Origin of the sequence: Pseudomonas siliginis, assembly GCF_019145195.1 — a bacterium.
Taxonomy (GTDB): Bacteria; Pseudomonadota; Gammaproteobacteria; order Pseudomonadales; family Pseudomonadaceae; genus Aquipseudomonas; species Aquipseudomonas siliginis.
Genome location: NZ_JAHSTW010000003.1, coordinates 1 through 57,517, shown reverse-complemented (window position 1 = coordinate 57,517; position 57,517 = coordinate 1). Strand labels below are relative to the sequence as shown.

The 57,517-nt window shown below is 61.2% G+C and carries 50 protein-coding genes; 31 read left to right on the top strand and 19 right to left on the bottom strand.

What is annotated here, in order from left to right:
* Positions 1-84: 84 nt before the first annotated feature.
* The 3 genes from dnaQ to KVG87_RS07615 form a co-directional block, all read right to left on the bottom strand.
* Positions 85-843 carry a DNA polymerase III subunit epsilon gene (gene dnaQ / locus KVG87_RS07625; protein ID WP_041480624.1) on the bottom strand — a complete coding sequence of 253 codons (759 nt, stop codon included), beginning with the start codon at positions 841-843 and terminating at the stop codon, positions 85-87.
* A 203-nt stretch (positions 844-1,046) separates the two neighbouring features.
* Positions 1,047-1,517, bottom strand: coding sequence for a ribonuclease HI (gene rnhA, locus KVG87_RS07620; protein WP_007910572.1), 471 nt, complete (start codon positions 1,515-1,517; stop codon positions 1,047-1,049).
* Positions 1,518-1,607: 90 nt separating this feature from the next.
* Entirely contained in the window at positions 1,608-2,366 is a 759-nt protein-coding gene (locus tag KVG87_RS07615) for a class I SAM-dependent methyltransferase (protein WP_041480625.1), read from the bottom strand.
* 66 nt (positions 2,367-2,432) lie between these two features.
* Here KVG87_RS07615 and gloB point away from each other — a divergent pair, with 66 nt between their 5' ends.
* The 9 genes from gloB (at position 2,433) to KVG87_RS07570 (ending at position 16,560) form a co-directional block, all read left to right on the top strand.
* The gene (gene gloB, locus KVG87_RS07610; RefSeq protein WP_217850010.1) at positions 2,433-3,200 is read left to right on the top strand and encodes a hydroxyacylglutathione hydrolase; all 768 of its coding nucleotides are present in this window, start codon (positions 2,433-2,435) and stop codon (positions 3,198-3,200) included.
* 99 nt (positions 3,201-3,299) lie between these two features.
* Complete coding sequence (locus KVG87_RS07605; protein ID WP_217850009.1) at positions 3,300-4,763, top strand: transglycosylase SLT domain-containing protein; 1,464 nt, start codon at positions 3,300-3,302, stop codon at positions 4,761-4,763.
* A 328-nt stretch (positions 4,764-5,091) separates the two neighbouring features.
* Entirely contained in the window at positions 5,092-6,924 is a 1,833-nt protein-coding gene (locus tag KVG87_RS07600; protein ID WP_024012490.1) for an extracellular solute-binding protein, read from the top strand.
* Positions 6,921-8,762 (top strand): extracellular solute-binding protein, encoded by a 1,842-nt coding sequence (locus KVG87_RS07595; RefSeq protein WP_122506907.1) that lies wholly within the window; start codon positions 6,921-6,923, stop codon positions 8,760-8,762. The genes KVG87_RS07600 and KVG87_RS07595 overlap by 4 nt, the downstream gene beginning before the upstream one ends.
* Before the next feature lie 4 nt (positions 8,763-8,766).
* A complete protein-coding gene (locus tag KVG87_RS07590; RefSeq protein WP_016774154.1) occupies positions 8,767-9,840 on the top strand; it encodes a microcin C ABC transporter permease YejB in 1,074 nt (357 codons plus the stop codon).
* Between the two features lies 1 nt (position 9,841).
* Complete coding sequence (locus KVG87_RS07585; protein ID WP_016774153.1) at positions 9,842-10,861, top strand: ABC transporter permease; 1,020 nt, start codon at positions 9,842-9,844, stop codon at positions 10,859-10,861.
* A gap of 1 nt (position 10,862) precedes the next feature.
* On the top strand, positions 10,863-12,473 hold the full coding sequence (locus tag KVG87_RS07580) for an ABC transporter ATP-binding protein (protein ID WP_056784662.1): 1,611 nt from the start codon (positions 10,863-10,865) through the stop codon (positions 12,471-12,473).
* Positions 12,474-12,492: 19 nt separating this feature from the next.
* Positions 12,493-13,287, top strand: a complete 795-nt coding sequence (gene fabI, locus KVG87_RS07575) for an enoyl-ACP reductase FabI (protein WP_003202751.1) — start codon at positions 12,493-12,495, stop codon at positions 13,285-13,287.
* 150 nt (positions 13,288-13,437) lie between these two features.
* Positions 13,438-16,560, top strand: a complete 3,123-nt coding sequence (locus KVG87_RS07570; RefSeq protein ID WP_217850007.1) for a hypothetical protein — start codon at positions 13,438-13,440, stop codon at positions 16,558-16,560.
* Positions 16,561-16,799: 239 nt separating this feature from the next.
* Here the strand turns inward: KVG87_RS07570 and KVG87_RS07565 are convergent, their stop codons facing one another.
* The 4 genes from KVG87_RS07565 to KVG87_RS07550 are packed head-to-tail and all read right to left on the bottom strand — an operon-like array spanning position 16,800 to position 21,037.
* Complete coding sequence (locus KVG87_RS07565) at positions 16,800-17,762, bottom strand: sensor domain-containing diguanylate cyclase (RefSeq protein WP_071171843.1); 963 nt, start codon at positions 17,760-17,762, stop codon at positions 16,800-16,802.
* Positions 17,763-17,816: 54 nt separating this feature from the next.
* Positions 17,817-18,395: a hypothetical protein gene (locus KVG87_RS07560; RefSeq protein WP_016774149.1), complete on the bottom strand. Its 579-nt coding sequence runs from the start codon at positions 18,393-18,395 to the stop codon at positions 17,817-17,819.
* Between the two features lies 1 nt (position 18,396).
* Positions 18,397-20,559 (bottom strand): xanthine dehydrogenase family protein molybdopterin-binding subunit, encoded by a 2,163-nt coding sequence (locus KVG87_RS07555; RefSeq protein ID WP_217850004.1) that lies wholly within the window; start codon positions 20,557-20,559, stop codon positions 18,397-18,399.
* Between the two features lie 22 nt (positions 20,560-20,581).
* Positions 20,582-21,037, bottom strand: a complete 456-nt coding sequence (locus tag KVG87_RS07550; RefSeq protein ID WP_010459764.1) for a (2Fe-2S)-binding protein — start codon at positions 21,035-21,037, stop codon at positions 20,582-20,584.
* Between the two features lie 247 nt (positions 21,038-21,284).
* On the opposite strand from KVG87_RS07550, the gene KVG87_RS07545 reads away from it, so the two are divergent.
* Positions 21,285-22,115, top strand: a complete 831-nt coding sequence (locus tag KVG87_RS07545) for an alpha/beta fold hydrolase (RefSeq protein ID WP_122746957.1) — start codon at positions 21,285-21,287, stop codon at positions 22,113-22,115.
* A 309-nt stretch (positions 22,116-22,424) separates the two neighbouring features.
* Here KVG87_RS07545 and KVG87_RS07540 read toward each other — a convergent pair whose 3' ends face one another.
* On the bottom strand, positions 22,425-22,817 hold the full coding sequence (locus KVG87_RS07540; RefSeq protein WP_024012484.1) for a GFA family protein: 393 nt from the start codon (positions 22,815-22,817) through the stop codon (positions 22,425-22,427).
* 168 nt (positions 22,818-22,985) lie between these two features.
* On the opposite strand from KVG87_RS07540, the gene KVG87_RS07535 reads away from it, so the two are divergent.
* Entirely contained in the window at positions 22,986-23,819 is an 834-nt protein-coding gene (locus tag KVG87_RS07535) for an AraC family transcriptional regulator (RefSeq protein WP_217850002.1), read from the top strand.
* Positions 23,820-23,964: 145 nt separating this feature from the next.
* Here the strand turns inward: KVG87_RS07535 and KVG87_RS07530 are convergent, their stop codons facing one another.
* From KVG87_RS07530 to KVG87_RS07515, 4 genes are all read right to left on the bottom strand, one after another.
* Complete coding sequence (locus tag KVG87_RS07530) at positions 23,965-24,552, bottom strand: LysE family translocator (RefSeq protein WP_217849999.1); 588 nt, start codon at positions 24,550-24,552, stop codon at positions 23,965-23,967.
* A gap of 305 nt (positions 24,553-24,857) precedes the next feature.
* Positions 24,858-27,095: an ATP-binding protein gene (locus KVG87_RS07525; protein WP_217849997.1), complete on the bottom strand. Its 2,238-nt coding sequence runs from the start codon at positions 27,093-27,095 to the stop codon at positions 24,858-24,860.
* A complete protein-coding gene (locus KVG87_RS07520) occupies positions 27,092-27,697 on the bottom strand; it encodes a biliverdin-producing heme oxygenase (RefSeq protein ID WP_217849995.1) in 606 nt (201 codons plus the stop codon). The genes KVG87_RS07525 and KVG87_RS07520 overlap by 4 nt, the downstream gene beginning before the upstream one ends.
* A 194-nt stretch (positions 27,698-27,891) precedes the next feature.
* Complete coding sequence (locus KVG87_RS07515) at positions 27,892-28,167, bottom strand: hypothetical protein (protein ID WP_217850487.1); 276 nt, start codon at positions 28,165-28,167, stop codon at positions 27,892-27,894.
* A gap of 161 nt (positions 28,168-28,328) precedes the next feature.
* On the opposite strand from KVG87_RS07515, the gene KVG87_RS07510 reads away from it, so the two are divergent.
* Positions 28,329-29,447, top strand: coding sequence for a carboxylate-amine ligase (locus KVG87_RS07510; RefSeq protein WP_217849993.1), 1,119 nt, complete (start codon positions 28,329-28,331; stop codon positions 29,445-29,447).
* On the opposite strand, the gene KVG87_RS07505 is transcribed toward KVG87_RS07510, so the two are convergent.
* Positions 29,429-29,860 (bottom strand): VOC family protein, encoded by a 432-nt coding sequence (locus tag KVG87_RS07505; RefSeq protein ID WP_071171832.1) that lies wholly within the window; start codon positions 29,858-29,860, stop codon positions 29,429-29,431. The genes KVG87_RS07510 and KVG87_RS07505 overlap by 19 nt on opposite strands.
* Positions 29,861-29,969: 109 nt before the next feature.
* On the opposite strand from KVG87_RS07505, the gene KVG87_RS07500 reads away from it, so the two are divergent.
* Positions 29,970-31,052, top strand: coding sequence for a bifunctional transcriptional activator/DNA repair enzyme AdaA (locus KVG87_RS07500; RefSeq protein ID WP_217849991.1), 1,083 nt, complete (start codon positions 29,970-29,972; stop codon positions 31,050-31,052).
* A 58-nt stretch (positions 31,053-31,110) separates the two neighbouring features.
* A complete protein-coding gene (locus KVG87_RS07495; protein WP_217849989.1) occupies positions 31,111-31,728 on the top strand; it encodes a DNA-3-methyladenine glycosylase family protein in 618 nt (205 codons plus the stop codon).
* 44 nt (positions 31,729-31,772) lie between these two features.
* Here the strand turns inward: KVG87_RS07495 and KVG87_RS07490 are convergent, their stop codons facing one another.
* Complete coding sequence (locus KVG87_RS07490) at positions 31,773-32,708, bottom strand: LysR family transcriptional regulator (protein WP_076567495.1); 936 nt, start codon at positions 32,706-32,708, stop codon at positions 31,773-31,775.
* Between the two features lie 296 nt (positions 32,709-33,004).
* Between KVG87_RS07490 and KVG87_RS07485 the strand changes: the two genes are divergently transcribed.
* Genes KVG87_RS07485 through KVG87_RS07475 form a run of 3 tightly spaced genes read left to right on the top strand, consistent with a single transcriptional unit; the run spans position 33,005 to position 35,586 of the window.
* The gene (locus tag KVG87_RS07485; RefSeq protein WP_016774135.1) at positions 33,005-33,703 is read left to right on the top strand and encodes a CoA transferase subunit A; all 699 of its coding nucleotides are present in this window, start codon (positions 33,005-33,007) and stop codon (positions 33,701-33,703) included.
* A gap of 24 nt (positions 33,704-33,727) precedes the next feature.
* On the top strand, positions 33,728-34,393 hold the full coding sequence (locus KVG87_RS07480; protein WP_150742753.1) for a CoA transferase subunit B: 666 nt from the start codon (positions 33,728-33,730) through the stop codon (positions 34,391-34,393).
* 11 nt (positions 34,394-34,404) lie between these two features.
* Positions 34,405-35,586 (top strand): acetyl-CoA C-acetyltransferase, encoded by a 1,182-nt coding sequence (locus KVG87_RS07475; protein WP_217849987.1) that lies wholly within the window; start codon positions 34,405-34,407, stop codon positions 35,584-35,586.
* 219 nt (positions 35,587-35,805) lie between these two features.
* Here the strand turns inward: KVG87_RS07475 and cobF are convergent, their stop codons facing one another.
* Together cobF and KVG87_RS07465 are read right to left on the bottom strand one after the other, a co-directional pair.
* Positions 35,806-36,561, bottom strand: a complete 756-nt coding sequence (gene cobF / locus KVG87_RS07470; protein ID WP_217849985.1) for a precorrin-6A synthase (deacetylating) — start codon at positions 36,559-36,561, stop codon at positions 35,806-35,808.
* Positions 36,561-36,971, bottom strand: a complete 411-nt coding sequence (locus KVG87_RS07465) for a histidine phosphatase family protein (RefSeq protein ID WP_367616676.1) — start codon at positions 36,969-36,971, stop codon at positions 36,561-36,563. The genes cobF and KVG87_RS07465 overlap by 1 nt, the downstream gene beginning before the upstream one ends.
* A 477-nt stretch (positions 36,972-37,448) precedes the next feature.
* On the opposite strand from KVG87_RS07465, the gene KVG87_RS07460 reads away from it, so the two are divergent.
* From KVG87_RS07460 to KVG87_RS07425, 8 genes are all read left to right on the top strand, one after another.
* Positions 37,449-38,303: a MurR/RpiR family transcriptional regulator gene (locus tag KVG87_RS07460; protein ID WP_217849980.1), complete on the top strand. Its 855-nt coding sequence runs from the start codon at positions 37,449-37,451 to the stop codon at positions 38,301-38,303.
* Positions 38,304-38,305: 2 nt separating this feature from the next.
* On the top strand, positions 38,306-38,950 hold the full coding sequence (locus tag KVG87_RS07455; protein ID WP_217849978.1) for a cysteine hydrolase family protein: 645 nt from the start codon (positions 38,306-38,308) through the stop codon (positions 38,948-38,950).
* Positions 38,947-40,278 (top strand): type I glutamate--ammonia ligase, encoded by a 1,332-nt coding sequence (locus tag KVG87_RS07450; RefSeq protein ID WP_217849975.1) that lies wholly within the window; start codon positions 38,947-38,949, stop codon positions 40,276-40,278. Before KVG87_RS07455 ends, KVG87_RS07450 begins: the two co-directional genes overlap by 4 nt.
* The gene (locus KVG87_RS07445; RefSeq protein ID WP_217849973.1) at positions 40,262-41,014 is read left to right on the top strand and encodes an N-formylglutamate amidohydrolase; all 753 of its coding nucleotides are present in this window, start codon (positions 40,262-40,264) and stop codon (positions 41,012-41,014) included. Before KVG87_RS07450 ends, KVG87_RS07445 begins: the two co-directional genes overlap by 17 nt.
* Before the next feature lie 54 nt (positions 41,015-41,068).
* The gene (locus KVG87_RS07440) at positions 41,069-42,418 is read left to right on the top strand and encodes an APC family permease (RefSeq protein WP_076567476.1); all 1,350 of its coding nucleotides are present in this window, start codon (positions 41,069-41,071) and stop codon (positions 42,416-42,418) included.
* A gap of 118 nt (positions 42,419-42,536) precedes the next feature.
* Positions 42,537-43,553 carry an arginine N-succinyltransferase gene (locus KVG87_RS07435; RefSeq protein WP_150635707.1) on the top strand — a complete coding sequence of 339 codons (1,017 nt, stop codon included), beginning with the start codon at positions 42,537-42,539 and terminating at the stop codon, positions 43,551-43,553.
* A gap of 49 nt (positions 43,554-43,602) precedes the next feature.
* The gene (astA, locus tag KVG87_RS07430) at positions 43,603-44,637 is read left to right on the top strand and encodes an arginine N-succinyltransferase (RefSeq protein WP_041478621.1); all 1,035 of its coding nucleotides are present in this window, start codon (positions 43,603-43,605) and stop codon (positions 44,635-44,637) included.
* A gap of 154 nt (positions 44,638-44,791) precedes the next feature.
* On the top strand, positions 44,792-45,661 hold the full coding sequence (locus KVG87_RS07425) for an isocitrate lyase/PEP mutase family protein (RefSeq protein WP_217849971.1): 870 nt from the start codon (positions 44,792-44,794) through the stop codon (positions 45,659-45,661).
* A 105-nt stretch (positions 45,662-45,766) separates the two neighbouring features.
* Here KVG87_RS07425 and KVG87_RS07420 read toward each other — a convergent pair whose 3' ends face one another.
* The 3 genes from KVG87_RS07420 to KVG87_RS07410 all read right to left on the bottom strand — a co-directional run bounded on the left by KVG87_RS07420 (position 45,767) and on the right by KVG87_RS07410 (position 48,988).
* Entirely contained in the window at positions 45,767-46,069 is a 303-nt protein-coding gene (locus KVG87_RS07420) for a hypothetical protein (RefSeq protein ID WP_056784599.1), read from the bottom strand.
* Positions 46,070-46,470: 401 nt separating this feature from the next.
* The gene (locus KVG87_RS07415) at positions 46,471-47,706 is read right to left on the bottom strand and encodes a M20/M25/M40 family metallo-hydrolase (RefSeq protein ID WP_056784596.1); all 1,236 of its coding nucleotides are present in this window, start codon (positions 47,704-47,706) and stop codon (positions 46,471-46,473) included.
* A 208-nt stretch (positions 47,707-47,914) separates the two neighbouring features.
* The gene (locus tag KVG87_RS07410; protein WP_076567464.1) at positions 47,915-48,988 is read right to left on the bottom strand and encodes a diguanylate cyclase; all 1,074 of its coding nucleotides are present in this window, start codon (positions 48,986-48,988) and stop codon (positions 47,915-47,917) included.
* Positions 48,989-49,176: 188 nt separating this feature from the next.
* Between KVG87_RS07410 and KVG87_RS07405 the strand changes: the two genes are divergently transcribed.
* The 6 genes from KVG87_RS07405 to hglS all read left to right on the top strand — a co-directional run bounded on the left by KVG87_RS07405 (position 49,177) and on the right by hglS (position 56,991).
* Complete coding sequence (locus KVG87_RS07405) at positions 49,177-50,631, top strand: flavin-containing monooxygenase (RefSeq protein WP_217849969.1); 1,455 nt, start codon at positions 49,177-49,179, stop codon at positions 50,629-50,631.
* 21 nt (positions 50,632-50,652) lie between these two features.
* On the top strand, positions 50,653-51,579 hold the full coding sequence (locus KVG87_RS07400) for an alpha/beta fold hydrolase (protein WP_016774118.1): 927 nt from the start codon (positions 50,653-50,655) through the stop codon (positions 51,577-51,579).
* 163 nt (positions 51,580-51,742) lie between these two features.
* On the top strand, positions 51,743-53,242 hold the full coding sequence (gene glcD, locus KVG87_RS07395; protein ID WP_217849967.1) for a glycolate oxidase subunit GlcD: 1,500 nt from the start codon (positions 51,743-51,745) through the stop codon (positions 53,240-53,242).
* Positions 53,242-54,291, top strand: a complete 1,050-nt coding sequence (gene glcE, locus KVG87_RS07390; RefSeq protein ID WP_217849964.1) for a glycolate oxidase subunit GlcE — start codon at positions 53,242-53,244, stop codon at positions 54,289-54,291. Before glcD ends, glcE begins: the two co-directional genes overlap by 1 nt.
* 2 nt (positions 54,292-54,293) lie before the next feature.
* Positions 54,294-55,514 carry a glycolate oxidase subunit GlcF gene (gene glcF / locus KVG87_RS07385; protein ID WP_217849962.1) on the top strand — a complete coding sequence of 407 codons (1,221 nt, stop codon included), beginning with the start codon at positions 54,294-54,296 and terminating at the stop codon, positions 55,512-55,514.
* A gap of 88 nt (positions 55,515-55,602) precedes the next feature.
* Positions 55,603-56,991 carry a 2-oxoadipate dioxygenase/decarboxylase HglS gene (gene hglS / locus KVG87_RS07380; RefSeq protein WP_217849960.1) on the top strand — a complete coding sequence of 463 codons (1,389 nt, stop codon included), beginning with the start codon at positions 55,603-55,605 and terminating at the stop codon, positions 56,989-56,991.
* The last annotated feature ends 526 nt before the right edge of the window (positions 56,992-57,517 follow it).

The window sequence follows — 57,517 nt, the reverse complement described above, 5'->3', positions numbered from 1 at the left end:
TGCCTTTCTGGTCCCTACTATGGAATGCAATCCCCGTAGGAGCTGCCGAAGGCTGCGATCTTTTGATCTTTGATCTTCAGGTTTTCAGACCTGCGCATCAGCCTCGGCAATCTGCGTCCACAACGCCGGCGCACCCGCCGATTTGGCGATGATTTCCAGCCGCACCAGATGCGCCGCCAGTTCTTCTTCGGTCGCGCGAATGATGCGTGCTGGCTGGCGATCGACCGGCAGGCGGCGGATTTCCGTAGCCGAGTTGTCGGCACCCTCGCCCGTGCCATTGCCATCGGAGGCGTTGCCGGCCAGCGACAGGCTGGTCTGGCCGCCGGTCATGGTCAGATAGACGTCGGCGAGAATCTCCGAGTCGAGCAAAGCGCCGTGCAGTTCACGGCCAGAGTTGTCGACGCCGTAACGCTTGCACAACGCGTCGAGGCTGTTGCGCTGCCCCGGGTGACGTTCCCGGGCCATCATCAGGGTATCGAGGATGGTGCAATGCTGGGTGATATCGGCGCGATCGTGCTGGCCCATCAAGGCGAATTCGTTGTTGATGAAGCCAACGTCGAACGCCGCGTTGTGGATGATCAGCTGTGCGCCTTGGATGAACTCGAAGAACTCGTCGGCGACTTCGGCAAAGCGCGGCTTGCCGACGAGGAATTCGTTTGTAATGCCGTGAACACCGATCGCGCCTTCGTCGCTTTCGCGATCCGGTTGCAGGTAAACGTGGAAATGCCGGCCCGTCAGGCGCCGACCGATCAGTTCGACGCAACCGATTTCAATGATCCGGTGACCATCGGTCACCGGCATGCCGGTGGTTTCGGTATCGAGTACAACGGATCTGGTGGCCATCAGTGCTCAGCTCTCAACGGGTCAATCGGGCAAAGGCGCGGATGTTAACACGCTCGGCGGGGTGTTTCAGTCAGACCGTGGCGAGCCCTTCGCGAGCAGGCTCGCTCCCATATTGGAATGCATTCCAATTCAAGGCCTGGAATACATTTCCCTGTGGGAGCGAGCCTGCTCGCGAACGGCCACACCACGATTAGAAAGCGAAATCAGCTCTGCTTGTAACCGCGAACTTCATCCACCCCACGGTTGGCCAGTTGGTCCGCCCGCTCGTTACCGTGATGACCAATGTGCCCGCGCACCCATTTCCAGGTGACTTTGTGGCGATTGACCTGCTCGTCCAGCTCTTTCCACAGATCGGCATTCTTCACCGGCTCTTTCGCAGCCGTTTTCCAGCCGCGCTTCTTCCAGTTGGCCATCCACTCGTTGATGCCTTTCATCACGTATTGCGAGTCGGTGACCAGCAGCACTTCGCAGGGGCGCTTGAGCGCTTCGAGGCCACGAATCGCGCCGAGCAGCTCCATGCGGTTGTTGGTGGTGTTGGCCTCGCCGCCCCACAGTTCCTTTTCGACGCCCTTGCACACCAGCAGCGCGCCCCAGCCGCCGGGGCCGGGGTTGCCCTTGCAGGCGCCGTCGGTGAACAGTTCTACGGTGTCGACGCTTTCCACGCTTTCGCTCATGCCAGTCTTTCCAGAAAAATGCCTGTCCTGCCAATCACGGATCGACAATGACCGCGGCCGGGACAAGCCCGGCCACAAATAAAAGAGGGTTTACGGTTCGATGCGGCGGCGGTTGACCTTGGCCATCGGCAGCGGAATCAGCTTGCCCATCGGCTCGCGGCGTTCCTGGCGCAATGGCCGCAGCCCCACCACGATCTTGCGCGCCACCAACAGATAGAAGCCACCGCCGGACAGCTGCCAGTCACCGGCCTTGCGTTCCCAGCCGGCCAGACGGTTCTGCCACTTGGGCGACGCGAGCGGCGGACGATAGCACCCGAAGCGGCGTTTCTCCAGCGCGAAGCCCAGCAGATTGAGCCAGTCGGCGACCCGCGACGGCGAGATGCAGCGCGCCTTGCGCAAGGCATCATTGGCGAAGAAATGCCGCAGCCCCCAGGTGCTCCAGGGGTTGATGCCGATGATCAGCAGATGCCCGCCGGGGCGCACGCTGCTCGCTGCTTCACGCAGCAAACCGTGGGGCGACAGGCAGAAATCCAGGCCATGCTGCATCACCACCACATCGGCGGCGTGCTCGCTCAACGGCCAGGCCTGCTCTTCGCAAACGATCTCGACTCCGGGCAACGGTGCGCCGAGACGCACATTGCGCTGCACTTGCGGCGCGGCCGGCGGGGTTTCGGCGGACGGGCCGTAATGCACCAGATAACCGCCGAAGAAGCGCCCGAGCTCGTCGTCGAGCATGCGCCGCTCTTCATCCAGCAGAAATTGCCCGAGCGGCCCCGACAGCCATTCGCGGGCGGCGCTGATCAATGCCAGCCAGTCGGGATCGGCCTGAGCGAACGCTTTATCGGTCATGTCATTCTCCAACGCGCCAGGAACTACTAAGATGCGCCAATGTTTTCTGCTTGGCGAATTCCGACGATGATACAGATCAGTGCCCTGCCCGCGTTCACCGACAACTACATCTGGTTGTTACAGGATCATCAGACCCAGCGCTGCGCGGTGGTTGATCCGGGCGACGCCGCCCCGGTGCAGGCGTGGCTTGACGCGCATCCGGGCTGGGTGCTCAGCGATATTCTGATCACTCACCATCACCATGACCATGTCGGCGGCGTCGAGCGCCTGAAAGCGGCGAGCGGCGCCAGGGTCTACGGCCCGGCCAGCGAAAGCATTCCGGCGCGTGACGTAGCGCTCAAGGACAACGACAGCGTCAGCGTGCTCGGCTGGGACTTCGACGTCTATGCGGTGCCCGGTCACACCCTGGGGCACATCGCCTATTACCACCATGGCCTACTGTTCTGCGGCGACACCCTGTTCGCCGCCGGTTGTGGGCGACTATTCGAAGGCACACCCGAGCAGATGTACCACTCGCTCAGCCGTCTTGCGGCCTTGCCGGAAGATACGCTGGTTTACTGCACCCATGAATACACCTTGAGCAATCTGAAATTTGCCGCCGCCGTCGAGCCGGGCAATCCGGAAGTCGCCGCCCGTCTGGAAAAGGTCACCCAGCAACGGCAGAACGGCGTGATGACGTTGCCGTCGACTTTGGCCCTGGAAAAGCTTACCAATCCGTTTTTACGCACTTCTGAAACATTGGTTACACAAAAAGTGGACGAACGGGAAGGCGCTCAAAACCGGGAGCCGAGCGAGGTATTTGCGGCTCTGCGGGCATGGAAAGACAACTTCTGACGACCGCGCCGGCCGGGGCAAAAATTCTCAATGGTTGACCGCAGGGGGTGCGCTTTCTAGAATCGCCCGACATTTTTGCCCGGAACTTACTTCCAGCCAATGTCGTCATCCATACGTAAGTCCGTCAATTCAGATGCTTTGACCCGCCTGGCGCAAGCCATCGCGGTGGCTGTGTCCGCCACGCTGGCGGGTTGCTCCAGCCACGCTCCGCAGACTGAAGCGACGCATACGCCGAACATTGCTGCGCGAGCCAAGCAGAAGCCGATCTGGCTGACCGAGAAGCCCACTCCCGTGGCGCCCCAGGACATCTGGGAACGCATGCGTCAGGGCTTCCAGTTGCAGGAAGGCCTTGGCGTCAATCCGCGCATCGAGCAACAGCGCCTGTGGTTCGCCAGTAATCCCTCTTTTCTCGAGAATGCCGGCGAACGCGGCAGCCTCTATATTCATTACATCGTCGAACGCCTCGAAGAACGCAACATGCCGTTGGAACTGGCCCTGCTGCCAGTGATCGAGAGCGCGTACAACCCGATGGCCTATTCCCGCGCCGATGCGGTGGGCCTGTGGCAGTTCATTCCGTCCACCGGGCGTTACTTCAACCTGCGCCAGACGCGTTTTTATGATGGTCGTCGCGACATTACCGCCTCGACCACGGCCGCGATGGATTACCTGACCCGCCTGCACGACATGTTCAACGGCGACTGGCTGCTGGCGCTGGCAGCCTACAACGCCGGTGAAGGCACCGTCAGCCGGGCGATCGAGCGCAACGAAAAGCTCGGCCTGCCCACCGACTACTGGAACCTGCCGCTGCCGGCGGAAACCCAGGCCTATGTGCCGAAGTTGCTGGCCCTGTCGCAAGTGGTGCTGGCGCCGGAAGCCTATGGCGTCAATCTCAACCCGATCGCCAACGAACCGTACTTCCAGGTCGTCGAAATCAACCAGCGCATGGACCTGTCCAAGGTCGCTGCGGTGGCGAACATCGATGAAGACGAACTGTTCCAGCTCAATCCGGCGTTCAAACAGCGCACCACCATCGACGGTCCGCAGCACTTGCTGGTGCCGACGTCCAAGGCGCAACTGCTGACCGCCAGTCTGCAGACCATGCGCCCGGACGAACTGATCAGCCCGCGCTCGCTGAAACCGGTGTTCGAAGGCGCCGATCCGTCGGAAGTGGCACAGCTCAAGCGCGCCTATCGGGTCAAGCGTGGCGACAACCTCGGCTCCATCGCCAAGGCCAACAAGGTCGAAGTCAAGGATCTGCAGCGCTGGAACAAGCTGACCGGCAAGAACCTCAAGGTCGGCCAGACCCTGGTCATGCAGGACAACACCAAGCGTGCCCCGGCGCGCAAGTCCGGCCGGGTCAACACCGTGGTCGCGGCGAATACCAAGACCAAAGGCAAGGACGAGAGCAAGCAGCAGACCCGGTACAAGGTCAAGCGCGGCGACACCCTGTATGTGGTGGCCAAGCGCTTCAACGTCGAGATGCAACATCTCAAGCGCTGGAACCCGGGTGCGGGCAAGGCGTTGAAGCCGGGGCAGATGCTTACGGTTTATCAGCCGCACTGATTGAAGAGCCCCTGAATTCAGGGGCTTTTTATTGCCGATTGCTTTGTGCTAGGCGAAACATTGTGGCGAGGGGATTTATCCCCGCTGGGGCGCGCAGCGGCGCCGTTTTTTCTGCATCTTGAAGAAGGGACTGCTGCGCAGTCCAGCGGGGATAAATCCCCTCGCCACAGATAAATTCTCCTCGCCACAGATAAATCCCCCCACCACAGAAACAAATCGGCGCAACATCGTGTAGCGATTAACCCGCCATTAACCCGCATCTTTTTCCTGTCCAGACAAGCTGTTACTGTACGGCCCACAAAGCCCAAGCCGCTGGATCGGATCTGACTTGAAGCGTGCCCTCTCCCTGCTCCTGATCAGCCTGGCCTTGAGCTCACCCGCAAGCGCGACGATTACCGAAAGTCATGGTTATGCGCAGTTCGGCACGCTCAAGTACCCGGCCAGATTTACCCACTTCGACTGGGTCAACCCGCAAGCGCCCAAAGGCGGTACGTTGCGGGTGATGGCGTTCGGCACCTTCGATACGGTCAATCCGTACACCTTCAAGGGCACCAGCCCGGTTACCACCGCCAATTTTCTCCAGTACGGCATCAACGAGCTCAACGAGCCGCTGATGGTCGGTACCGGACAGTATTCGCCGTCCGGCGACGAGCCGGCGTCGAGCTACGGTTTGATCGCACAATCGGTGGAGTACAGCGAAGATCGCAGCTGGGTCGTCTTCAATTTGCGCCCCGAGGCGCGCTTTCACGACGGCGCGCCTGTCACCGCCTACGACGTGGCGTTCTCCTATCGAACGCTGCTCAAGGACGGTCATCCGCTGTATCGCACCGCCCTGCAGGAAGTGCTGCGAGTCGACATTCTCAACAAGCAGCGCATTCGTTTTGTGTTCAAGCGCTCGGGCAATCCGCTGCTGATCCTGCGCCTGGGCGAGTTGCCGGTGTTGCCGCAGCATTACTGGAAAGACCGCGACTTCAAAGCCACCACCTTCGAACCGCCGCTGGGTAGCGGGCCGTACCGCATCACGTCGGTCACGCCGGGTCGGCAGCTGATTTTCGAGCGGGTCAAGGATTATTGGGGCAAGGATCTGCCGGTCAATCGCGGCAAGTACAATTTCGATCGCATGGAAGTCGAGTTCTACCGCGACAGCGATGTGGCCTTCGAAGCGTTCAAGGCCGGAGAGTTCGACATCTACATCGAGCATCAGGCGAAGAACTGGGTCAACGGCTACAACTTCCCTGCGGTACGTCGTGGCGAAGTGATCAAGGTGCAGATCCCGCATCAGATCCCGACCCAGACTCAGGGCCTGTTCATGAACAGCCGCCGCGCGACCTTCGCCGATGTCAGGACGCGCGAAGCGTTGGGTCTGATGTTTGACTTCGAATGGACCAACCGCGCGCTGTTCAGCGATGCCTATAAACGCACCACCAGCTACTATCCCAACAGTGAATTCAGCGCCTCGGGTTTGCCGGTCGGGCATGAATGGCTGATGCTCAAGCCTTACAAGGAGCAATTGCCAGCCCGGCTGTTCACCGAGCCGTTTACCCTGCCGAAAACCGACGGCCGTGGCATTCCGCGCGAGACTATGCGCAAAGCCCTCGCCCTGCTCGCCGAGGCCGGTTGGAAGCTCCACGGCCAGCGCCTGCAAGACAAAGACGGCCAACCGCTGCGTTTCGAGCTGCTGCTGGTCAATCCGAGCCTGGAGCGTCTCTATCAGCCGTACATCGAAAACCTCAACAGCATCGGCATCGACGCGCGCCTGCGTACCGTCGATCGCGCCCAGTACAAACAGCGCCTCGACCAATTCGATTTCGACATGATTTCGATGACCCTCGGCCAGACCCTGAGCCCGGGCCTTGAGCAGTGGCAGTACTTCCACTCCAGCCAGGTGAACGTCAAGGGCAGCAAGAATTACGCGGGCATCGCCAACCCGGTGGTCGATCACCTGCTCGAACAATTGCTCGCCGCGCGCACCCGCGACGAGCAGGTCGCCGCCGGCAAGGCGCTGGATCGCGTGCTGCTCTGGCAGCACTACAGCATTCCCAACTGGTACCTCAATTATCACCGTCTGGCCTACCGCAACCGGTTGGCCTTTGTCACCACGCCGCCCTACACCCTGGGCCTGAGCGCGTGGTGGCTGAAGTCTTCGGAGAAAGATCGATGAACGCTGTTCGCACCCTGCTCGTGCAGGCCAGCGGCTTGCTGTTCGCCGGGCTGGCCTGGGCCGCCCCGCAACACGCCGTGACCCTGTATAACGAGCCGCCGAAATACCCGGCCGATTTCAAGCATTTCGACTACGTCAATCCCGATGCGCCCAAGGGCGGCGTGTTCCGCCAGGCCGGTTTCGGCGGCTTCGATAGCCTCAACCCGTTCATCAACAAAGGCGTGCCCGCCGATGACATCGGCCAGATCTACGACACCCTGACCAAACACAGCCTCGACGAGCCGTTCACCGAATACGGCCTGATTGCCAGCAAGATCGAAAAAGCCGACGACAACAGTTGGGTGCGCTTCTACCTGCGCCCGGAAGCACGCTTCCACGACGGCCACCCGGTGCGCGCCGAAGATGTCGTGTTCAGCTTCGAGACGCTGACCAAGGAAGGCTCGCCGATGTTTCGCGGCTACTACAACGACGTTGCCGAAGCCATCGCCGAAGACCCGTTGAAAGTCTTGTTCAAGTTCAAGCACAGCAACAACCGCGAGCTGCCGCTGATCCTCGGCCAGTTGCCGGTCCTGCCAAAACACTGGTGGGCCAGCCGCGACTTCAACAAGGGCAATCTGGAAATCCCATTGGGCAGCGGCCCGTACAAGGTCACCCAAGTGAAGGCCGGCCGTTCGGTACGTTACGAGCGGGTCAAGGATTACTGGGGCAAGGACTTGCCGGTCAACCGTGGCTTTTACAATTTCGACACGATGACCACCGACTACTACCGCGACAACACCGTCGCCCTCGAAGCGCTAAAGGCCGGGCAGTTCGATTACTGGCTGGAGATGACCGCGAAGAACTGGGCCAGCGCCTATAACGTTCCGGCGGTCACCGAGGGCCGTTTGATCAAGGAACTGATCCCCAACAGCAACCCGACCGGCATGCAGGGCTTCGTCTTCAACCTGCGCCGCCCGGTGTTTCAGGATGTGCGCGTGCGTCAGGCGCTGGGGCTGCTGTTCGACTTCGAATGGACCAACAAGCAATTATTCAACGGCGCCTACGTGCGCACCCGTAGCTACTTCGAGAACTCGGAAATGGCCGCCACCGGCCTGCCCGACGCCGAGCAACGGAAGATCCTCGAACCGTTTCGCAGCAAACTGCCGGCCCAGGTGTTCAGCGAAGCCTTCGAAAATCCCAAGACCGACGCCAGCGGCATGATCCGCACCCAGCAGCGCGAGGCGTATCAACTGCTGCAAGAGGCCGGCTGGAAAATCGTCGATGACAAAATGGTCGACGCCACCGGCAAACCGGTGGTGATCGAATTCCTCCTCGCCCAGACCGAATTCGAACGGGTGTTGCTGCCGTTCAAGCGCAACCTCAGCGACCTCGGTATCGATCTGGTGATCCGCCGCGTCGACGTCTCGCAGTACATCAACCGCGTGCGCTCGCGGGACTTCGACATGATGGTCGGCAGCTTTCCGCAGTCCAATTCGCCGGGTAACGAGCAGCGCGAATACTGGATGAGCGCCGCCGCCGACAAGCCGAGCAGCCGCAACAGCATGGGCCTCAAAGACCCGACCGTTGACCAACTGGTGGAAAGCCTGATCAACGCCGACTCGCGCAAGAGTCTGGTGGCCCACGCCCGTGCGCTGGATCGCGTACTGCAATGGGGCTACTACGTGGTGCCCAACTGGCACATCAAGAGCTGGCGCGTGGCTTACTGGAACCACATCGGCCACCCGAAAACCTCGCCCAAGTACGACATCGGCATCAACACCTGGTGGGTCAAGCCTGACGCCAAGCCTGCCGTAGAAGTCGAAACCCAACTGCAAGCCGACCCTGCGGGCACGGAGTAATCAGATGCTGGCGTATATCTTTCGGCGACTGCTGCTGATCATCCCGACCCTGTTCGGCATTCTGCTGATCAACTTCGTGATCATCCAGGCCGCGCCCGGCGGGCCGGTCGAGCAGATGATCGCCAAGCTCGAAGGTTTCGAAGGCGCTACCAGCCGGATTGCCGGCGGCGGTGCCGAAGTGGCGGTGGCCGGTTCGTCCTACCGTGGTGCGCAGGGGCTGGACCCGGCGCTGATCAAGGAAATCGAGCACATGTACGGGTTCGACAAATCGGCCCCGGAACGCCTGTGGATCATGGTCAAGAACTACGCGCAGCTGGATTTCGGCGACAGTTTCTTCCGCGACGCCAAGGTCATCGACCTGATCAAGGAAAAGATGCCGGTGTCGATCTCGCTGGGGCTGTGGAGCACGCTGATCATGTATCTGGTGTCGATCCCGCTGGGCATCGCCAAGGCCACGCGGCACGGCAGTCACTTCGACGTCTGGACCAGTTCGGCGATCATCGTCGGCTATGCAATCCCGGCGTTTCTGTTTGCGATCCTGCTGATCGTGGTGTTTGCCGGCGGCAGTTATCTGGACTGGTTCCCCCTGCGCGGGCTGACTTCGAACAACTTCGATGAGCTGAGCCTGGGCGGCAAGATCCTCGATTACTTCTGGCACCTGGCATTGCCGGTCACCGCGCTGGTGATCGGCAACTTCGCGACCATGACTCTGTTGACCAAGAACAGCTTCCTCGACGAAATCAACAAGCAGTATGTGGTCACCGCCAAGGCCAAAGGTCTGACCCGCCATCGCGTGCTCTACGGGCATGTATTCCGCAACGCCATGCTGCTGGTGATTGCTGGTTTCCCGTCGGCATTCATCGGTATCTTCTTCACCGGCTCGTTGCTGGTGGAAGTGATCTTCTCTCTCGATGGTCTCGGCCTGATGAGTTTCGAGGCGGCGATCAATCGCGATTACCCGGTGGTGTTCGGCACGCTGTTCATCTTCACCCTGCTCGGACTGGTGGTGAAACTGATCGGCGACCTGACCTACACCTTTGTCGATCCGCGTATCGACTTCGCCAGCCGGGAGCATTGAGATGAACCTGTCCCCTCTCAACCGCCGGCGCTTCGAACTGTTCAAGGCCAACAAGCGTGGCTGGTGGTCGCTGTGGCTGTTTCTGATCCTGTTCGGCCTGAGTCTGGGCGCCGAGCTGATTGCCAACGACAAACCGCTGGTCGTGCATTACGACAACAACTGGTATTTCCCGGCGATCAAGCGCTACCCGGAAACCGCGTTCGGCGGCGAATTCCCGCTGGAAGCCAACTACAAGAGTCCGTACATCCGTGAGCTGCTCAAGGCCAAGGACGCGTGGATTCTTTGGGCGCCGATCCCCTACAGCTACCAGAGCATCAACTACGACCTGAAAGTCCCGGCCCCGGCGCCACCCTCGGCGGACAACCTGCTGGGCACCGACGATCAGGGCCGCGACGTGTTGGCGCGGGTGATCTACGGTTTCCGCATTTCCGTGTTGTTTGCGCTGACGCTGACCGTGCTGAGTTCGATCATCGGCGTGATTGCCGGGGCGCTACAGGGCTTTTATGGCGGCTGGGTCGATCTCGCCGGGCAGCGTTTTCTGGAGATCTGGTCGGGGCTGCCGGTGCTGTATCTGCTGATCATCCTCGCCAGTTTCGTCCAGCCGAATTTCTGGTGGCTGCTGGGGATCATGCTGCTGTTCTCGTGGATGAGCCTGGTCGATGTAGTGCGCGCCGAGTTCCTGCGCGGGCGCAATCTGGAATACGTGCGCGCCGCCCGCGCGCTGGGCATGCAGAACGGCGCGATCATGTTCCGCCATATCCTGCCCAACGCCATGGTCTCGACCATGACTTTCATGCCGTTCATCCTCACCGGCGCCATCGGCACCCTGACCGCGCTGGACTTCCTCGGCTTCGGCTTGCCGGCCGGCAGTCCGTCGCTGGGCGAACTGGTTGCGCAGGGCAAATCCAATCTGCAGGCGCCATGGCTGGGCATGAGTGCGTTTGCCGTGCTGGCGCTGATGTTGAGCCTGCTGGTGTTTATCGGCGAGTCCGCTCGCGATGCCTTCGACCCGAGGAAGTGAAATGAATCAGGACAATCTGATCGAAGTGCGCGACCTCGCCGTCGAATTCGGTTTCGGCGAGCGCGTCCACCGCGTGGTCGAGGGCGTGAGCTTCGACATCAAGCGCGGCGAAACCCTGGCGCTGGTCGGCGAATCGGGCTCGGGCAAATCGGTCACGGCGCATTCGATCCTGCGCCTGCTGCCCTACCCCATGGCGCGGCATCCGGCCGGCAGCATCAATTACGCCGGGCAGAACCTGCTGGATTTGAGCGAGAAGACCATCCGCCATATTCGTGGCAACCGCATCGCGATGATCTTTCAGGAGCCGATGACTTCGCTCAATCCGCTGCACTCGATCGAAAAGCAGATCAACGAAGTGCTCGGCATCCACAAGGGCCTCAGCGGCAAGGTCGCGACCAAGCGCACTTTGGAACTGCTGGAGATGGTCGGCATTCCCGAGCCGCACAAGCGTCTCAAGGCCCTGCCCCATGAATTGTCCGGCGGCCAGCGGCAGCGGGTGATGATCGCCATGGCCCTGGCCAACGAGCCGGAATTGCTGATTGCCGACGAACCAACCACCGCGCTGGACGTGACCGTTCAGCTGAAAATCCTCGATTTGCTCAAGGATCTTCAGGCTCGATTGGGCATGTCGCTGCTACTGATCAGTCACGATTTGAACCTGGTGCGAAGAATTGCGCATCGCGTATGTGTCATGCAGCGCGGTTGCATCGTCGAACAGGCATCGTGCGCAGAGCTGTTCCGTTCGCCGCAGCATCCGTACACTCGGGAATTGCTCGGCGCGGAGCCCAGCGGCGGCCCGGCAAGCAATGAAATCGGCGCGCCGCTGCTCGAAGTCGAGGACCTCAAAGTCTGGTTCCCGATCAAGAAAGGCCTGCTCAAACGCACGGTGGATTACGTCAAGGCAGTGGACGGCATCAATTTCAGCCTGCCTCAGGGCCAGACCCTGGGGATCGTCGGCGAAAGCGGTTCCGGCAAATCCACCCTCGGTCTGGCGATTTTGCGGCTGATCGGCAGCAAAGGCGCGATCCGCTTTGAAGGCAAGCAGCTAGACTGCCTGACGCAGAGCGAGGTTCGCCCGCTGCGGCGGGAGATGCAGGTGGTGTTTCAGGACCCGTTCGGCAGCCTGAGCCCGCGCATGTGCGTCAATGACATCGTTGGCGAAGGCCTGCGGATACACAAGATGGGCACCGCAGCCGAACAGGAAGCGGCGATCATTGCGGCATTGAAGGAGGTAGGTCTGGATCCGGAAACCCGGCACCGCTACCCCCACGAATTTTCCGGAGGGCAACGGCAGCGAATCGCCATTGCCCGGGCCTTGGTGCTGAAACCGGCGCTGATCCTGCTGGACGAGCCGACTTCGGCGCTCGACCGGACGGTGCAGCGGCAAGTGGTGGAGCTGTTGCGTTCACTGCAAGCCAAGTACAACCTGACGTATTTGTTCATCAGCCATGACCTGGCTGTCGTCAAAGCGCTGAGCCACCAGCTGATGGTGGTCAAGCATGGCCAAGTGGTCGAACAGGGAGACGCGCAGAGTATCTTTGCCGCCCCCCAACATCCGTATACACAGCAGTTGCTGGAAGCCGCTTTTCTGGCACCAGCCACTGCGCAATAACCTGAAAGAGGAGCAACACATGGGTTTTCTCGCCGGTAAGCGCGTACTGATCGTCGGTGTCGCCAGCAAGCTGTCCATCGCATCCGGCATCGCTGCCGCCATGCATCGCGAGGGCGCTGAGCTTGCCTTCACTTATCAGAACGACAAACTCAAGGGTCGCGTCGAAGAGTTCGCACAAGGCTGGGGTTCGAGCCCTGAGCTGTGCTTCCCGTGCGACGTGGCCAGCGATGAAGAAATCGCCAAGGTCTTCGAAGAGCTGAGCAAGAAGTGGGACGGTCTGGACTGCATCGTCCACTCCGTCGGCTTCGCCCCGGGTGACCAACTGGACGGCGACTTCACCGAAGCCACCACTCGTGAAGGTTTCCGCATCGCTCACGACATCAGCGCCTACAGCTTCGTGGCCCTGGCCAAGGCTGGTCGCGAAATGATGAAAGGCCGCAACGGCAGCCTGCTGACCCTGTCGTACCTGGGCGCCGAGCGCACCATGCCGAACTACAACGTGATGGGCATGGCCAAGGCTTCGCTGGAAGCCGGCGTCCGTTACCTGGCCGGCTCCCTCGGTCCGGACGGCACCCGCGTCAACTGCGTATCGGCTGGCCCGATCCGCACCCTCGCCGCTTCCGGCATTAAGAACTTCCGCAAGATGCTGGCCGCCAACGAAGCGCAGACTCCGCTGCGCCGCAACGTCACCATCGAAGAGGTCGGCAACGCCGGCGCCTTCCTGTGCTCCGACCTGGCGTCGGGCATCAGCGGTGAAATCATGTACGTCGACGGAGGCTTCAACACCACCGCGATGGGCAACATCGAAGAGTGATCTTCCTTTAGCCGTTAAAAAACCCGCCGGATCCGGCGGGTTTTTTTATGCCTGCAGAAAAGCTCGCCCAACTACATATGTACCGCCAACCACCCTGCCCTGCCTTTGATACTCGGCGCTCGATGCTTATCAGCCGCCAGGGAGGCGCAGATGGACGACACACCGGTACATGAACAGACGCTGATTCACAATCTCATTGCAGAATTGACCGCCGTGCCGGTGGTCAGCGCCACCGCGCCAGAGCGAACGCTGGAGGTTCCCCGTGCATGCCGGCTGCGCGAGTGGATGGAGCTTTACTGGAGCGCCCTCGAACGCCCCGAATTTCTGGACTGGGCCAGTGGCTTTAACATCGATCTGGACACCCTGCAGATCAAGGGCGATACCCTGCAAGCGCAGACACCCTCCAACGGCTCCAGCGATGTCCGCACGTTCACCCTGGAAGATGATTCAGGCTGGTGGCAGATGGCGCCGATGCTGCTGTCGATTTCCCAGCGTATCGATCCTGCGGGGCTGGGCCTGCCCTACATCGGCGGTAAATCCGCCAACCCGCTGTATCGGTTTCCACGGCAAGTGGTGCTGGCGTTCTACGGTTACCCGGAGCCGCAAAACCAGATTCAGGCCCGAGTCATCCTCGCCGAGCTGAAGAAAACCGGTCTGGCGGCCATCGATGAAAACGGCAAAAGCACGTCGGCGGTGGTGAAGGAACGCAACGCGCAACTGGAAGACTTTCGGGCGATCGCCGATCGAATCGATGAAGTGCTGCTGGCGAGCGACCCTTTCGAGCAGCGAGGCTTTCTCGACTCGCCGGTAACGCTCACTTCGGCCTCTGTTTCCGCGCCGGCCAGAGGGCCGCGCCTCAAACTGGGCGAGCTTCTGGGCCGCTATGAGTTTGCGTTGCCGCAAGATGCTCGCGAAGCCAAGGCACTTGCGCAACGCCTGCGCCAGCAAAGCTGGCCGGCGCTGCCCTACGTCAGCGATTACGTGCAAAGCAACGACCCCATCGGCAGTTATCGTGAAGAATTTGGCGCTCTGGAAGATAACCGGCACATCGTGCGACGCCTTGAAGCGCTGAGCTGGAACAAAGCGCCCAAGGCCAAAATCGATTACGAGGAAATCAGCGAGCCCCATCCGGATTCTGCGCTGGCGGGACGGATGAAGTATGGCCAGCGTCAATTGCAAATACTCAGCGCCGATGAGGATTTTCAAGCCATCCTGCAGCAGCACGGACTGCCCGCCGACAGCCAATTGCTCGTCACCGAATCCGGTCATGTCGGTACCGCCAGCGTAAAAGGCTGGGTCACCCTGACGGCGCAGGTGGAAAAACAGGCTGATCTGAAACTCTTTCGCGACCAGCTCAAGGCCAAGGCAAGCAAAGCCGGCGGCGCCCTGCGCTCAAGCGGTAAAGTCACCCTTGGGCAAATGCTGCGCTTCTACAATCTGCTTTTGCCGAACACTGTCGAGCAAGCCCTCGCGCTGGTGAAATGGTTCAGAATCAATCTGCACACCCGCCCAGGGCATATGAATCACTGGTATCTGCTGGGCCAGCCGTGGACACAAACCGAGCGGTTCACGGCGCAACAGCGTCAGAGCATCATCGACACCACACAGGCGTTTTTACCCGTAGACTCGCCGCCGTTGATCGACTACCTCAGTGAGGATGTCGATACCGATCTGCCGCTCAAAACGCTCCAGGCAAAAGCCGACTACCTGATCAGCCGTATCCTGATCACACCGCGCGCGCAAACGCTGGGCAATCTGCTGGTGAAGAATCTGGGTGCTCCGGCGCAGGAGAAACGCCTGCTGGCCACCAACCGCGATCGCCTGTTGCTCGCTGCATTGATTCTCAGCCTGGAGCCGAACGCGGGTGAGGATTTGAACCGTATTGTCGTGCAACGTCTGGAGGGGCGTGATTTCTGGGGCGACAGCTATGACGAGGTACGCCGCTTCATTGATCGGCAGCCCGCTCTTGCATCGATCAAAAACAAGACGCTGGCCACCCATCTGTTGTTGTCCGGTATAGCGCCGGAGTTTCTGACCCGGCATATTCCGCCATCACTTTGTTACATGAGTTGTTCGCGCTGGGTACGGCTGAAGCAGGTCGTGCTGTATATCGAAAGCCAAATGCCGGGTGTGGCACGCCTGATGAGCTATGAGCAACTGAGCCAACTGACCAAAGGCCCGGCCCCCACGCACTTCTACAAATTCCTGCGCGAGGATTCCTGTGCCTCACTGGTCGTTGACTGGGCGGTTGCCAGAGGGCTGATCCAGCGCAACGCCGAATTTCCGGTGACTGTTTATGACGCCACGACGCTGAAGCAGGCCGATGTCCTGTTCCGCAATCACAATCGCCTGTTGAACGATCTTTATCGGCGGGCGTTCCTCTCGGCACCGCCCACTCCCGTCACGGTTGCCCTGGCCGATCTGCGCAAGGTGTTCAGCGATTCCCCCTACCTCACGGAGAAGGCGCTGTTTGTTGCAGACGCCGACACGCAGACCTCTGCAGCGCATTACTCGCTGAGCGAATTGCATGTCGCCGGCAAGCTGACAGGGAAGCTGGCGGGATGGCAATCGAGCAATGCACAGTTGCAACTGGCCCCCATGCTTGCCTCGTTGCCCAGACTGCACAATGTGGCGACCTACTTCCATGCGGCACTGAGCGCACGCCTGAGGCAAATGAAGGACGCACATAGCGCATTTCTCAAGGAAGCGTTCTGTCGCTTGCCGTTCGCGCAGCGAATCGACATCGAAGACCACGAGCTGGAACTGCTCGCCCTGCGGCCAGTATCGGCAGCCACGGACAAGCTGGCTGACGCCAGCAACGCGCCATTCGGCATATTGGCGCTGCTACGTGGCAGGCCAAACAGAGTCCTCGAGATTTTCACTGGCAGGAATGAAGTGGTGCTGCGTCGCGATATCGACCTTGCATTACTCAAACCATCGGGGGCAAATGATGCGGCGAAATCGCTGCCCCTCGACGCCGAAGCCTACAGGCACGGCTCCCAGCCTCGCTTGAATGCCACTTGTAACGCGTTCATTACTCGCCTCGATATTCAGGGCGCCCCCCTGGCGCAACAGGAGCGCGCCGCCGTGCCCGATACTTTCGCCTCCAACACAGTCAACGCCATCGCCAGCACCGCTGTCCGGCATCTGTTCGATGCCTTTAAAGCACAAGCCTTGCAAGACGCATTGCGCGTGCCCGAACTCGAGGATGCCGCTGCGAGTCACGAGAAATGGCTGGCGTTTTACCAGAAGCTGAGCCCGCCCAAGCGCTGAGCACTGGCGAATCCGGCGATAGAACGACTGACGCCTTCGCGAGCAGGCTCGCTCCCACAGAGATGGTGCTGAACTGAAAAATCTTCCGCGCCATCGAAACCTGTGGGAGCGAGCCTGCTCGCGAAGACATTCCATCAGCCAGCATCAAATTGCCTGACTCACCGCAATCGCGGGCAAGCCCGCTCCCACGGGATTCAAGGGAGTCTGTGGGAGCTGGCTCGCCAGCGATGGTGCCGGTGCTAGCAGCCTTTCAACGCCTGTTTGTGCGCATACATCGCGCCATCCGCATCGGCGAGCAGGCGATCAACGGTTTCGTGGCGTGTGGGGTCGTATTCGATCTGGCCGACGCTGAAGCGAATCGCATAACCACGGTGCAGCGTGGCGTTGCGCTCTTCGAGGATTTCCTTGAGCCGCGCCATGATCCGCGTGGTTTCAACGTGGCTCGAGCCGGTCAGCAACGCGACGAACTCATCACCGCCCAAGCGCCCGACCACATCGCTCTCGCGAAAGGCAATGCGCAACACATCGGCGAAGGTCTTCAGCGCGCTGTCGCCTTCGGCATGGCCGTACAGATCGTTGATCTGCTTGAAGTCGTTGAGATCGAAAAACAACAGTGTCGCCGGTCGGTTCAAACGTGCGCAGGCGTCCAGTGCGTGCTGGGCCAATTGCTTGAAACCACGGCGATTGGACAGCAGCGTCAACTCATCCATGCTCGCCATCTGCACCGCCATCAACTCTTGCTCGGCCATCTCCGCGAGGTCACGCAGCAGCGCGCGCTCTTCGTCATCGAGATGGCGAGGTTTGGTATCAATCAGGCACAGGGTGCCCATTTTGTTACCGTCCGGCACCGTCAATGGATAACCGGCGTAAAAGCGAATATTCGGTGCGCCAGTGACCAACGGGTTGTCATGAAAGCGCAAATCTTCCAGCGCATCGGGCACCAGCATTAGCTCGTTTTGCAAAATCGCATGGCCGCAGAACGAGACATCGCGGGACGTCTCGCTGACATCCAGACCCACACAGGACTTGAACCACTGGCGATCCGTGTCGACCAGCGTGACCAGGGCGATCGGCACGTTGAACAAGCGCTTGGCCAGGCGCGTCAGACGATCAAAGCGCTCCTCCGGCGCTGAGTCGAGGTTGAGGCCATGCAGCGCGTCGATACGTGCAGCTTCATTGGCAGGTTTTCCGGGCACCAGCATGCGCACACTCCGTAGACAGTCATGCGTTCAGCGTAGCGCTTAATCGACGGGGCATCACATCTGCGCCACCGGACACGGCCCGCCGGCATCGGCCCAGAGTTTGAACTGCGCGACGAAAATATCGTGCGGCACCGGCACCGGTGCGCGCCCTGCCCCGGGATTCCAGCCCCAGAGCACCAGTTTGTCTTCGCTGACGTGTTTTAACAGTGCGGCAAAATCCCGATCGCCGTTGCTCGCGCGGTCCTTGATCATCGCGCAGAGCTTGTCCGAGGGCAGGCCGATCCAGGCCATTTTGTGTGCCGCTGGCGGCAGGCTCCAGTGCGGCGCACCCGGCGGCGCATGGGGGCCATAACTGGCCGGCGGATTGCTTTCGGCGTGGCAGGTGGCGCAGGGCAAACCGGCAGCGCCCTTGCCATCCATGCCGCGCACCACATTCATCGCGTGGGGGATGCCGGCGTCGAACTGCAACGGCGAATCGCCGGGAATGTGGCAGTTCTGGCAGCGCGGGCTCTGAAAGACTTTCTGCACCGTGCCAAAGGCTTTCAGAGCTTCCTGATCCTCGGCAAACAGGTCCGAGGCGTAGCCACCGAGACCGAGCAAAACGACGGTGCCCAACACAAGATGTCGTTTCATCTCACACCCCCGACAGTTGCAGTGGCAGTTCGCGCAGGCGTTGCCCGGTCAAGGCGAACACGGCGTTGGCCACGGCCGGCGCGGTCGGTGGCACGCCGGGCTCACCGATGCCGCCGGGTTTTTCGCTGCTGGGGACGATATGCACTTCCACCACCGGCATTTCGTTGAGCCGCAACACCTGATAATCGTGATAGTTGGATTGCACGACGCCGCCGTCTCTGACGGTCAGCTTGCTATGCAGCGCCATGCCGAGACCGAAGGTAATGCACGATTCCATCTGCGCGGCGATGCTCTGCGGATTCACTGCAATGCCGCAGTCCACGGCGCAGACCACCCGATGCACGCGGATCGCCAGATTGTCCTGCGACACCTCGGCCACTTGCGCCACGTAGCTGCCGAACGACTCGTGTACCGCCACGCCCAGAGCATGCCCGTCCGGCAACGGCGCGCCCCAGTTGGCCTTCTCCACCGCCAGATTGAGCACGCCGAGGTGGCGCGGGTGCGCCTTGAGCAGCGTTCGTCGGTACTCCACCGGATCCTTGCCCGCCGCCGTCGCCAGTTCATCGATCAGCGATTCCATGACGAAACCCGTGTGGGTATGGCCCACCGAACGCAGCCACAACACATTGATGCCGGTCTGCGGCGAATGCAGATCGACCTGATGATGAGGCAGATCCTTGATATACGGACTGTCGGCCACGCCCTCGACCGAGGTGGCATCGATGCCGTTCTTGACCATCGCTGCCTCGAGCATCGTCCCGGCCATGATCGACTGACCGACCAGCACATGCTGCCAGCTCATCGGCAAATCATCAGCACCCAGTCCGACCTGCGCCTTGTGCAGATACATCGAGCGGTAGTAGCCGCCGCGAATGTCATCTTCGCGCGCCCACACAGTTTTCACCGGCAAGCCCGCTGCTTTCGCCACTTGCACGGCTTCGGCGACGAAATCCGAAGTCGGATTGGCACGGCGACCGAAGCCACCGCCGAGAAATTCCGTGTGAATTGCGACCTGCTCGGGCTTGAGCCCGGTGATCTTGCTGGCGACCATTTGGTCGAGGGTCTGAAACTGCGTGCCAGTCCAGATTTCGCATTTGCCGGCGCTGATTTTCACCGTGCAATTGAGCGGCTCCATCGGCGCGTGGGCCAGATACGGCACGCTGTATTCGACCTCGATTTTCTTCGCGGCTTTGCCGAAATTGGCCTTGGCGTCCCCCGCCTGAGTGGCGGAAGTGCCCGGCGTCGCTGCCAGTTTGCGGAAACTCTCCAGCAGCTTTTCACTGCTCATGTCGGCCAACGGCCCCAGGTCCCAATCGACCTTCAGCGCATCACGGCCCAGCTTCGCCGCCCAGAAATGCTCGGCCACCACCGCCACGCCGCTGGGCACCTGCACCACCTTGTGCACGCCGGGAATGGCCAGCGCTGCGGCGCCTTCGAAGGATTTCACCGTGGCGCCAAACACCGGCGCGCGGGCGACCATCGCGGTCATCAGCCCCTCGAACTGCACGTCCATGCCGAATCTGGCGCGGCCGGTGATCTTCTCCGGGGTGTCGAGACGCTTGGTTGGTTTGCCGATGACTTTCCAGTCCTTGGTTTCCTTGAAAGTGATGGTTTTCGGGTCAGGCACCGGCAGTTGCCCGGCGGCATCGGCCAGTTCGCCGTAGGTCGCGCGTTTGTCTCCGGCGATGACCACGCCGGACTCCGTGCGAATCGCCGAGGGCGCGACTTCGAAACGTTTCGCCGCCGCTTCCACCAGCATCTGCCGCGCCGTCGCTCCGGCGAGTCGATAACGGTCGAATTCCATCCAGGTCGAGGTCGAGCCACCGGTGATCTGCATGCCGCCAAATGCCGGCAAGCCGTAATCCGCCGCCGAGGCTGGCGAGTGCTCGACGCGGATTTTCGACCAGTCGGCGTCCAGCTCCTCGGCGATCAGCATGGTCAGGCCGGTCCAGATGCCCTGGCCCATTTCTGAATGGCCGAGCAGCACGGTGACGCTGTTGTCCGCCGCGATGCGCAGGAACGCGTTGGGCGCGAAGGTCTTGTTCTGATGTTCTGCCGCCCGGGCAAAGCGGTTGGCCCCGGGCACCACAAACGCCACCATCAGGCCGCCGCTTAACAGTGCGCTGCCCTTGAGAAACCCGCGACGCGATACGGGACTGTTCATCGTTCATCTCCCACAGAATGAATCAGCCGATTTCGGCGGCGCGTTTGACCGCAGCGCGAATGCGCGGATAGGTGCCGCAGCGGCAGATATTGCCGGAGAGCGCCTGATCGATATCGCTGTCGGTGGGTTTGGGAATTTTCGCCAGCAATGCGGCGGCGGACATGATCTGCCCGGACTGGCAATAACCGCACTGCACCACGTCCAGCTCGGCCCAGGCCTGCTGCACCGGGTGCGAGCCATCGGTGGACAAGCCCTCGATGGTGAGGATTTTCTGTCCATGGGCAACGGCAGTCGCCGGGGTGATACAGGAGCGTAATGGCGCGCCGTCGACGTGCACGGTGCAGGCGCCGCACTGGGCCATGCCGCAGCCGAACTTGGTCCCGGTCAGGTGCGCGACGTCGCGCAGAACCCAGAGCAGCGGCATGTCGGCGGGGACATCGAGCTCCTGATCCTTGCCATTGATATTCAGGGTCAGCATCGGGTGATTTCCTCAGACTCACGTATTGCAAAGGGGCGTCGCTGTGGTCGCAAAAACCTACGGACGCCCGCGCTTATCCCTTTCAGCAAAGCCTAAATTGCGCAGCAAGCCAGACGTTGTGACCAGCGGTCATGCAGACCCCGGCATTGCTCCTACAGTTGATAACGGCTCGCACTGAGTCGTCGTATCTCTGCGCAACCGGCCCGCGAACCTCGCGGTTGTCCATCACAGGTCAGGAGTAACGAATATGGGCTTTGTCACCACTCGAGACGGCGTCGACATCTTCTACAAGGACTGGGGGCCGCGCGACGCGCCGGTGATCCACTTCCACCACGGCTGGCCGCTCAGCTCGGATGACTGGGACGCGCAGATGCTGTTTTTCCTGGCACAGGGCTTTCGGGTGATTGCTCATGATCGACGCGGACATGGCCGCTCGAGCCAGGTCTGGGATGGCCACGACATGGACCACTACGCCGACGATGTGCTGGCGGTGGTCAATCATCTGGGCACGAGCAACGTGGTGCACGTCGGCCATTCCACCGGCGGCGGCGAAGTGATCCATTACATCGCCCGGCATGGTCAGGACAAGGTCAGCAAAGCGGTATTGATCAGCGCCGTACCACCGTTGATGGTGCAGACCGAAAGCAACCCGGGCGGTTTGCCGAAATCGGTTTTCGATGGCTTTCAGGCGCAGTTGGCGGCGAATCGCGCGCAGTTCTATCGCGATGTGCCGAGCGGACCTTTCTACGGTTACAACCGCCCGGGCGCCGAGCCGGCGGAAGGGATCATCGCCAACTGGTGGCGCCAGGGCATGATCGGCGGCGCCAAGGCGCATTACGACGGCATCGTCGCGTTCTCGCAGACTGACTTCACCGAAGACCTGAAAAAAGTCACCGTGCCGGTGTTGGTGATGCACGGCGAGGATGACCAGATCGTGCCTTACGCCAACTCCGCACCGTTGTCGGCGAAACTGCTGCCCAACGGCACACTGAAGTCGTACCCGGGATTTCCGCATGGCATGCCGACCACGCAAGCGGAAACCATCAATGCGGATTTGTTGGCGTTTATTCGCGGTTAACAGAACTGAGGGTGTACCCATAGCAGCGGACACCACAAAACAAATTGTGGGAGCGAGCCTGCTCGCGAAAGCGTTCGTTCAGCCACTTGCTGTTGACTGACCCAACGCCTTCGCGAGCAGGCTCGCTCCCACAGTTGGAATTGGTTATTTCCCTCGGAGACTGGTCGGCTGGAAGGCCGCCATCGCTGGCAAGCCAGCTCCCACAGGGATCAGGGTAGATCCGCTGCATACTCGTATCTCTGAGATAGCTATCGCGAGCAGGCTCGCCCCCACAGTAATCGCAGGTGTGCTGAAAGTTGAATCAATCCCCTATCCCTCTGCCCGCCCTTTGCCTTCACGATCGCCACGGTAATGCCTGGCCAGCGGGAAATCCGGCAGCCACGATTCACGCCGCACAATCCAGCTCTCATAGGTCGGCTTCAACTGATCCGGCGCATCCAGCGCGCCGAGGTTCACCTCAACCTCATCACCACTGCGATTGAACACCGACGAACCACAGCGCGGGCAAAAGTGCCGCCCTTGATACTCATGGGTTTCACCGCTGATGGTCACCGCGTCCTCAGGAAAAATCGCCGAGGCATGAAACAGCGCACCGTGGACCTTGCGACAGTCCAGGCAATGGCACAGCCCGACCCGGTAAGGCTCGCCAGAGGCTTGAAAACGCACATCGCCGCACAGGCATCCGCCGGTAAATGCAGTCATGGTTTCGCTCCATCGCGCTCGTGGTGTCACTCCCCCAGAGCCTATAACAGTCGGTGCTGCGATGCAGGCGAGTGTTTCAGATGAAAGAACCCAATGTTGCTGCACTGCAACGGGCATTCGCTGGCCAGAGCTAATACACTCAGACGCTGACCTGCCGGGACGATCACGATGAAACACGCCGCTGCGAAAAACCCCGAGAAAGCCCCGCGCTTCTGGCGCGACGACGCCCTGCCCTTCATCGAAGCGCGGGCCATCGCGGATGGGCGTGAAGTCTGTTATGCGCGGCATTCCCATGCGCACTTTTCCATCGGCGCAATCACCGCCGGGCGCAGCACCTATGTGCATGAGCAAGCGCAGTTTGAGGTGGCGGCCGGCACCGTGGTGCTGATGAATCCCGGCGATGTGCATGCCTGCAATCCGATCGATGATCAGCCTTGGTCGTATGTGATGTTGTATGTCGAAACGCCGTGGCTGACGGATTTGCAGCATCAGCTGGGGTTTGCGGAGGAGCTGGAATTTCGACGGTTCTCCGATACGCATCTGACCGATGCCGAGCTGTTTGGCAAATTGATGGGGTTGTATGAGGTTTTGCTCGACGACCAAATGGAGGCACTGGCGAAACACAGCGCAGCGGTTGAGTTTTTCAGTGATTTGCAGGGGCGCCTTAATCCGGCGGACGAGCCCGTTGCCGAACCAAATTTCAAGCTGGAACGCGCCGCTGATTTCATCCGTGAACATTGCACCGAGGTGCTGAGCCTCGAAGCGATTTGCGCGGCGGCGCAGCTGTCGCCGTCGTACCTGATTCGCGCGTTCAAGCAGCGTTACGGGATGACGCCCCATGCGTTCGTGGTCAACCAGCGCATCCAGTTCGCCCGCGAGCGCTTGCGCAGCGGCCAATTGATTGCCGATGTCGCGCTCCAGGCCGGGTTTGCCGATCAGGCGCATTTTCAGCGAGCGTTCAAACAACATCTGGCGGCGACGCCGGGGCAGTATCGGGGATGACTTCGTACTTGAACTTGAACCCTGCCCCCCCTTGTGGGAGCGAGCCTGCTCGCGAACGCGGTGTGTCATTCAACACTTCACTGACTGATCCACCGCATTCGCGAGCAGGCTCGCTCCCACAAGGATTTTGTAATCGACCTGCCAATCAAGTGAACAGCAAATAAAGCGCACTCACCGCCAGCAACAACGCCATCAACCGATTGAACCAGCGCATCCCCGCCGCATTGCTCAGATACCCGCGCAAAAACGTCCCCGCATAGGCCCAGCAGCCCACCGACAGATAGCAGATCACCAGATACACCGCCGCAAACTGCCAGACCAGCCGCGCCTCGCCGTCGGCGACAAACGCGCCCATGCCGGCCACGCACGCGAGCCAGGCCTTGGGGTTGAGCCACTGCATCACCGCGCCGTAAAGCATCGACGGCGCGCGGCCGGAATCGCTGGCGTTCAGTTGGCCGTCATCGCTGGCCAGTTTCCAGGCCATGAACAACAGAAACGCCACCCCGGCCCATTGCACCACGCGGGTCATGAATGGCCACAGTTGCAGGACTTCATGCAGGCCCAGGCCCATCAGCACCAGCAACAGCACAAACCCCAGCGTCGCCCCGGCCACGTGCCGTTGGCTGGCGCGGAAACCGTATTGCGCGCCGGAACTCAAGGCGACGATATTGACCGGCCCCGGGGTGATGGATGCGGCGAGGGCAAACGCCGCCATGGAAAGAATCAGACTCATTGCACACCTGCTTCAAACGAGGAACGAGGTGGCTACGGTAGCGGGCGGGGGATTTGCGGTATTGAAGAAAATGACCCTGAGGCTGCGAATCTTCTGAGGGAGCGGTGGGTCAGTCAGCCCAGTGTTGGCTGAGCTGGCGTCTTCGCGAGCAGGCTCGCTCCCACAGGGTTTTGCGTGGGACTCAAATCTCGCCCCCCCCCCCACAAGACCTGTGGGAGCGAGCCTGCTCGCGAAAGCGTTCGGTCAGTCACAACAGATTTGTCAGGACTGACGCCATCGCGAGCAGACTCCCCCTACAGCGGCACTCAGGCCAGGCGCGGCACGGTGAAGCGGAATTCGCTGCCCTGCCCCGGCTCGCTCTCGGCGACGATCTGGCCGCCATGGGCTTCGACGATGCCTTGAGTGATGTACAAACCCAGGCCAGTGCCGGTCGGGTTGCCTTCCTTTATCGTCCAGTAACGATCGAACACATGCGGCAAGTGCTCCTTGGGAATGCCTTCGCCACTGTCACGCACGATAAACACGATCTCGTCGCCCACCGATTTGGCGTGCACGCCCACGGTGCCCATGCGCGGGGTGAATTTGATGGCGTTGCCCACCAGATTCGACAGCACCTGAAACAGCCGCTCGGGGTCGGCGTGGATGCGCAGGTCAGGATCGGCCTGGAAGGAAATGCTGATGTCCTTGTCATGGGCCAGCGGCGACAGCAACGCTTGTGCCTCTTCAAAGATGTGCCCGACCTCCAGCGCCTGCGGGGTGATGGAGTAACGCCCGGCATCGATTTTCGAGGTATCGAGCAGGTCTTCCAGCAACGTGTTCATCCGCGCCGTGGCCTGCTGCATGGTGTCGATTGCAGTGGAGATGCGCCGTGAGGTGTGCGCACCTTCCGAACTGAAGGTTTTTTGCATCATGCCGCAGAGCATGGAAATCACCGTCATCGGGTTGCGCAGGTCATGGGAAACCACCGCTACCAGATCATCGCGCGCCTGCACCGCCTCCTGTTCACGACGTACCTGACGGGCCAGATCGTTTTCCAGCGCCGAACGGCGCAGATCGTTGGCGGCGAACCGGTCACCGTGGCTCCACTTGGTGGAAATCCCGGCCATCTCGACTTTCCAGATTTCGAACGAGGTACGCGGACGCAGGCGCATCCCGGCATCGGAGTTTTCCAGGTCCAGCGGCTTGCGCGGGTCGCCGCTCCAGTTGATGTTTTCCTTCACTTCCGGACGGAACCACAGCACGCCGTTGTCCACCGGTTTCGGCAGGCTCATGGCAAGCACACCACTGGCTACCGACTGATACTGCGCCGCAGGTGGGTAAACGCTGGACAGGTGATGGCTGGCGAACACCGGCTCGCCGCGCGCCTGCAACCACTTGTGCAGCGCGCGAATTTCTTCCGGTTCAGGGCAGTTGCCGTAACGGTGCAACTGCTTGTCTTCGATGATCGCGATGCCGCCGGCATTGACCAGAGCCATCAATGTTGCAGGCTGCTGGGCGAGGCCGTCGAAAACATTTTGCGGCGAATCGACCATCGCCTGATTAAGCCGCGCCAGCGCTTCGACCTTCTCTTCGCGCTGGCGGGTCAGTTCAAGGGTTTCCATGGCACTGATCTGCAACGACAGGACCTGGCCGATGGTCTGGCAAGCCATGCGCAATTCATGCGGCACGTGCAGCGGCTGGCGATTGCCGCAGCTGATCAGGCCCCAGAGCTTGTCGCCCTTGAGCAGGGAAATGCTCATCGACGACAGCACGCCCATGTTCTTCATGTACTGGCAGTGAATCGGCGAGACGCTGCGCAGCGTGGCGAAACTGAGGTCCAGCGGCGTCTGCGTGTCCGGGCGCAGTTTTGGCACCAGTGGCACCGGCTGATAATCGGCGTTGGGGATGATCCGCAGCCAATTGGTGCGGTACAGCTCGCGCGCCTGCTCGGGAATGTCCGAAGCCGGGAAGAACAGGCCATTGAACACTTCCATCGATGGGTCGGACGCTTCGGCGATGACCTGACCGTGGCCCTCTTCCTCGAAACGATAGATCAGCACCCGGTCGTAACCGGTCATCGCCTGGATTTCCTTGACGCTGATGTCGTACAGGGCCTGCAGCGTGGTCGCCGCTTGCAGGCGCTGGAGCATGCGACCCAAGTGAGTGCTGACCCCGGCGACGTTGCGCGGCTGGAAATTCTTCACATGAATTTCCAGCTCGAGAATCAGCACGCCCTGATGGCGGTGCAGCAAACCTTCGAATTCAGTGCCGTTGAGCTCGAATCGCAGCGGCGCCGCCTCGGAAAACGCTGCCTGCTGCAAGGCTTCGAGCACGTGCGCAGTATGTTCGGCGCCGATCAGGCTGTGCAGCGGCTGGCCGATCAAGGATTCGGGCGCGCGGGCCAGCAGGGTTTCGACGTTGGCGCTGACCTGGATGATCTGCAGCGCAGGCTCGGTCAGGGTCAGCAGCAGACCATGGGGCTGGATCGCGCCGGGAAAGCGGATCGGCTCGTCGGCACAGTTGGCCAGCAGTTCTTCAAAGGCTTGTGGGTCTTGCGGGTTCATGCCAGTACCTCCTGGCGCTCGAGCCACTGCTCGAAACAGCTGAATGTGGTTTGTGCTGCGCTGACCACGTCCGCGCGTTCGCTGGCCGCCATGGGCCGGTTGCTCAGGTATTCGATGAACTCGCGCCAGCGCCGCCCGGTGGCCGCGCCGTAGACATCGAGGAAGGCAGCGCCATTGTCGGCGTCCAGATTCAGCCGCGCGGCGATCTCCCGACGCAGGATCTGCCCGCCGAGGGTCGCGCCTTCGAGCACGTACAAAACGCCGAGACTGGCGGCGCTGGAGTCGATCACCGGCAAGTCCTCGCACAGCGGCAAATCATTGGTCGTCGCGCCCAGTGCGCGCAGGTCGGCGTGCAAAATCTCGGCCTTCAAACGAGGCGTCAGATCGAAATCATCCGGGACAGCGCCACTGGCGAGCAACGCCCGTTCCAGCGGCTGATAAAAACCGTAATAGGCCGCCATCAAGCGCTCGAATGCGGGGGTATCGAGGGTATCGGTAAAAAAAGGAAGGCGTTTTTCCAGTGCGATGTGCAGTTCGGCTGTGCCGGCCCGCAGATCTTGCAGCACCGGTGGCACATAAACCTCACGGGCCTTTGCTTGCATGTAGATCGCTCTTGGTGGGACCCGGCAGGGGCCATTCTGGGTGGGCTCGACGTGGGGGGAATTTATCACGCCACGCAGCTTTTTCTGCCTGCCGAAGCGTTTTTTCTGTCGAACTGCGACCCTATGACAGGTTCAGAGTGGCGCCGGATCAGAAAAGTTCGACCGACGCCATTATCCTGCCACTGCTGACCACCTCAATCAGCGCCTTCGTTCTGCACCGATGGATCGCCGTTAGCCGGTACGCTGTTGTCGGCAACGGGTTTCAATGGGTTGTTTTTTTCGGCGCCGGGATAACCGGGCAGACCGCGAGTATCGTCCGGCGTCATGACATCTTCGTTATCGCGACTAACGTCCCAGTCGGTGGTGGCGTTGGGGTCTTCATCGCGCCCGGCCGTGCCGATGGCGAAGCCGTCGTCGTTGGCATTGACGGTTTGGTTAAGCGCTTTGTCATTGCTGGATGGGTTGCTCATGTCTGCCTCCAGAACACGTTGATCGGACTTGTTTGGAAACGCCTTGGCCGCTCAAGTGCAATGGACAAGACCAACGGTGCATTCGCGGGGCACTGGTCGCCTGGCGTGAACCACCGCAACGGCGGACGGTTCTCAAGAGAAACACTTGCTCGAGCACCGTCATGAGCCACCCGCGATTCGGCATTGAGGAAGAGTACTTCCTCACTGACCTGCAGAGCCTGCGCATGATCGGCAGTCCGCCGCCACAGGCCATCGAGGCTTGCCGGGCGGCGCTGGGTGTGTGGTTTGCCACGGAGATGTTTCAGGGCCAGATCGAAGTGGCTTCGCCGGTATTCAGCGATTTCGAACACGCCAGTGATTTTCTGCGTGGCAGCCGTCAGGCCTTGCGCGCGGCCCTGGAGCCATTTGCTCTGGGCATGCTCAGCGCCGGCAGTCATCCGCTGGCCGACTGGCGCGAGCAGGTTCCGACCGACGAGGAACATTTCCAGTATCTGTTCGAACGCTACGGCCATGTCGCCCGCCGCAGCGTGCTGTCAGGCCTTCATGTGCACGTCGAGGTGGTCGAGCCGCTGGATCGCATCGCTGTGATGAACGAAGTGCTGCCCTGGACGCCGCTGCTGTTGGCGCTGAGCTGTTCGTCGCCGATCTGGGATGGCGCCGCCAGCGGTTTCATGAGCTATCGGCAGACCGCGTGTGACGAGTGGCCACGCATGGGCATCCCGCCGCTGTTTGCCGATCAGCGCCATTACGACGAACACTTGGCGTTGCTCATGCGTATCGGCGCGATCAGCCAGCCCGGCGAGTGTTGGTGGGGCGTGCGCCCGGCCGCGCGTTTTCCGACCCTGGAACTGCGCATGACCGACGCCTGCCCTCGGGTCGACGATGCGCTGACCCTGGCGGCGTTTTTCCGGGTATTGGTGGCCCATGCCAGTGCACAGCGACGGCCCGGATTGCTGTACGACCAGACGGCGCGTTCGATGCTGGAGGAAAATCGCTGGCGGGCCAAACATCAGGGGATTCATGCGCGCTTTTTGGTCGAAGGCATCGACGGCGACTGTTCGCTCGCGCAATGGCTGGAACTGGCCGAGCAGCGTTTTGCCGAAACGGCACAGGTATTGGGCGCGGCGCAGTTGTTCGAACGTGCCCGGGCGATCATCGACCGCGGCACCAGCGCCGATCGGCAACTGGCGCTGTTCAATCTGGCCTCTGAACAACCGCAAAACGGCCGTTCGGCCCTCGGGCAAGTGGCCGAGCTGCTGCTTCAGGAAACCGCTGGCTGATCGCTCTCGGACGGGCCTTTGAGTTCGACCTGATTGCCGTCCGGGTCGAAACAGTAAAGCGACAAGCCGTAACCCTCGGCGCCAAAACGCCTGGCGGCTTGTTCAACGGTCAGCCCGAACGATTGCAGATGGGCGATGAGCGCGGCTTCGTCGAACGGTTCTATGCGCAGACAGAAGTGATCGACGTTGCGCTTGTGCGCATCAGCGGCGCCGCCGCCCTTGCGCCCGAGTTCGCCCGCCAAATCGACGAGATCGATCATCGACGTACCGGCCCGCAGGTGCACCAGCCCCAGCGGCTGGTTATGCCTGACCACTTCGGCGCCGAACACCTTGGCGTAGAAATCGATGCTGCGTTGCAGGTCGGCGACGCGCAGAACGATGTGATCGATGCGCTGAATGGAAAACGGATGCATGGGTTGGCTTCCTCGAAAGCGGCGACCCGCCCATTGTGCTGCACAAGGGAAAAAATTCACTGTCGATTTTTCGGTGGAGCCATCGACAAAGCGGATTTACTCTCTGGCCATGAACATACCAGCCGCTGTCCTGCCGCCCCACGCCGAAATGGTTCGCGCCATGCTCGAGCGCGACACTGCCTATGAAGGCGTGTTCTTCACCGCCGTGAAAACCACCGGGATCTTTTGCCGCCCCAGTTGCACGGCGCGCAAGCCGAAACCGGAAAACGTCGAATTCTTCGCCCACGCCGACGAGTGCCTGTGCGCCGGCTACCGCGCCTGCCTGCGCTGTAAACCGCTGGACGCAGCAGCCATCGCTCCAGACTGGGTGCAGCGCCTGCTCAACTCGGTGGACGCCGATCCCGAACGGCGCTGGAGCGATGCGCAATTGCTCGCCGAGGGTATCGAACCGCTGAAACTGCGGCGCTGGTTCAAGCAGCATTTCGGCATGACCTTCCACGCCTGGCTGCGCACACGGCGCCTCGGCATGGCCCTGGGCGGGATCAGGCAAGGCACTTCGATCGATCACGCGGCGTTCGACTCCGGCTACCAGTCGCTCAGCGGTTTTCGCGATGCGTTTCAGAAGTCCTTCCACATCACCCCGGGCCGTGCGGCGAACAGTGAGCCGTTGCTGTTCACCCGCCTGACCACGCCGTTGGGGCCGATGATCGCCATGGCCGAGCGGCGCGGGCTGGTGTTGTTGGAGTTTCTCGATCGACCGGCGCTGACCCGAGAAGTCGAAGCGCTGCAAAACCGTTACGGCTACGCGATTGCACCGGGGCATAACGCCCACTTGCAGCAGATCGAGGTGCAACTGGCGGATTATTTCGCCGGCAAACTCACTCAGTTCAGCGTGCCGCTGCACCTGCCCGGCAGCGCTTTTGCACGCGAGGTGTGGGCGGCGCTGCTGCAAATCCCCTATGGCCGCACGAGCACGTACGGCGCCATCGCGGCGGGCTTGGGCAAACCCGGCGCCAGCCGTGCGGTCGGCCTGGCCAACGGGCACAATCGGTTGTCGATTGTGGTGCCGTGCCACCGAGTGATCGGCGCAGACGGCTCGCTGACCGGTTATGGTGGCGGACAACCGCGCAAGGCATTCCTGCTCAGGCTGGAAAACGCTGCGCTGCAAATGACTCAACAATTGGCTTTTTGAGCCATGCGATCCAACGCGCAAACAGGGATTTCGATGAGTACGTCCGTATCACCGCAACATGGCTGACACGTATGAGATGGCCAGCGCTTTTCTGGCCGCGATAGACACTGACTGGCAGCGCCATGTCAGCGCCGTCGGCCCGTGCCTGCATCAGCCACATCCGGCACGCGACCCTTATGAATCGCTGGTACGGGCGATTGCCTATCAGCAACTGCACGCCAAGGCCGGCGATGCGATCCTTGGGCGTTTGGTGGAGTTGTTCCCCGGCCAGGCGTTTCCGCGTCCGCAGCAGATTCTGGCTACCGAGGTCGAGCGCCTGCGTGCTTGTGGCTTTTCCGCGAGCAAGATTGCGACGATTCAAGGGATCGCCCAGGCGACGCTGGACGGCGTGGTGCCGGATTACCCGACTGCACGGGCGATGGACGATGAAACCCTGATCGAACGCCTGACCAGTTTGCGCGGTGTCGGCCGCTGGACCGTGGAGATGCTGTTGATCTACAGCGTCGAACGCATGGATATCCTGCCAGCGGATGATTTTGGCGTACGTGAGGGATATCGGCGCTTGAAGGGACTGGAGGTGCAGCCGACGCGCAAACAGATGATCGAGATTGGCCAGGCGTGGAAGCCTTATCGGACGGTCGCGGCCTGGTATCTGTGGCGCGTGGCCAAGGCTTAGACCGCGTTATCGTCCTTCGCGAGCAGGCTCGCTCCCACACTGAATCAGCGTTCGGCGCTCTGTTTCCGCGCTTCTGGGGTGAGGGGGAAATCGAACTGGCGCTGCAAATCTTCCGCCTTGAGAATCTCGAACAACGCCTGCGCCGCCGCCGACAGTTCATTGCCCGGCTCGGTCAACACGCCAATCGCCCGTTCGACAGAATCATTCAAGGTCAGGCAATGCGCACCGAGCTCGCGCATCTGCCCCGCGCACAATGCCGGCACCGCGCTGACCCCAAGCCCGCTGGCAACCATTCGCCCGACGGTCGCCAATTGATGGCTCTCGAACTCCACCGGCAACTTCATTCCGCGCGCCTGCAAATGCTCTTCCAGCATGACCCGCACGGTCGATGGCCGCTGCAGGGTGATGAACGATTGTTCCAGCAAGGTCTGCCAATCGATGTCGGCGCGACCGGCCAGCGCTGAATCGGCCGGCACCACGGCGACAAAGCGATCGACATACAAAGGCGTGAATGTCATCGAAGTGCTCTGCATCGGCGCGAACGCCACACCGAGTTCAACCTGACGATCGCGGACCATTTCCAGCACTTGCTCGTTGATCACGTCGTTGACCGTGACGTTGACGTTCGGATAACGCGCGCGGAAGCTCTTGAGAATCGGCGGCAGCAGATTGCCGGCAAATGACGGCATCGCCGCCAGCGTCACGCGTCCGCGCTGCAGGCTGAAACGCTGGCGCATTTCGTCTTCGGCGTTGTCCCAGTCGGCGATCAAGCGGCGCGCCAGCGGCAGCAGGGACTCGCCTTCCGGGGTCAGCGCGACATTACGCGTGTTGCGGCTGAACAGACGCCCTCCCAGGCCCTCTTCCAGCGCCTTGATGGTCAGGCTGAGCGCCGATTGCGACAAATGCAGACGCTCGCAGGCCACAGCAAAACTGAGGCTGTGGGCCACGGCGAGAAAGGCCCGGATCTGTTTGATGGTCATGGTCGCTTTGCTCCAGTTGCAAGCTGCAAGCGTCAAGCTGCAAGCCGTGATGCGATGGCCCTGATCGTTCCCACGCTCCTGCGTGGGAATGCAGCCCGTGACGCTCCGCGTCACTGGACGCGGAGCGTCCCTGGAGGCATTCCCACGCGGAGCGTGGGAACGATCATCGCCGAACGCGTATTAGTGAGATTTATCAATCAATCCACCTTAAAAATCAACTTAACAAATATATTCCGCAGAGAGACACTCCAGTCATTCGGCTAGCCAGCCGCCCGCAAATAATAAAAGAGGTGCCTATGGCAGGTTTCGACAAGCGTGTGTATTCCTACGAGGAAGCGATGGCCGGGCTGGAAGACGGCATGACCGTCATCGCCGGCGGCTTTGGCCTGTGCGGCATCCCGGAAAACCTGATCGCCGAGATCAAGCGCAAGGGCACCCGTGACCTCACCGTGGTTTCCAACAACTGCGGCGTCGATGGTTTCGGCCTTGGCGTGCTGCTCACCGACCGCCAGATCAGCAAAGTCATCGCCTCCTACGTCGGCGAGAACAAGCTGTTTGAAGAGCAACTGCTCAAGGGCGAGATCGAAGTCATCCTCACCCCGCAAGGCACCCTCGCCGAGAAGATGCGCGCAGGCGGCGCCGGCATTCCGGCGTTCTTCACCGCCACTGGCGTTGGCACCCCGGTTGCTGAAGGCAAGGAAGTGCGTGAGTTCAAGGGGCGCAAATACCTGATGGAAGAGTCCATCACCGGCGACTTCGCCATCGTCAAAGGCTGGAAGGCCGACCATTTCGGTAACGTCGTTTACCGTCACACCGCGCAGAATTTCAACCCGCTGGCCGCGACCGCCGGCAAGATCACCGTGGTCGAAGTCGAAGAAATCGTCGAGCCTGGCGAACTCGACCCGACGCAGATCCACACCCCGGGCATCTACGTCGACCGGGTCATTTGCGGCACGTTCGAAAAACGCATCGAACAGCGCACCATCCGCAAATAATTCAGGCCTTCGGAGAACAACAACATGGCACTTACCCGCGAACAAATGGCCCAGCGCGTCGCCCGCGAAATGCAGGACGGCTACTACGTCAACCTCGGCATCGGCATTCCGACCCTGGTCGCCAACTACATCCCCGATGGCATGGAAGTCATGCTGCAATCGGAAAACGGTCTGCTCGGCATGGGTCCGTTCCCGACCGAAGAAACCATCGATGCCGACATGATCAACGCCGGTAAACAAACGGTGACGGCGCGGATCGGCGCGTCGATCTTCAATTCCGCCGAATCCTTCGCAATGATCCGTGGCGGCCACGTCGACCTGACCGTGCTTGGTGCATTTGAAGTCGACGTTGAAGGCAACATCGCTTCGTGGATGATCCCAGGCAAACTGGTCAAGGGCATGGGCGGCGCGATGGATCTGGTGGCCGGCGCCGACAACATCATTGTCATCATGACCCACGCCTCGAAGGACGGTGAGTCCAAGCTGCTGGCCAAATGCAGCCTGCCGCTGACCGGTGCCGGCTGCATCAAGCGCGTGCTGACCGACCTCGCCTATCTGGAAATCGAAAATGGCGCTTTTGTCCTCAAGGAACGCGCACCTGGCGTCAGCGTCGAGGAAATCGTCGCCAAAACCGCTGGTAAACTGATCGTCCCGGATCACGTACCGGAAATGCAGTTCGCTGCCCAGTGAGGAATTCGCACATGCAAGACGTCGTCATTGTTGCCGCCACGCGTACCGCGATCGGCAGTTTTCAGGGCTCCCTGGCCAATGTATCCGCAGTAGACCTGGGCGCGGCGGTGATCCGCCAGTTGCTCGAGCAGACCGGCCTCGACGGGGCGCAGGTCGATGAAGTGATCATGGGCCAGGTGCTCACCGCTGGCGCCGGGCAGAACCCGGCACGTCAGGCCGCAATCAAGGCTGGCCTTCCCCACGCCGTACCGGCCATGACCCTGAACAAGGTTTGCGGTTCGGGCCTCAAGGCTCTGCACCTGGGCGCGCAGGCGATCCGTTGCGGCGACGCCGAGGTGATCATCGCCGGCGGTCAGGAGAACATGAGCCTGTCCAACTACATCATGCCGGGCGCGCGCACCGGTCTGCGCATGGGCCACGCGCAAATCGTCGACACGATGATCAGCGATGGCCTGTGGGATGCGTTCAACGATTACCACATGGGCATCACTGCCGAGAATCTGGTCGACAAATACCAGATCAGCCGCGAACAGCAGGACGCCTTCGCTGCCGCTTCCCAGCAGAAAGCTGCCGCTGCGATCGAGGCCGGGCGCTTCGTTGATGAAATCACGCCGATCCTGATCCCGCAGCGCAAAGGCGATCCGGTGGCGTTCAAGGTCGACGAGCAGCCACGCGGCGATACCAGCGCAGAATCTCTGGCGAAATTGCGTCCGGCGTTCAAAAAGGACGGCAGCGTCACCGCTGGCAACGCCTCGTCGCTGAACGACGGTGCCGCTGCTGTGATTCTGATGAGTGCCGAGAAAGCCAAATCGCTGGGCCTGCCGGTTCTGGCCAGGATTGCCGCCTACGCCAACGCTGGCGTCGACCCGGCGATCATGGGCATCGGCCCGGTATCGGCGACCCGCCGCTGCCTGGACAAGGCCGGCTGGAACATCGACCAGCTCGACCTGATCGAAGCCAACGAGGCGTTCGCTGCACAATCGCTGGCCGTGGCCAAAGATCTGCAATGGGATCTGGACAAGGTCAACGTCAACGGTGGCGCCATCGCCCTCGGTCACCCGATCGGCGCATCAGGTTGCCGCGTGCTGGTGACATTGCTGCACGAAATGCTCAAGCGCGATGCGAAAAAAGGTCTGGCGACCTTATGCATCGGCGGCGGTCAGGGCGTGGCTTTGGCGCTGGAACGCGGCTGATACGGAGTTCAAGGTTGACGGCGGATCCACGACATCCGCTGTTGGCTGGCAACAAAAAACCCGGTGCGATTTGCGTTGCACCGGGTTTCTTTTTGCTTGTCCCAAATCGGCGGTGAATGTTCTGGTCCCTTCGCGAGCAGGCTCGCTCCCACATTCTGCAACGCATTTCCCTGTGGGAGCGAGCCTGCTCGCGAAAGCGATTGTTCAGGCGCCAACCACTCAAGGCTTGCGTAACAGATAGGTATCCATAATCCACCCATGCTCCGCTCGCGCCGCCTTGCGCACCCGTTCGATCTCATCGGCCACATCCGCCAGCCGGCCGCTGAGGAGAATCTCGTCCGGTGTGCCCAGGTAAGCGCCCCAGAAAATCTCGGTCTGCCGATCCGCCACCCGCTGGTAGGAATCCTCGGCATCGAGCATCACCACCAGACTGTCCGCTTCACTCACCTGCCCCGCCGCCAATCGCCGGCCTGTGGTGATTTCTACCGAGCGACCAATCGTGTTCAAAGGTATTTTGTGCTGCGCAGCCAAGGCCTGAACGCTGGTAATCCCTGGTATCACCTCGTACTCAAACTCACAGCGGCCTGATGACTGGATCGCCTGAAGAATCCGCAATGTGCTGTCGTATAACGCCGGATCGCCCCAGATCAGGAATCCGCCGCACTGGCCGTCGGACAATTCATCATTGATCAGCCGCTCGAAGGTTTGCTGCTTGGCGCGATTGAGTGCATCGACGCTCGCCGTGTAGTCGACATCGCCGCGCTCGCGCTCCGGGCTGCTGGCTTCGACAAAGCGATAAGCGTGGCCGGTGATGTAGCGCTCGCAGATCTCCCGGCGCAGGTCGATCAGCGTCTGCTTGCTCTGGCCTTTATCCAGCAGAAAGAACACATCGACCCGATTCAGCGCTTTCACCGCCTGCATCGTGATGTAGTCCGGATTGCCGGCGCCAATGCCGATGACCAGCAGCTGTTTCATCAGAATTCCTCTTCAAGGGCCATGCCCGGCAAGCGTAGACGCCAGATGCCATTGAAGCGCAAGTCGATCATCGCCAGCGGCTCGATGTCGATTGCATTGAACGCCGCGCCTTGCAGCACCTGCATCAGCGCCGCGCGCATGACGAACGGATGAGTCACCGCCACCACATGCCCAGGCGTTGCAGCGATGGCGTCCAGCCACTTCGCCACCCGCTGCGTCAATTGCCTGACCGATTCGCCGCCATGGGGTGCCGCTTCAGGATCGGCCAGCCAGGCTTGCACAGCCTGGTTTTCATTGGCTTGCAGATCCTTGACCGATTGCCCGTGCCAGCGTCCCCAATCGCAATCGCGCAGGGCTTGATCAATCTGCGCATCGACGCCAAACCATGCTGCCGTTTGCTGAGTTCTCAACTCCGGGGCACACACCAGCCGCCGTGTTACCGCCAATCGCGCCCTGAACGCGTCGGACGGAACAGCCAGATTTTCAACAGGCTCGTCCGTAGGAAAACGCGCCAGTTTCTGTGCGATGGTTCGCGCATGGCAAATCAGTGTCAAACGGCTACTTGGCACAAGCAGGTTCTCGGTCGAAAGATAAAACAAACAATGGCACACAGCCGATACGCGTCGCATTGTGCCGTAAAACATCGGCGTTCAGGGTTGTCACCGGCCAGTCGCTGAGCTTGGGATAGGCAATGTCTGACACAGCAATCGGCAAAGGACTACAACAGCGCGTTACTTCGACGTAGCCCTTATTACACGGGCACCTTGCACACTTTTGGTGCTCGAAAAACCTGTACAAAAATTCGCTAGACATGTAGCACCCATTACATAAATACTCTTTTAACGGAATGTGAAACAAATTCGACACCCCATCCAGCAGGAGCCCGGATGCCCCCTCTCAGAGACCTGATCACCGATCCTGGCCTGGACCTGACGCCGTCGGAGCGCAAAGTCGTTCGCGCCCTGCTTGATCAGTATCCACGCAACGGTCTCGGGCCTATGGCGCGACTGGCCGAACATGCCGGTGTCAGCGATCCGACCATCGTGCGTCTGGTGAAAAAGCTCGGTTTCGGCGGTTATGCCGAATTCCAGGAAGCCCTGCTCAGCGACATGGACCATCGCCTGCGTTCACCGCGCACCTTGTTGCAGCCGCGCTCGCAGCAGAACAACGACGATGCCTGGGCGCATTATCTGGCCGACAGCCAGCGTTTGCTGGTCGACACCCAAGCCCTGACCCAGCCTGAGGACGTGCGCATCCTCGTGGAATGGCTGCTCGACAGCCGCCATCAGGTCTACTGTTTTGGTGGCCGCTTCAGCATTCTGCTGGCCAATTACCTGCTCAACCACTTGCGTCTGCTGCGTCCCGGCTGTTTCGCCCTGGAAGATAACGCCCTGCTGCCCGACCGTTTGTACGATCTGCAACGTCAGGACGTGGTGCTGGTGTTCGACTACCGGCGCTACCAGACCCAGGCTTTGCGCGTTGCGCAGGCGGCGAAGAACAACAGCGCGCGGGTGGTGCTGTTCACCGATGTCTACGCCTCGCCGCTGCGCGAATTGGCCGACCTGATCATCAGCGCGCCGGTGGAATCGGCGTCGCCGTTCGACACCATGGTGCCGGCGCTGGCGCAGGTCGAGGCGTTGATCGCCTGCCTGACCTTGCGCGTGCCGGACCCGGCCGATCGCCTGGAAGGCATCGATGCCCTGCGCAACGACTTTGCGACTCACCTGCTGGAGGACAAATAAGGATGTTCAGCCTTCCCCACCGCTCGCCACGGGACTTGCCGTTTGCGTTCGACCACACCGCTTTGTTGCTGGTGGACATGCAGCGCGCCTGGCTCGAACCGCAATTCGACCCACACCTGCGCGGGGCGGATGCCGAATATTTTCTCCAGCGCACGCGCAGCCAGGTGGTGCCCAACCAACAGCGTCTGCTCGGCGCCTTTCGTCAGGCGCAGCAGAACGTGCTGCACACGATTATCGAAAGCCTGACCGCCGACGGTCGCGACCGCTCGCTGGATCACAAACTGTCGGACATGCACCTGCCCAAGGGCAGCGTGCAGGCTCAGGTCATCGCTGAGCTGACCCCGACCGAAAACGAAATCGTGCTGCCGAAGACCTCCTCCGGGGTGTTCAATTCAACCAACATCGATTACGTGCTGCGCAATCTGCAGACCCGCCATCTGATCATCGCCGGCATCGTCACCGACCAATGCGTGGACATGGCCGTGCGCGATGCCGCCGACCGTGGCTATCTGGTCACGCTGGTGGAGGATGCCTGCGCCACTTACACAGCTGAACGCCATCACGCCTGCCTCAACGCGATCAAGGGTTACTGCTGGATCACCGACACCGACACCGTGCTCGGCCGTTTGCAGGAGATGCAGCCATGAGCCCGCGCCTGACGCCTTTACCGATGACCACGCTGGTGACAACTGACCTGATCGGCATCACCCGGGGCCGCTCGTTTCCTACCGATGAGCTGGAGCATTACCAGGCGGCGGGTTGCGGCTGGGTCCCCGCCAACAGCGCGTTGACGCCGCAGGACATCATCGCTTCGAGCAGTCCGTGGGGCGCGTACGGCGACCTGCGGCTGATTCCGGATCTGAGCAGCCGCGTCACTGTCGGCAGCGGCCCGGACGCCAATGCGCCGGTGCTGGATTTCATCCATTCCGATATTCGCGAGACTGACGGTCAGGCGTGGGGCGCCTGCCCACGCACATTGCTGCGCGATGAAATCGAGCGCTATCACGATGAGTTGGGGCTGCAGGTCAACGCCGCCTTCGAACATGAATTCAACCTGCACGCAGGCATTGCCGAACACGCGGCGTTCTCTCTCGAAGCGCAGCGCCAGGGCGCCGAATTCGGCGGCTGGCTGCTCAGCGCCCTGCGCGCCGGCGGCGTCGAGCCGGAAATGTTTCTGCCGGAATACGGCAAGCACCAATACGAAATCACCTGCCGCCCGACTCTTGGCGTAGCGGCGGCGGATCGTGCGGTCAACGTGCGCGAAATCACCCGGGAAATCGCCCGGCAAATGGGCCTCGACCTGAGTTTTGCGCCGAAGACTGCCGCCGAAGCGGTGTGCAACGGTGTGCATCTGCACGTCAGCCTGCTCGATCTGGCCGGCCAGCCGATGTTGTACGACGCCGGCACCAGCAACGGCCTGTCGAGCATCGGTCAGCACTGGGCCGCCGGCGTCCTGCACTATCTGCCGGCGCTGTGCGCCTTCACCGCACCGACGCCGCTGTCCTACCAGCGGTTGCAGCCGCACCACTGGAGCGCGTCCTATGCGTGTCTGGGGCAGCAGAATCGTGAAGCGGCGTTGCGCATCTGCCCGACCGTGACCTTGGGGGGTAAATCCGCTGCGCAGCAGTTCAACCTGGAATTCCGCGCCATGGACGCCACCGCCTCGCCGCATCTGGCCATGGCCGCGCTGCTGATTGCCGGGCGGCTGGGCATCGAACAACGTCTGGCGCTGAACGCGATCACCGATGAAATTCCCGATTCACTCAACGACGAGCAACGCAAGGCCCGGGGCATCGTCGCCCTGCCCGCCTCGCTGGCCCAGGCGCTGGATTGCCTGCGTGACAGTGCAGCCTTCAACGAATGGCTGCCCAAGCCGTTGCTCGACACGTATTACGCCCTGAAAACCGAGGAACTGGCGCTGACGGAACAGCTCTCGCCCGCTGACCTGTGTGAGCACTATGCACGCCTGTACTGAATCCGCCGAGCTTGGGTTGTATACCCGCCCGGTCTACACCCTGAGCCGCGAGGACTCGACGAATCCGTTGATCCTCGTGTGCGAACACGCCAGTCGCTACATCCCCGACGCCCTGAACAATCTGGGCCTGGACGAGGCGGCCGCACGCGAACATATCGCCTGGGACATCGGCGCGCTGCAACTGGCCGAACAGTTGTCGGAACAGCTTGGCGCTACCCTGCTCAGCGCCAACTATTCACGGCTGTTGATCGACCTCAACCGACCGCGCCATGCGCCGGACAGCATCCCGCTGCAGAGCGAGATCTACCCGATACCTGGCAATCGCGAGCTGGATGAGGCGACCCGCGAGTACCGTCGGCAGACCCTGTTCAAGCCGTTTCATGCGCGCTTGCAGACGCTGATCGATGAACGCATTGCCAAAGGCCGGCCGGTGCGTGTGGTCGGCATTCACAGTTTTACCCCGGTGTATTACGGCCAGCCGCGACCACTGGAAGTCGGCGTGTTATTCGGCCAGGCCAAAGACTATGCCCTGCGTTTGCTCGACGGGCTGCAAGTGCATCCGCTGAAGGTGGCGGGCAACCAGCCGTACAGAATTGATCCCTTGGGCGACATGACCGTGCCGGTGCACGGTGATGCCCGGGGCCTTGAGGCGGTGCTGATCGAGGTGCGCAACGATCTGCTGCGTAGCCCCGCAGCGGTCTCGCGCTGGGCCGGCTACCTCGCACCTTTGCTGTAAATGACGGACCGATAAAACATAAACCGACCGATGGCTGACAAGGAGTTGCGCTTCATGGAAATTGAAGAATTCGGCTACAAGCAAGAGTTGAAACGTAGCCTGACGCTGACCGATCTGGTGGTGTACGGGATGATCTTCATGATCCCCATCGCCCCGTTCGGTGTGTATGGCTACGTCAACGCCGAAGCACCGGGGATGGTGCCGCTGGCGTACATCATCGGCATGGTGGCGATGCTGTTCACCGCCCTGAGTTACGGCAGCATGGCCAAGGCCTTTCCGGTTGCCGGCTCCGTATATTCCTACGCGCAACGCGGCCTTAATCAACACGTCGGCTTCATCGCTGGCTGGCTGATGCTGCTCGATTACCTGCTGATTCCGCCGCTGCTGTACCTGTATTCGGCGATGGCGCTCAACCATTTGTACCCGGACATTCCCAAGGTCGGCTTCATCCTGGCGTTTCTGGTCAGCGCAACATTCGTCAACCTGCGCGGCATCACCTTCACCGCGCGGATGAACATGCTGTTCCTGCTGGCACAACTGGTGGTGCTGGGCATCTTCCTGTTCTACGCCTGGAACGCCCTGCACAACGGTGGCGGTAACGGTGAGCTGACGCTGGCGCCGCTGTATCACCCGGAAACCTTCAACTTCGCTCTGCTGATGCAAGCGGTGTCGATCGCCGTGCTGTCGTTCCTCGGCTTCGACGCGATCTCCACCCTCGCCGAAGAAATCAAGGAAGATCCGGGCCGCAGCGTCGGCAAGGCAGCGCTGATCACCCTGGCGGTGATGGGCACGATTTTCGTCGTACAGACGTGGATTGCCACCGATCTGGCGGCGGGCATGGGCTTCAAATCCGCCGACACCGCGTTTTATGAAATTGCCGAAATCGCCGCTGGCAGCTGGCTGGCGACCCTGACCGCCGTCGCCACGGCGCTGGCCTGGGGCGTTGCTGTAGCGATCACCTCGCAGGCCGCCGTCTCGCGTCTGCTGTTCGGCATGGCCCGCGACGGCAAGCTGCCGAAGGTGCTGGCCAAGGTCCACCCGAAACACAACACGCCGTACCTGAGCATTTATCTGGTGGCGGTGTTGTCGCTGCTGATCTGCTACCTGTTCATCGACGCGGTCGACATCCTCACCTCGCTGATCAACTTCGGCGCCCTCAGCGGTTTCATGCTCCTGCACCTGACGGTGATCAACCACTACTGGCGTCGGCAGAAGTCGGGACAGTTTGTGCGCCATCTGCTCTGCCCGGTGATCGGCTTCATCATCGTCGCCGCCATCATGTACAACATGGGCGTCGATGCGCAGAAACTCGGCCTGATCTGGATTGCCCTGGGCCTGGTGTACCTGTTCTTCCTCAACAAGCTCGGCGCCAGCACAGCGCTGCCCGATCCGAGCAAAGGCTGACAAGAAAAAGAGCGGCGTCTGACAACAAATCAGGCGACCGCCGATTCAACGCGTGGACACCGACAGTGATAGTCAGGTTCGGCGAATCGGCCGAATCTTTTGATACAGGAGTACATCCATGCTGGTCTTACGCCCAGTCGAGCAGAATGATCTGCCCCAGCTACAGCGCCTGGCCCGCGAGAGCCTGATCGGCGTGACTTCGCTGCCGGATGACAGCGAACACCTGCGCGAAAAAATCGCCGCGTCGTGCGCGTCTTTCGACAGCGCCGCCACAGCCCAGGGGCCGGAAAACTATTTCTTTGTACTGGAAGATCTCGAACGCCAGCAATTGGTCGGCTGCTCGGAAATCCTTGCCACCGCCGGTTTCAAGGAGCCGTTCTACAGCTTGCGCAATCGCCACTTCACCAGTGCTTCGCGGGAATTGAACATCGAGCATGGCGTGCCGGCGCTGTCGCTGTGCCATGACCTCAGCGGGCATACCTTGCTGCGCGGTTTCCACATTGACGCCGCGCTGGTGCGTACGCCGTTTTCCGAACTGTTGTCGCGAGCGCGCCTGCTGTTCATTGCTGCGCATGCACAGCGGTTCTCCGAGGCGGTGATCACCGAGATCGTCGGCTACAGCGACGAGCAGGGTCACTCGCCGTTCTGGGATGCGCTGGGCAAGCATTTCTTCGACCTGCCGTACGCGGAAGCCGAGCGCCTCTGCGGGTTGCAGAGCCGCACGTTTCTCGCCGAACTGATGCCGCAATACCCGATCTACGTGCCGATGCTGCCGCAAGCGGCGCAGGATTGCATCGGCCGCGTGCACCCGGACGGCCAGGAAGCGTTCGACATCCTCGCGCGTGAAGGCTTCGAAACCAACAGCTACATCGACTTGTTCGACGCCGGTCCGACGCTGTATGCGCGCACCGCGAACATTCGTTCGATCGCTGGCAGCCAGACCGCTATTGTCCGCCAACAAGTATCGACCGACGCCCGTGGCCGTTACCTGCTCAGCAACGACGCCCTGCATGACTACCGCGCGATTGTCACCGAACTCGACTATCACCCTGATCAACCGCTGCCCCTGACACCCGCCATCTGCGCGGCACTGAAAGTCAGCGAAGGCAGCTCGATACGGCTGGTCGCTCTGTGAACCGCGTTAGCCATCCGCGCCTGAATCGGTACGCCAAAGGAGTTGGAGCATGATTGTCCGTCCGGTAAAAGTCAGCGACCTGCCTGCCTTGATGACCCTCGTCGAACAGGCCGGGCCAGGTTTCACCACCCTTCCGGCCAACGAGGACCGACTTGCGCACCGGGTGCGCTGGGCGCAACGGGCGTTCGCCGAACAGGTCGAACGGGCCGATGCCGATTACCTGTTTGTCCTCGAGGATGATGAGCAGCGCGTGGTCGGTGTCAGCGCGATGGCCGGCGCCGTTGGCCTGCGCGAGCCCTGGTACAACTACCGGCTCGGGGTGACCGTCAGTTCGGCACCGGACCTGGGCATTCAGCGGCAGATCCCAACGTTGTTCCTCAACAACGAACTGACCGGGCAATCGGAGCTGTGCTCGCTGTTCCTGCGCCATGACCAGCGCAACGGCAGCAATGGCCGCCTGTTGTCGCTGGGTCGTCTGCTGTTCGTCGCCGAATTTCCGCACCTGTTTGGCGAGAAGATGATCGCCGAGTTGCGCGGCAGTGCCGATGAAAACGGTTGCTCGCCATTTTGGGACAGCCTTGGCCGGCACTTCTTCCAGATGGATTTCACCCACGCCGATCACTTGTCCGGTCTGGGCAACAAAGCCTTTATCGCCGAACTGATGCCGCGCCAGCCACTATATACCTGCCTGCTCACCGAACAGGCGCAGGCGGCGATAGGCCAGACTCACCCGAACACCCAGCCGGCGTTGAAGATTCTTCAGGCCGAGGGCTTCACGCACAAAGGCTATATCGACATTTTCGACGGTGGCCCGGTCATCGAAGCGCCGATCCGCAGCATCCGCACGGTGCGCGACAGCCTCGAACTGACCTTGAGCCTCGGCACCCCGGACGAGCAGGCGCCGCTATGGCTGATTCACAACCGCCGGCTGGAAAACTGCCGTATCACCGTGGCCCCCGGGCGACTGGTGGGCAATAGCCTGGTTGTCGATCGTCTCACTGCCAAACGCCTGCAACTTCAGCCAGGCAATTCAGTGCGCGCAGTGCTCCTGCCCCATCAACAGCAACATGCCGTGGCGGCCTGATATTTCCGGCACGGGAGATTAAACCTTTCAGCCGCCAGTCCTGCCGCGCAAATTCGTCATGATTCTTGACCCATTCGCGTGATAGCCTTTTCACTCTTCGGCGTTGACACCTTTGCTCAAGCCTTTCCATTCCTTATGTATTGGTGGAACTCGTATGACCAGGCTTTCCCATCAAGATTTGCGCCATAACTTCCGTCAGCTGCTGGCCTCCGACACCTGCTACCACACGGCTTCGGTATTCGACCCGATGTCCGCCCGCATCGCCGCTGACCTTGGTTTTGAAGTGGGTATCCTCGGCGGTTCCGTGGCCTCCCTGCAGGTGCTTGGCGCGCCGGACTTCGCCCTGATCACCCTCAGCGAATTCGCCGAACAGGCCACGCGCATTGGCCGCGTCGCCCAATTGCCAGTGATCGCCGACGCCGACCACGGCTACGGTAACGCTCTTAACGTGATGCGCACCATCGTCGAACTGGAACGCGCTGGCGTCGCTGCACTGACCATCGAAGATACCTTGCTGCCCGCGCAATTCGGGCGCAAATCCACCGACCTGATCACCGTGGCCGAAGGCGTCGGCAAGATCCGCGCGGCGCTGGAAGCCCGGGTCGACACCGAGATGGCCATCATCGCCCGCACCAACGCTGGCATTCTGCCGAATCAGGAAATCATCAGCCGCACCCGCCAATATCAGGCGGCGGGCGCTGACGGTATCTGCATGGTCGGCGTGCAGGACTTCGATCAGCTGGAACAGATCGCCGAGCATCTGACCGTGCCGCTGATGTTGGTCACCTACGGCAACCCGGCCCTGCGCGACGACAAACGCCTGGCCGAACTCGGCGTACGCGTGACCATCGACGGCCACGGCGCCTACTTCGCCGCGATCAAGGCAACCTACGACAGCCTGCGCGAACAGCGGCAGATCTTCACCCAGGCCGCCGACCTGAGCGCGACCGAGTTGACCCACACCTATACCCAGCCGGAGGAATACATTCTCTGGGCCAAGGAGTACATGAGCGTCAAGGAGTGATGCACACGCTGCACCGGCCCCTTCGCGAGCAGGCTCGCTCCCACAGTTGAAATGCGGTCCCCTGTGGGAGCAAGCCTGCTCGCGAAAGCGTCTATTGCGGCACCGCTAAACCGGCGTCTTATACCCCTCCTCCCGCTGCGCCGCCCGCGCCTGAATCACATTCAGAATCGCGCAGCCCTCGCGCATCAGCAGATGAACCGCGCTGGTCACCCGCGTCAGATCACAATCGGAGATGCCCTTGAGGTTGAGGCTGGCGAAAGTGTCGGCCAGATCGCGCACGACCAAAAACCGGTGCATCGCACAGGCGGCCATGTCGCTGAGTTCAGTGTGGGTATTGATGAAGAGCACCGGGGATTCGGCGTCGTAGGTGTCGATGGGGAGATAGCGCGGCATTACTTGGTCGGTCATAGAGTTCACTCCAGAAAGGTCAGGTTCTGTATTCGACCGGCCAAGATCGTCGCAGGGTTATCTGCGAACCGAGACTATAAGAGCCGCGCCCGACGGCCGCAACGAGAGCTTCTGTCGGACTTTTCGGTATTTTTTGTGCGCCGTCCTCGACTGCCACTTTTCCCACAAAAGCCCCTCACCCTAGCCCTCTCCCAGAGGGAGAGGGGACTGATTGGGGAATGCTCTGGATCTGCGCCGACGTGGTGGACCGTGTTGAATGCGAAATTGAATTCAGCAGAAAATCTTAAGCTTGCCGCATTGACTATAAACAACACGGTCAGTCCCCTCTCCTGGGGGAGAGGGCTAGGGTGAGGGGTGAGTCAACTGACACCCCATCCCAAGCATTCACACCACCAACCCCATCACCGCGGCTTGGCCAACTCCATGATCATCCGCGACAACAGGTAAATCCGCGGCGCCACGCTCGCCACTTCGGCATATTCCTCCGGCGTATGAATATTGCCGCCGACAATGCCGAAGCCATCCAGCGTCGGCGTCCCTACGCCTGCGGACAGACTGGCATCCGCCGCGCCACCACTGCCCTCCTCGGTCAGCTTGCGGCCAATTTCGCCGTAAATGCCTTGAGCCATGGCCATCAAGCGATCGGACTCAGCGGTCTGCGGCATCGGCGGCAAACCGCGCTGCAAGGACGTTTTCACTTCGGTATCGGCAATCAACTTGTCCTGCGAGACCCGCGCCAGATCCTTCTCGATGCGATCAAATTCCTCCGGCACTGCCGCGCGCACATCCGCCTTGGCCGTGGCCTGATCAGGAATCACGTTGGTGCGATCGCCGGCCTTGAGCACGGTGAAGTTGATGGTGGTCTTCTTCGCCTCGTCACCGAGCTTGCCCAGTTGCAGAATCTGATGCGCCGCTTCCATCGCCGCGTTCCGTCCCAACTCTGGCGCGACGCCGGCGTGGGCGGCCTTGCCTTTGACTTCGACCAGCGCCGTCGCACTGCCCTTGCGCCACACCACCAGGCCATCGGCCGGGCGCCCCGGTTCGAGGTTGAGGGTGACGTCGTGCTGTTTGGCGGTTTTCTTGATCAGGTCGGTGGCGACGTCCGAGCCGGTTTCTTCGCTGGCATCCAGCAGGAAGGTGATCTGCGCGTAATCCTTGAAGTCGAGGTTCTTCAGCACTTTCAATGCGTAGATGCCGGCGACGATGCCGCCCTTGTCGTCCATCACACCCGGCCCGTAGGCGCGGCCGTCCTTGATGTGGAAAGGCCGCTCGGCGGCGGAGCCTTCCTTGAACACCGTGTCCATGTGCGCCATCAGCAGGATTTTCGCCTTGCCGGTGCCTTTGAGCGTGGCTAGCACGTGGTTGGATTTCTCCGGGGTGTTCGGCACCAGTTCGATAGTTGCGCCGAGCTTTTTCAGCTCATCGATGGCGATGTCGCTGACCTGTTTCAGGCCCGGCTCATAACCTGAGCCGGAGTCGATATTGACCAGTCGCTCCAACATTTTCAGGGCTTCGGGCTGATACTGCTCGGCATCGGCGAGCACTTGTTTGTGCGGTTCGGCAGCGTTTGCGGCCGAGAATGCGAGGGACAGACCGAGGCTGGCGGCCAGCAGAGAGCGGGGAAAGGAGAACGTCATGAAGCAGTCCTTGTTTCGTGTCGGAGGGATTCAACCGTAACCGACATCGGCACGAGGCTCTATAGCGGATGCGACACTGATCTAACCGACAACACATACCCCGGTGGGAGCGAGCCTGCTCGCGAAGGCGTCGTGGCAAACGATATTGATACCGCCTGACCCAGCGCTTTCGCGAGCAGGCTCGCTCCCACAGGTATCAGCTCGCCCGTCAGACCGAATCCAGCAGCGCCTGCCTCGGTTTGTTGTCACTGTTGCAGATCACCCGATTGCGCCCACTGGCCTTGGCTTCGTACAACGCCTGATCGGCCTCATCCAGCCAACGCGTGGCGTCGGCATGGCTCGGGTCGTAGGCGGCCAGACCAATGCTCAGACTGACCTTCAACGCCGGGTTCTGCTCGTAGCCCATCACCGCGAAACGCTCGCGCAAGGCTTCCATGGCCTGAGCGGCGTTGAACAGTGGCAGCTCCGGCAGGATCACGCAGAACTCATCCCCGCCGTATCGCCCGGCCACATCCGTGGCGCGCAGATTCTGTTTGAGCAGTTTGCTCAACTGGCGCAGGACGATATCGCCAGCGACATGCCCATAGGTGTCATTGATCGCCTTGAAGTGATCGATGTCGATCAAGGCAATCGCCGCGCCCTGCTGCTGGCGTTTGCAGCGCTGGAACGCGAGGTCCAGTTGATCCTTCCACGCGCCGTGATTGAGCAGGCCGGTCAGGCTGTCGGTGCGACTCAACGCCAGCAGCTCACGCTTGTGCCGACCGAGGGTCGAGGCCTGACGAAAGCAGATCCAGCCCAGCGCCAGCGGATACAGCAACAGCAATGGCAAACAGGCGTACAGCTGCAGCGGCGTTGTTGGCGGGATGAACGCCGGCGTAAACACCACCAGCCCGACGCCGATGCCCAATAGCTGCGCCGCCGTGCCCGCCAGCAAAAACCGCCCACCACCAATGGCGACGTTGTTCATCGCCATCATCGAAATCGTGGTTGCGCTGGGCAAGGGATTGAACTGCATGGCGGCGACCCAGAAGCCGCCCATGAATGCATCGATCAGCAAATTGCGGTGTTCGGCGCGAAACGGCACGCTCGAGCTTCGCGCCCATAGAAAGGCCAGATGCGGCCAGACCAGGCCGTTGAACAGCATCACGCCCCACACCCACAGCGGCGGATCGAGCGCGTGCATCGCCACGCTGACACACATCAGCCCGAGCAGCAGCCCGAACACCCGCGACCTGTAAAGCCTCCTGGCCAGTGAAAGTCCCTTTCCTCGCGTATTTCCCATAAGGGCCTCGACCGCGCGATGCATGGTTACACCCCGACACGGATGTGTTCGGAGTCTATCAGGGCGCCGCTAAATAGCCATCACCGGCCAGCGGCCTGAATAGAGCGCTATCAGCGCCGCACGCGCGGCCCAGAGTTGGCTATAAATGAAAGAGGGGAAATGGAAAAACAACTATAAGAAGGGGGCACATGCATACCTACGCTGTGTTGATCATCGGCAGCGGTTTCGGCGGCCAGTGCGCGGCGGTCAACCTGCTCAAGGCCGGAATCGACGATTTTCGCATTCTTGAACGACGCGACTTCTTCGGCGGCACCTGGTGCCAGAACACCTACCCCGGCGCAGCGGTGGACGTGCCGTCGCCGCTGTATTCGCTGTCATTCGCGCCCTACCGCTGGTCGCAGATGTTCGCCGAACAGGCGGAACTGCGGCGCTACACCGAACAGCTGATCGAGCGGTTCGGTTTACGCGAGCGCGTGGAACTGGGGGCCGATGTCGAGCGCGTCGAATGGGACGAAGCGGAAAAGCATTGGTTGGTGCACACCCGCGCCAGAGGTACTTTCCGAACCCAATTCCTGATCAATGCTTCCGGGCCATTGAGTCAGCCGGTCATCCCACGCTTTCCCGGGATGGATCGCTTTCAAGGCAAGACTTTTCACACAAATAATTGGGATCACAACTACGACTATCGCGGTAAACGCGTGGCGATCGTCGGCAGTGGTGCCAGCGCCGCCCAGGTGATTCCGGCGATTGCGCCACAAGTCGAACACCTGCATGTGTTCCAGCGCACCCCACATTGGGTGCTGCCGCGTGCCGATCGCAAATTCGGCCGTTTTCAGCGCTGGCTGCTCGGTCTGAAGCCGGCGTACAAGCTGCTGCGCTGGCTGATCTACTGGCAATTCGAAACCCGGGTGATCGCCTTCAAATACTCGAGACCGGCGATTCATCTGGTCCAGCGACATGCGCTGCGGTTCCTCAAACGCCAGGTTCCGGACCCGCTGCTGCGGCAGAAACTCACCCCGGACTTCACCATCGGCTGCAAACGGGTGCTGGTGTCCAGCACGTACTACCCCGCGCTGAGCCGCGCCAACGTCACGTTGCACAGTCGCGAGCACGGCATCGCTTCGATCGACGAAAGCGGGATCAACAGCGTGGACGGCGAGCATCTCGATGTAGACCTGATCGTCTGGTCCACCGGTTACGACGCCACCGACGGGGTGATTTCCTACCCGGTCAGCGGCAAAAACGCGGTGCAACTCAGAGATGTCTGGGCCGAATACCCGCGCGCCTACCTCGGCACCAGCCTGCCGGATTTCCCCAACCTGTTTATCGTCACCGGGCCGAACACCGGCATTGGCCACACTTCGGCGCTGTTCATCATCGAATCGCAGATGAACTACATCCTCGACTGCATCCACACCGTACGGGCCAAAGGCCTGCGCAGCATCGAAGTGCGCCGTGACGCAGAACGTACCTACACTGCAATGATCCACCGGGAAATGCAGCGCACGGTGTGGAAGTCCGGTGGTTGCCACAGTTGGTACCAGAGCAAGAGCGGTCATGTGATCGCCATGTTTCCCGGCTTCAGTTTCAGCTATCACCTACTGACCCGGGCGCTGAAACCGGCCGACCATATTTTGTCCTGAACACGTAAAAGGAAGACGTCGATGCTTTTGCTGTTTGTCGCACTCGCGGTTTTCGTGGCCTGGAGCTGGCTGAGTTATCCGGCGGTTGGCCATTGGCTGTACAACCTGGCCATGGCCAGCGAGGCCAGGTTGTACAAATTGCACAAGATCGAAGTGCCGATCGCCGAGATGACCGTGTCGACCTGGCAAGGCGGGCCGTACGAGGCGTCCAGCGCGATCCTGATGCTGCACGGCTTCAGCGCCGACAAAAACCTCTGGCTGCGCTGCGCCCGGCACTTCGTGCGCCAGTATCGGGTGATCATTCCGGATCTGGCCGGCCACGGCGAAACCGGCTTCAAGGCTGGCGGCGGTTACGACATTGCGGTTCAGGCCAAACGCATGATTCAACTGCTCGACGTCTGCGGCGTGGAGAAAGTCCACGTCATCGGCAACTCCATGGGCGGCTACATTGCCGCGTGGCTGGCAGCGACCTATCCGGAGCGAATCGCCTCGCTGGCATTGATCGACCCGGCCGGCGTCACCGCACCGGAGCCGAGCGACATGGAGCGCCATCTGGCGCGCGGGCACAATCCGTTTCTGATCAATTCCCGCGAAGAATTTCAGCGCTTCTACGCGATGACCATGGAGTCGCCGCCGTGGGTACCGAAGCTGGTGCTGGACGCCGTCGCCCAGCGCTATGAGCAACAACGTGACGAGCTCGAAGAAATCTTCCGCGACTTCCGCGCCAGCCCGCCGATGGAACCGAAACTGGCCGAGATCAAATGCCCGGCGCTGTTGCTGTGGGGGCGCAAGGATCGCCTGATCGACGTCAGCAGCGTGCCGGTGTGGAGCAAAGGCATCGCCAATCTCGAAGTGGATGTGTGGGATCACGTCGGGCACATGCCGATGGTCGAACAGCCGGGAAATACCGCGCGGCTGTACGGGGAATTTCTGGAACGACAGCGATGAAGATGGATATTCGCAATGCCTCAGGTTGCGCAACTGATCGTTCCCATGCTCTGCGTGGGAATGTCTCAGGGGACGCTCTGCGTCCAGTGACGCGGAGCGTCACGGGCTACATTCCCACGCAGAGCGTGGGAACGATCAGCGGAGACAGAAGGTTGGCGTTCCCATGAACATCCTTTACGACGAACGCCTCGACGGTCCGTTGCCGGAGGTGAACAAGGGCGAATTGCTCAAGGCCCTGCAACAAGCCCTGCCGGACCTGGACATCCTCTGGCGCGAAGATGAACTCAAACCCTACGAATGCGACGGCCTCTCCGCCTACCGCACCACGCCGATGCTGGTCGCCCTGCCCCGGCGTCTGGAGCAAGTGCAAACCCTGCTGAAACTCTGCCATCAGAACAACGTGCCCGTGGTCGCGCGGGGTGCCGGCACTGGGTTGTCCGGCGGCGCCCTGCCACTGGAAAAGGGCCTGCTGCTGGTGATGGCGCGGTTCAACAACATCCTGCACATCGACCCCGCTGCACGTATCGCGCGGGTTCAGCCGGGGGTGCGCAATCTTGCTATCTCCCAGGCGGCGGCCCCATTTGGCTTGTATTACGCACCGGATCCGTCGTCGCAGATCGCCTGCTCGATCGGCGGCAACGTCGCGGAAAACGCTGGCGGCGTGCATTGCCTCAAGTACGGTCTGACCGTGCACAACGTGTTGAAAATCGAAGTACTGACCATCGAGGGCGAGCGCCTGACGCTGGGCTCCGAGGCGCTCGATTCAGCCGGTATCGACCTGCTCGCCTTGTTCACCGGCTCCGAAGGCCTGCAGGGGATCATCACCGAAGTCACGGTGAAACTGCTGCCCAAACCGCAAGTTGCAAAGGTCCTGCTCGGCAGTTTCGACTCAGTGGAAAAGGCCGGCCGTGCGGTTGCCGAAATCATCGCTGCCGGGATCATTCCGGGTGGTCTGGAAATGATGGACAACCTCGCCATCCGCGCCGCCGAAGACTTCATCCACGCCGGCTATCCCGTCGACGCCGAGGCGATTCTGCTGTGCGAACTCGACGGTGTCGAAGCTGACGTGCACGACGATTGCCAGCGCGTACGGGAAGTCATGACAGCGGCCGGCGCCACTGAAGTGCGCCAGGCCCAGGACGAGGCCGAGCGCGTGCGTTTCTGGGCCGGGCGCAAAAACGCGTTTCCGGCGATCGGCCGGTTGTCGCCGGATTATTACTGCATGGACGGCACCATCCCGCGCCGCGAATTGCCCGCTGTGCTGCAAGGTATCGCCAGCCTCGGCGAAGAATATGGCTTGCGCGTGGCCAACGTGTTCCATGCCGGCGACGGCAACATGCATCCGCTGATTCTGTTCGACGCCAACCAGCCAGGGGAGCTGCATCGGGCCGAGGCATTGGGCGGCAAGATCCTCGAATTGTGCGTGAAAGTCGGCGGCAGCATCACCGGCGAGCACGGCGTCGGCCGCGAAAAAATCAATCAGATGTGCGCGCAGTTCAACAGCGACGAGTTACTGCTGTTTCATGCGGTGAAAGCCGCGTTCGATCCGCAGGGCCTGCTCAATCCCGGCAAGAACATTCCGACCCTGCACCGCTGCGCCGAATTCGGCGCGATGCACATTCACGCCGGGCAACTGCCCTTCCCCGAGCTGGAGCGATTCTGATGGCTGATTTCGACGCCGCCAACGCCCTGCTCGATCAGGTCAACGCCGCGCGGACCAATGCCACGCCGCTGAAGATTCAGGGCGGCAACAGCAAGGCGTTTCTCGGTCGCGAGGTGGCCGGCGAAGTGCTCGACACCCGTGCTCATCGCGGCATCGTTCAGTACGATCCGACCGAGTTGGTGGTCACCGCACGTGCCGGCACGCCGTTGTCCGAGCTGCTTGCGGCGCTGGATGACGCCGGGCAAATGTTGCCCTGCGAACCGCCGTCCTTCGCCGACAGCGCCACGGTCGGCGGCATGGTCGCCACGGGACTGTCCGGACCTCGCCGGCCGTGGTCCGGCTCGGTACGCGACTTCGTTCTCGGCACGCGGGTGATCACCGGCCTCGGTCAGCATCTGCGCTTCGGTGGCGAAGTGATGAAAAACGTCGCCGGTTATGACCTGTCGCGGCTGATGGCCGGCAGTTTCGGTTGCCTCGGCGTGCTCACCGAAGTGTCGCTGAAAGTCCTGCCGAAACCGCGCCAGTGCCTGAGCATTCGCCTCGATATCGACTGCGCTCGGGCCTTGAGCAAACTTGCCGAATGGGGCCAGCAACCGCTGCCGATCAGTGCTGCGTGCCACGATGGCCGGAGCCTGTATCTGCGTCTGGAAGGCGGCGAAGGTTCGGTAACGGCGGCGCATCAACGCCTGGGTGGTGAGCCGCTGGACTCGGTTTTCTGGCGCGACCTAAACGAACAGCGCCTGAGTTTTTTCGACGAAGGTTTGCCGCTGTGGCGCCTGTCATTGCCGAACAACCTCGGCCCGCTCGAGCTGCCCGGCGAGCAACTGATCGACTGGGCCGGCGCGCAACGCTGGGTGAAATCCGAAAGCTCTGAGATTCACGCACTCGCCCATTCCTTGGGCGGCCATGCAACGTGCTTTACCCACGGTGCCACCGGCTCGCCGTTTCAACCCTTGGCGCCAACCCTGCTGCGCTACCACCGGCAACTCAAGGCGCAACTCGACCCGCAAGGGCTGTTCAACCCCGGACGCATGTACGCGGAGGTCTAGCCATGCAAACCACCCTCAGCGAGCAATCGCGAAAATTGCCCCGGGCTGGCGAAGCGGAAAAGATCCTGCGCACCTGCGTGCATTGCGGCTTCTGCAACGCGACGTGCCCGACCTATCAATTGCTCGGCGATGAACTCGATGGCCCGCGCGGGCGCATTTACCTGATCAAGCAAGTGCTGGAAGGCGCACCGGCCACCGAGCAGACGCAACTGCATCTGGATCGTTGCCTGTCGTGCCGCAACTGCGAAACCACCTGCCCGTCCGGCGTCGATTATCACAACCTGCTCGACATCGGCCGTGCGGTAGTCGACAGCGCGGTGCCGCGCCCGGCCGCTCAGCGCTTGCTGCGCGAAGGCTTGCGTGCGTTGGCGCCGAATCCCGGTTTGTTCAAAGGCTTGCTGCGCATGGGCGCGACCTTTCGACCACTGCTGCCGCGCCTGCTGGAAAGCAAATTGCCGCAGCACTTGGGTGTTATGGGGTCGCGCCCCGCTCCTCGGCATCCGCGCCGAGTGTTATTGCTCGAAGGTTGCGTGCAACCGGGTCTGTCGCCGAATACCAATGACGCGACGGCGCGAGTGCTTGATCGCTTGGGCATCAGCGTCATTCCGGTGAGCGAGGCCGGTTGCTGCGGCGCGCTCGACTATCACCTCGACGCCCAGGGCAAAGGTCTCGACCGCGCTCGGCAGAACATCGACGCCTGGTGGCCACGTCTGCAGAACGGCGCCGAAGCCATCGTGCAGACGGCCAGTGGTTGTGGCGCGTTCATCAAGGATTACGGGCATTTGCTTGCGGACGATCCGGTCTATGCCGACAAGGCTCGGCAGATCAGCGAAATGACTCGGGACCTGGTGCAAATCATCGCTGAGGAACCACTGGAGCAAGTGTGCGCCGCCAGCGAACGACGCATCGCTGTGCATTGCCCGTGCACGTTGCAGCACGCGTTGAAACTCGGCGGCACCGTGGAAGCCGTGCTGACCCGACTCGGCTTCAACCTCACGCCGGTACCGGATGGCCATTTGTGCTGCGGCTCGGCGGGCACTTACTCGCTGACCCAACCGGTGCTGGCGCGGCAACTGCGTGACCATCGACTCAACGCCCTGGAAAGCGGTCGGCCCGAGTTGATCGTCACTTCCAACGTGGGCTGTCAGAGCCATCTGGCGAGCGCCGGGCGCACGCCGGTCAGACACTGGATCGAGCTGGTGGATCAGTCGTTGGCAGAATGAAGTTCGTAGGATTCTTCGTTTGCCCGCGTGGGCGAAGGCTGCGATCTTTTCCGACATCCATTTCGTGACCGTGGCAGGAATTTTTTTCATGACCGTGCAGCCGTTCGTCAGCCCCGACCTGATCCGCCAACGCTTCTCCCGAGCGATGTCCGACATGTACCGCGAAGAGGTGCCGCTGTACGGCGCGCTGATGGAACTGGTGGAGAATACCAATCGCGAAGTGCTGGCACGTCAGCCTGACATTGCCGGTCAACTCAAGCGCACCGGCGAAATCGAACGCCTGGACATGGAACGCCACGGCGCCATCCGGGTAGGCACCGCGACCGAACTGGCCACCCTCGCCCGCCTGTTCGCGGTGATGGGCATGCAACCGGTGGGTTATTACGACCTGACGCCGGCCGGTGTGCCGGTGCATTCGACGGCGTTTCGCGCGGTGCATGAAGAGGCGCTGCAGGTCAGCCCGTTTCGCGTGTTCACCTCGTTGCTGCGCCTGGAGCTGATTGAAGATCGTGAACTGCGTGAGTTTGCCGAGTCGGTGCTGGCCCGTCGTTCGATTTTTACTGACTCCGCGTTGCGCCTGATTGAACAGGCGGAAACGGCGGGCGGACTGAATGACGCCGAAGCCGCAGAATTCGTCCGACAGGCACTGGAGACTTTTCGCTGGCACCACAGCGCCACCGTCAGTGCCGCGCAATACCAGAAACTTAGCGCTCAGCACCGTTTGGTCGCCGATGTCGTTGCGTTCAAAGGCCCGCACATCAACCACCTGACCCCACGCACCCTGGACATCGACACCGTTCAGCAACAGATGCCCGCCCATGGCATTACACCAAAAGCGGTGATCGAAGGCCCACCGCGCCGCAACTGCCCGATCCTGCTGCGCCAGACCAGTTTCAAGGCGCTGGACGAGCCGATCGCCTTCACCGATCAGCCCGAAACCCGTGGCAGCCACAGCGCGCGTTTCGGCGAAATTGAACAACGCGGCGCAGCCCTCACGCCCAAGGGTCGCGCGTTGTATGACCGCTTGTTGAATGCCGCTCGCGATGAATTGGGCGACTTCCCTAACGAAGCCAATGCCGCACGCTACGACGCGCTGATGACTCAGCACTTTGCGGAATTTCCTGACAGCATCGAGGGCATGCGCGAACAGGGGCTGGCGTACTTTCGTTATTTCGCTACGGAAAAGGGCATCGCGGCGTACGGACTTGGCGAATCGTCCCTGGAGGACTTGCTGCGCGATGGCTACGTGAAAGCGGAGCCGCTGGTGTACGAAGATTTCCTGCCGGTGAGCGCAGCGGGGATTTTTCAGTCGAACCTGGGGGATGCCGCACAGGCGCATTACGCCGAACATTCCAATCGACATGCTTTCGAACAGGCGCTGGGGCGTTCGGCCATCGATGAGTTGGGGTTGTATGCCGAGACGCAACGGCGGTCGATTGAGGAATGTGCCGAAGTGCTGCGGATCAAACTGACCTGAATTTGCGCCGTTCTACTGTAGGAGTGAGCCTGAACGCGATAGCGGTGTAACAGTCACCGATGATGTGAATGGAAAGACGCCTTCGCGAGCGGGCTCGCTCCCACAGGTTTTGCGGATGGACCGCAGTTCAGGACAAAACCACAAATCCCCTGTGGGAGCGAGCCTGCTCGCGAAGGCAACACCGCGGTCCCGGCAAATCCCCTACTGCGCAAGAAATTGCGCAGTTACCCGTAATATTTCAGGGCCTAAATCCTCTGCAGCTCAAGCGGCGCAAGGCCTGCAGCCAAGTGCGCAAGAAGTTGCGCAGTACTGCGCAACTTCTTGCGCACTTTCTCAGGGTCATCCCGGTGAAAAACGCCGCAAATGATGACCAACCAGCGTGGCGCCCCCGCCATCCGGGCACCGCGCAAAACCTGGCACGCTCCTTGATAACTCTCAGCCACCCACCGGGCGATTTCGCCTCCAGGCACCCTAACTTTATCCGCAAGGAGAGCACCCCATGGCAACACCAGCGTACATGTCGGTT

Excerpts from the sequence above, each read along its gene's own strand:
- dnaQ (WP_041480624.1), bottom strand. The coding sequence starts at position 843 with ATGGCCACCAGATCCGTTGTACTCGATACCGAAACCACCGGCATGCCG.
- rnhA (WP_007910572.1), bottom strand. The coding sequence starts at position 1,517 with ATGAGCGAAAGCGTGGAAAGCGTCGACACCGTAGAACTGTTCACCGAC.
- KVG87_RS07615 (WP_041480625.1), bottom strand. The coding sequence starts at position 2,366 with ATGACCGATAAAGCGTTCGCTCAGGCCGATCCCGACTGGCTGGCATTG.
- gloB (WP_217850010.1), top strand. The coding sequence starts at position 2,433 with ATGATACAGATCAGTGCCCTGCCCGCGTTCACCGACAACTACATCTGG.
- KVG87_RS07605 (WP_217850009.1), top strand. The coding sequence starts at position 3,300 with ATGTCGTCATCCATACGTAAGTCCGTCAATTCAGATGCTTTGACCCGC.
- KVG87_RS07595 (WP_122506907.1), top strand. The coding sequence starts at position 6,921 with ATGAACGCTGTTCGCACCCTGCTCGTGCAGGCCAGCGGCTTGCTGTTC.
- KVG87_RS07590 (WP_016774154.1), top strand. The coding sequence starts at position 8,767 with ATGCTGGCGTATATCTTTCGGCGACTGCTGCTGATCATCCCGACCCTG.
- KVG87_RS07585 (WP_016774153.1), top strand. The coding sequence starts at position 9,842 with ATGAACCTGTCCCCTCTCAACCGCCGGCGCTTCGAACTGTTCAAGGCC.
- KVG87_RS07580 (WP_056784662.1), top strand. The coding sequence starts at position 10,863 with ATGAATCAGGACAATCTGATCGAAGTGCGCGACCTCGCCGTCGAATTC.
- fabI (WP_003202751.1), top strand. The coding sequence starts at position 12,493 with ATGGGTTTTCTCGCCGGTAAGCGCGTACTGATCGTCGGTGTCGCCAGC.
- KVG87_RS07570 (WP_217850007.1), top strand. The coding sequence starts at position 13,438 with ATGGACGACACACCGGTACATGAACAGACGCTGATTCACAATCTCATT.
- KVG87_RS07565 (WP_071171843.1), bottom strand. The coding sequence starts at position 17,762 with ATGCTGGTGCCCGGAAAACCTGCCAATGAAGCTGCACGTATCGACGCG.
- KVG87_RS07560 (WP_016774149.1), bottom strand. The coding sequence starts at position 18,395 with ATGAAACGACATCTTGTGTTGGGCACCGTCGTTTTGCTCGGTCTCGGT.
- KVG87_RS07555 (WP_217850004.1), bottom strand. The coding sequence starts at position 20,559 with ATGAACAGTCCCGTATCGCGTCGCGGGTTTCTCAAGGGCAGCGCACTG.
- KVG87_RS07550 (WP_010459764.1), bottom strand. The coding sequence starts at position 21,037 with ATGCTGACCCTGAATATCAATGGCAAGGATCAGGAGCTCGATGTCCCC.
- KVG87_RS07545 (WP_122746957.1), top strand. The coding sequence starts at position 21,285 with ATGGGCTTTGTCACCACTCGAGACGGCGTCGACATCTTCTACAAGGAC.
- KVG87_RS07540 (WP_024012484.1), bottom strand. The coding sequence starts at position 22,817 with ATGACTGCATTTACCGGCGGATGCCTGTGCGGCGATGTGCGTTTTCAA.
- KVG87_RS07535 (WP_217850002.1), top strand. The coding sequence starts at position 22,986 with ATGAAACACGCCGCTGCGAAAAACCCCGAGAAAGCCCCGCGCTTCTGG.
- KVG87_RS07530 (WP_217849999.1), bottom strand. The coding sequence starts at position 24,552 with ATGAGTCTGATTCTTTCCATGGCGGCGTTTGCCCTCGCCGCATCCATC.
- KVG87_RS07525 (WP_217849997.1), bottom strand. The coding sequence starts at position 27,095 with ATGAACCCGCAAGACCCACAAGCCTTTGAAGAACTGCTGGCCAACTGT.
- KVG87_RS07520 (WP_217849995.1), bottom strand. The coding sequence starts at position 27,697 with ATGCAAGCAAAGGCCCGTGAGGTTTATGTGCCACCGGTGCTGCAAGAT.
- KVG87_RS07515 (WP_217850487.1), bottom strand. The coding sequence starts at position 28,167 with ATGAGCAACCCATCCAGCAATGACAAAGCGCTTAACCAAACCGTCAAT.
- KVG87_RS07510 (WP_217849993.1), top strand. The coding sequence starts at position 28,329 with ATGAGCCACCCGCGATTCGGCATTGAGGAAGAGTACTTCCTCACTGAC.
- KVG87_RS07505 (WP_071171832.1), bottom strand. The coding sequence starts at position 29,860 with ATGCATCCGTTTTCCATTCAGCGCATCGATCACATCGTTCTGCGCGTC.
- KVG87_RS07500 (WP_217849991.1), top strand. The coding sequence starts at position 29,970 with ATGAACATACCAGCCGCTGTCCTGCCGCCCCACGCCGAAATGGTTCGC.
- KVG87_RS07495 (WP_217849989.1), top strand. The coding sequence starts at position 31,111 with ATGGCTGACACGTATGAGATGGCCAGCGCTTTTCTGGCCGCGATAGAC.
- KVG87_RS07490 (WP_076567495.1), bottom strand. The coding sequence starts at position 32,708 with ATGACCATCAAACAGATCCGGGCCTTTCTCGCCGTGGCCCACAGCCTC.
- KVG87_RS07485 (WP_016774135.1), top strand. The coding sequence starts at position 33,005 with ATGGCAGGTTTCGACAAGCGTGTGTATTCCTACGAGGAAGCGATGGCC.
- KVG87_RS07480 (WP_150742753.1), top strand. The coding sequence starts at position 33,728 with ATGGCACTTACCCGCGAACAAATGGCCCAGCGCGTCGCCCGCGAAATG.
- KVG87_RS07475 (WP_217849987.1), top strand. The coding sequence starts at position 34,405 with ATGCAAGACGTCGTCATTGTTGCCGCCACGCGTACCGCGATCGGCAGT.
- cobF (WP_217849985.1), bottom strand. The coding sequence starts at position 36,561 with ATGAAACAGCTGCTGGTCATCGGCATTGGCGCCGGCAATCCGGACTAC.
- KVG87_RS07460 (WP_217849980.1), top strand. The coding sequence starts at position 37,449 with ATGCCCCCTCTCAGAGACCTGATCACCGATCCTGGCCTGGACCTGACG.
- KVG87_RS07455 (WP_217849978.1), top strand. The coding sequence starts at position 38,306 with ATGTTCAGCCTTCCCCACCGCTCGCCACGGGACTTGCCGTTTGCGTTC.
- KVG87_RS07450 (WP_217849975.1), top strand. The coding sequence starts at position 38,947 with ATGAGCCCGCGCCTGACGCCTTTACCGATGACCACGCTGGTGACAACT.
- KVG87_RS07445 (WP_217849973.1), top strand. The coding sequence starts at position 40,262 with ATGCACGCCTGTACTGAATCCGCCGAGCTTGGGTTGTATACCCGCCCG.
- KVG87_RS07440 (WP_076567476.1), top strand. The coding sequence starts at position 41,069 with ATGGAAATTGAAGAATTCGGCTACAAGCAAGAGTTGAAACGTAGCCTG.
- KVG87_RS07435 (WP_150635707.1), top strand. The coding sequence starts at position 42,537 with ATGCTGGTCTTACGCCCAGTCGAGCAGAATGATCTGCCCCAGCTACAG.
- astA (WP_041478621.1), top strand. The coding sequence starts at position 43,603 with ATGATTGTCCGTCCGGTAAAAGTCAGCGACCTGCCTGCCTTGATGACC.
- KVG87_RS07425 (WP_217849971.1), top strand. The coding sequence starts at position 44,792 with ATGACCAGGCTTTCCCATCAAGATTTGCGCCATAACTTCCGTCAGCTG.
- KVG87_RS07420 (WP_056784599.1), bottom strand. The coding sequence starts at position 46,069 with ATGACCGACCAAGTAATGCCGCGCTATCTCCCCATCGACACCTACGAC.
- KVG87_RS07415 (WP_056784596.1), bottom strand. The coding sequence starts at position 47,706 with ATGACGTTCTCCTTTCCCCGCTCTCTGCTGGCCGCCAGCCTCGGTCTG.
- KVG87_RS07410 (WP_076567464.1), bottom strand. The coding sequence starts at position 48,988 with ATGGGAAATACGCGAGGAAAGGGACTTTCACTGGCCAGGAGGCTTTAC.
- KVG87_RS07405 (WP_217849969.1), top strand. The coding sequence starts at position 49,177 with ATGCATACCTACGCTGTGTTGATCATCGGCAGCGGTTTCGGCGGCCAG.
- KVG87_RS07400 (WP_016774118.1), top strand. The coding sequence starts at position 50,653 with ATGCTTTTGCTGTTTGTCGCACTCGCGGTTTTCGTGGCCTGGAGCTGG.
- glcD (WP_217849967.1), top strand. The coding sequence starts at position 51,743 with ATGAACATCCTTTACGACGAACGCCTCGACGGTCCGTTGCCGGAGGTG.
- glcE (WP_217849964.1), top strand. The coding sequence starts at position 53,242 with ATGGCTGATTTCGACGCCGCCAACGCCCTGCTCGATCAGGTCAACGCC.
- glcF (WP_217849962.1), top strand. The coding sequence starts at position 54,294 with ATGCAAACCACCCTCAGCGAGCAATCGCGAAAATTGCCCCGGGCTGGC.
- hglS (WP_217849960.1), top strand. The coding sequence starts at position 55,603 with ATGACCGTGCAGCCGTTCGTCAGCCCCGACCTGATCCGCCAACGCTTC.